General features: G+C 67.6%; 43 protein-coding genes and 1 pseudogene. 30 read left to right on the forward strand and 14 right to left on the reverse strand.

The window, feature by feature from the left end; all coding sequences use genetic code 11:
- Nucleotides 1–146 (forward strand): annotated as a pseudogene (locus tag Q0L89_RS14825) (IS481 family transposase); the annotation flags it as partial.
- Between the two features lie 235 nt (nt 147–381).
- Here Q0L89_RS14825 and Q0L89_RS14830 read toward each other — a convergent pair.
- A complete protein-coding gene (locus tag Q0L89_RS14830; RefSeq protein ID WP_296766677.1) occupies nt 382–552 on the reverse strand; it encodes a hypothetical protein in 171 nt (56 codons plus the stop codon).
- A 739-nt stretch (nt 553–1,291) separates the two neighbouring features.
- Here Q0L89_RS14830 and Q0L89_RS14835 point away from each other — a divergent pair.
- Entirely contained in the window at nt 1,292–2,335 is a 1,044-nt protein-coding gene (locus tag Q0L89_RS14835; RefSeq protein ID WP_296766679.1) for a hypothetical protein, read from the forward strand.
- A gap of 468 nt (nt 2,336–2,803) precedes the next feature.
- Here Q0L89_RS14835 and tldD read toward each other — a convergent pair whose 3' ends face one another.
- Complete coding sequence (gene tldD, locus Q0L89_RS14840; protein WP_296766680.1) at nt 2,804–4,225, reverse strand: metalloprotease TldD; 1,422 nt, start codon at nt 4,223–4,225, stop codon at nt 2,804–2,806.
- Between the two features lie 197 nt (nt 4,226–4,422).
- On the opposite strand from tldD, the gene coxB reads away from it, so the two are divergent.
- The 10 genes from coxB to Q0L89_RS14890 all read left to right on the forward strand — a co-directional run bounded on the left by coxB (nt 4,423) and on the right by Q0L89_RS14890 (nt 13,378).
- A complete protein-coding gene (gene coxB, locus Q0L89_RS14845; protein WP_296766683.1) occupies nt 4,423–5,268 on the forward strand; it encodes a cytochrome c oxidase subunit II in 846 nt (281 codons plus the stop codon).
- Between the two features lie 91 nt (nt 5,269–5,359).
- Complete coding sequence (gene cyoE, locus Q0L89_RS14850) at nt 5,360–6,298, forward strand: heme o synthase (RefSeq protein ID WP_296766685.1); 939 nt, start codon at nt 5,360–5,362, stop codon at nt 6,296–6,298.
- Entirely contained in the window at nt 6,298–6,468 is a 171-nt protein-coding gene (locus Q0L89_RS14855; RefSeq protein WP_296766687.1) for a hypothetical protein, read from the forward strand. Before cyoE ends, Q0L89_RS14855 begins: the two co-directional genes overlap by 1 nt.
- The gene (locus Q0L89_RS14860; RefSeq protein ID WP_296766690.1) at nt 6,468–7,046 is read left to right on the forward strand and encodes a cytochrome c oxidase assembly protein; all 579 of its coding nucleotides are present in this window, start codon (nt 6,468–6,470) and stop codon (nt 7,044–7,046) included. The genes Q0L89_RS14855 and Q0L89_RS14860 overlap by 1 nt, the downstream gene beginning before the upstream one ends.
- A 28-nt stretch (nt 7,047–7,074) precedes the next feature.
- Complete coding sequence (locus Q0L89_RS14865) at nt 7,075–7,875, forward strand: cytochrome c oxidase subunit 3 (protein ID WP_296766693.1); 801 nt, start codon at nt 7,075–7,077, stop codon at nt 7,873–7,875.
- 123 nt (nt 7,876–7,998) lie between these two features.
- Nucleotides 7,999–8,685 (forward strand): SURF1 family protein, encoded by a 687-nt coding sequence (locus Q0L89_RS14870; RefSeq protein ID WP_296766695.1) that lies wholly within the window; start codon nt 7,999–8,001, stop codon nt 8,683–8,685.
- Nucleotides 8,682–10,070, forward strand: a complete 1,389-nt coding sequence (gene thrC, locus Q0L89_RS14875) for a threonine synthase (RefSeq protein WP_296766697.1) — start codon at nt 8,682–8,684, stop codon at nt 10,068–10,070. Before Q0L89_RS14870 ends, thrC begins: the two co-directional genes overlap by 4 nt.
- Nucleotides 10,067–11,329: a pitrilysin family protein gene (locus tag Q0L89_RS14880; RefSeq protein WP_296766700.1), complete on the forward strand. Its 1,263-nt coding sequence runs from the start codon at nt 10,067–10,069 to the stop codon at nt 11,327–11,329. The genes thrC and Q0L89_RS14880 overlap by 4 nt, the downstream gene beginning before the upstream one ends.
- Complete coding sequence (locus Q0L89_RS14885; RefSeq protein WP_296766701.1) at nt 11,329–11,913, forward strand: GNAT family protein; 585 nt, start codon at nt 11,329–11,331, stop codon at nt 11,911–11,913. Before Q0L89_RS14880 ends, Q0L89_RS14885 begins: the two co-directional genes overlap by 1 nt.
- A gap of 37 nt (nt 11,914–11,950) precedes the next feature.
- A complete protein-coding gene (locus Q0L89_RS14890; RefSeq protein ID WP_296766703.1) occupies nt 11,951–13,378 on the forward strand; it encodes an FAD-binding oxidoreductase in 1,428 nt (475 codons plus the stop codon).
- 10 nt (nt 13,379–13,388) lie between these two features.
- Here Q0L89_RS14890 and Q0L89_RS14895 read toward each other — a convergent pair whose 3' ends face one another.
- From Q0L89_RS14895 to Q0L89_RS14910, 4 genes are all read right to left on the reverse strand, one after another.
- Nucleotides 13,389–13,922 (reverse strand): adenine phosphoribosyltransferase, encoded by a 534-nt coding sequence (locus Q0L89_RS14895; RefSeq protein ID WP_296766704.1) that lies wholly within the window; start codon nt 13,920–13,922, stop codon nt 13,389–13,391.
- A gap of 93 nt (nt 13,923–14,015) precedes the next feature.
- Nucleotides 14,016–14,405: a hypothetical protein gene (locus Q0L89_RS14900; RefSeq protein WP_296766706.1), complete on the reverse strand. Its 390-nt coding sequence runs from the start codon at nt 14,403–14,405 to the stop codon at nt 14,016–14,018.
- Between the two features lie 91 nt (nt 14,406–14,496).
- A complete protein-coding gene (locus Q0L89_RS14905; RefSeq protein WP_296766708.1) occupies nt 14,497–15,369 on the reverse strand; it encodes an S-methyl-5'-thioadenosine phosphorylase in 873 nt (290 codons plus the stop codon).
- Between the two features lie 81 nt (nt 15,370–15,450).
- Nucleotides 15,451–16,056, reverse strand: a complete 606-nt coding sequence (locus Q0L89_RS14910; RefSeq protein ID WP_296766709.1) for a flavin reductase family protein — start codon at nt 16,054–16,056, stop codon at nt 15,451–15,453.
- A gap of 108 nt (nt 16,057–16,164) precedes the next feature.
- Between Q0L89_RS14910 and Q0L89_RS14915 the strand changes: the two genes are divergently transcribed.
- On the forward strand, nt 16,165–16,659 hold the full coding sequence (locus Q0L89_RS14915) for a GNAT family N-acetyltransferase (protein ID WP_296766711.1): 495 nt from the start codon (nt 16,165–16,167) through the stop codon (nt 16,657–16,659).
- 47 nt (nt 16,660–16,706) lie between these two features.
- Nucleotides 16,707–17,486: an EcsC family protein gene (locus Q0L89_RS14920; protein ID WP_296766712.1), complete on the forward strand. Its 780-nt coding sequence runs from the start codon at nt 16,707–16,709 to the stop codon at nt 17,484–17,486.
- An 18-nt stretch (nt 17,487–17,504) separates the two neighbouring features.
- On the opposite strand, the gene guaD is transcribed toward Q0L89_RS14920, so the two are convergent.
- Nucleotides 17,505–18,800, reverse strand: coding sequence for a guanine deaminase (gene guaD, locus Q0L89_RS14925; protein ID WP_296766714.1), 1,296 nt, complete (start codon nt 18,798–18,800; stop codon nt 17,505–17,507).
- 129 nt (nt 18,801–18,929) lie between these two features.
- Between guaD and mgtE the strand changes: the two genes are divergently transcribed.
- The 3 genes from mgtE to Q0L89_RS14940 are packed head-to-tail and all read left to right on the forward strand — an operon-like array spanning nt 18,930 to nt 21,759.
- Nucleotides 18,930–20,336, forward strand: a complete 1,407-nt coding sequence (gene mgtE, locus Q0L89_RS14930) for a magnesium transporter (RefSeq protein ID WP_296766716.1) — start codon at nt 18,930–18,932, stop codon at nt 20,334–20,336.
- Nucleotides 20,333–20,893, forward strand: coding sequence for a 5-formyltetrahydrofolate cyclo-ligase (locus Q0L89_RS14935; protein WP_296766717.1), 561 nt, complete (start codon nt 20,333–20,335; stop codon nt 20,891–20,893). The genes mgtE and Q0L89_RS14935 overlap by 4 nt, the downstream gene beginning before the upstream one ends.
- A gap of 53 nt (nt 20,894–20,946) precedes the next feature.
- Nucleotides 20,947–21,759 (forward strand): TIGR00282 family metallophosphoesterase, encoded by an 813-nt coding sequence (locus Q0L89_RS14940; RefSeq protein WP_296766719.1) that lies wholly within the window; start codon nt 20,947–20,949, stop codon nt 21,757–21,759.
- A 12-nt stretch (nt 21,760–21,771) separates the two neighbouring features.
- Here the strand turns inward: Q0L89_RS14940 and Q0L89_RS14945 are convergent, their stop codons facing one another.
- Nucleotides 21,772–23,547, reverse strand: coding sequence for an SLC13 family permease (locus Q0L89_RS14945; protein ID WP_296766720.1), 1,776 nt, complete (start codon nt 23,545–23,547; stop codon nt 21,772–21,774).
- A gap of 149 nt (nt 23,548–23,696) precedes the next feature.
- Here Q0L89_RS14945 and Q0L89_RS14950 point away from each other — a divergent pair, with 149 nt between their 5' ends.
- Entirely contained in the window at nt 23,697–24,446 is a 750-nt protein-coding gene (locus Q0L89_RS14950) for a YebC/PmpR family DNA-binding transcriptional regulator (protein ID WP_296766723.1), read from the forward strand.
- Between the two features lie 64 nt (nt 24,447–24,510).
- Here the strand turns inward: Q0L89_RS14950 and Q0L89_RS14955 are convergent, their stop codons facing one another.
- On the reverse strand, nt 24,511–25,242 hold the full coding sequence (locus Q0L89_RS14955) for a GntR family transcriptional regulator (protein WP_296766725.1): 732 nt from the start codon (nt 25,240–25,242) through the stop codon (nt 24,511–24,513).
- Nucleotides 25,239–26,621, reverse strand: coding sequence for a formimidoylglutamate deiminase (locus Q0L89_RS14960; protein ID WP_296766727.1), 1,383 nt, complete (start codon nt 26,619–26,621; stop codon nt 25,239–25,241). Before Q0L89_RS14960 ends, Q0L89_RS14955 begins: the two co-directional genes overlap by 4 nt.
- Before the next feature lie 123 nt (nt 26,622–26,744).
- Between Q0L89_RS14960 and hutI the strand changes: the two genes are divergently transcribed.
- The 6 genes from hutI (at nt 26,745) to Q0L89_RS14990 (ending at nt 33,077) form a co-directional block, all read left to right on the forward strand.
- Nucleotides 26,745–27,890 (forward strand): imidazolonepropionase, encoded by a 1,146-nt coding sequence (gene hutI, locus Q0L89_RS14965; RefSeq protein WP_296766757.1) that lies wholly within the window; start codon nt 26,745–26,747, stop codon nt 27,888–27,890.
- Nucleotides 27,887–29,410: a histidine ammonia-lyase gene (gene hutH, locus Q0L89_RS14970; protein ID WP_296766728.1), complete on the forward strand. Its 1,524-nt coding sequence runs from the start codon at nt 27,887–27,889 to the stop codon at nt 29,408–29,410. The genes hutI and hutH overlap by 4 nt, the downstream gene beginning before the upstream one ends.
- 115 nt (nt 29,411–29,525) lie before the next feature.
- The gene (gene hutG, locus Q0L89_RS14975) at nt 29,526–30,320 is read left to right on the forward strand and encodes an N-formylglutamate deformylase (protein WP_296766760.1); all 795 of its coding nucleotides are present in this window, start codon (nt 29,526–29,528) and stop codon (nt 30,318–30,320) included.
- Nucleotides 30,321–30,426: 106 nt separating this feature from the next.
- Nucleotides 30,427–32,094, forward strand: a complete 1,668-nt coding sequence (gene hutU / locus Q0L89_RS14980) for a urocanate hydratase (RefSeq protein WP_296766730.1) — start codon at nt 30,427–30,429, stop codon at nt 32,092–32,094.
- A 94-nt stretch (nt 32,095–32,188) separates the two neighbouring features.
- Nucleotides 32,189–32,770 carry a hemerythrin domain-containing protein gene (locus Q0L89_RS14985; protein WP_296766731.1) on the forward strand — a complete coding sequence of 194 codons (582 nt, stop codon included), beginning with the start codon at nt 32,189–32,191 and terminating at the stop codon, nt 32,768–32,770.
- Nucleotides 32,771–32,840: 70 nt separating this feature from the next.
- Nucleotides 32,841–33,077, forward strand: coding sequence for a DUF465 domain-containing protein (locus tag Q0L89_RS14990; protein WP_296766733.1), 237 nt, complete (start codon nt 32,841–32,843; stop codon nt 33,075–33,077).
- 170 nt (nt 33,078–33,247) lie between these two features.
- Here the strand turns inward: Q0L89_RS14990 and Q0L89_RS14995 are convergent, their stop codons facing one another.
- Entirely contained in the window at nt 33,248–34,648 is a 1,401-nt protein-coding gene (locus Q0L89_RS14995) for a short-chain fatty acyl-CoA regulator family protein (RefSeq protein WP_296766734.1), read from the reverse strand.
- Between the two features lie 77 nt (nt 34,649–34,725).
- Nucleotides 34,726–35,940 carry a multidrug effflux MFS transporter gene (locus tag Q0L89_RS15000; protein WP_296766736.1) on the reverse strand — a complete coding sequence of 405 codons (1,215 nt, stop codon included), beginning with the start codon at nt 35,938–35,940 and terminating at the stop codon, nt 34,726–34,728.
- A 169-nt stretch (nt 35,941–36,109) separates the two neighbouring features.
- Between Q0L89_RS15000 and Q0L89_RS15005 the strand changes: the two genes are divergently transcribed.
- The 4 genes from Q0L89_RS15005 (at nt 36,110) to Q0L89_RS15020 (ending at nt 39,003) form a co-directional block, all read left to right on the forward strand.
- Nucleotides 36,110–37,642 (forward strand): acyl-CoA carboxylase subunit beta, encoded by a 1,533-nt coding sequence (locus Q0L89_RS15005; protein WP_296766738.1) that lies wholly within the window; start codon nt 36,110–36,112, stop codon nt 37,640–37,642.
- Between the two features lie 256 nt (nt 37,643–37,898).
- A complete protein-coding gene (locus Q0L89_RS15010) occupies nt 37,899–38,042 on the forward strand; it encodes a hypothetical protein (protein WP_296766740.1) in 144 nt (47 codons plus the stop codon).
- An 87-nt stretch (nt 38,043–38,129) separates the two neighbouring features.
- Nucleotides 38,130–38,477 carry a hypothetical protein gene (locus Q0L89_RS15015; protein ID WP_296766743.1) on the forward strand — a complete coding sequence of 116 codons (348 nt, stop codon included), beginning with the start codon at nt 38,130–38,132 and terminating at the stop codon, nt 38,475–38,477.
- A 319-nt stretch (nt 38,478–38,796) separates the two neighbouring features.
- The gene (locus tag Q0L89_RS15020) at nt 38,797–39,003 is read left to right on the forward strand and encodes a hypothetical protein (protein WP_296766745.1); all 207 of its coding nucleotides are present in this window, start codon (nt 38,797–38,799) and stop codon (nt 39,001–39,003) included.
- Nucleotides 39,004–39,073: 70 nt separating this feature from the next.
- Here Q0L89_RS15020 and Q0L89_RS15025 read toward each other — a convergent pair whose 3' ends face one another.
- The gene (locus Q0L89_RS15025) at nt 39,074–39,352 is read right to left on the reverse strand and encodes a DcaP family trimeric outer membrane transporter (RefSeq protein ID WP_296766748.1); all 279 of its coding nucleotides are present in this window, start codon (nt 39,350–39,352) and stop codon (nt 39,074–39,076) included.
- A gap of 236 nt (nt 39,353–39,588) precedes the next feature.
- Here Q0L89_RS15025 and Q0L89_RS15030 point away from each other — a divergent pair, with 236 nt between their 5' ends.
- On the forward strand, nt 39,589–41,589 hold the full coding sequence (locus Q0L89_RS15030) for an acetyl/propionyl/methylcrotonyl-CoA carboxylase subunit alpha (RefSeq protein ID WP_296766751.1): 2,001 nt from the start codon (nt 39,589–39,591) through the stop codon (nt 41,587–41,589).
- A 60-nt stretch (nt 41,590–41,649) separates the two neighbouring features.
- On the opposite strand, the gene Q0L89_RS15035 is transcribed toward Q0L89_RS15030, so the two are convergent.
- Entirely contained in the window at nt 41,650–42,108 is a 459-nt protein-coding gene (locus Q0L89_RS15035; protein WP_296766753.1) for a DUF4174 domain-containing protein, read from the reverse strand.
- 123 nt (nt 42,109–42,231) lie between these two features.
- Between Q0L89_RS15035 and Q0L89_RS15040 the strand changes: the two genes are divergently transcribed.
- Nucleotides 42,232–43,233 (forward strand): methylmalonyl-CoA mutase family protein (locus tag Q0L89_RS15040; RefSeq protein WP_296766755.1); only part of this gene is annotated, 1,002 nt, incomplete at its 3' end.

The following is a 43,233-nucleotide window of genomic DNA, read 5'->3' on the forward strand; positions in this document are numbered from 1 at the left end:
ACCGCTACGTCTGGCTCTATAACCAGAAACTCCCTCAATCAGCCTTGGGCAGCAAAACGCCCTTGCAAGCGATGAAAGACTGGCACAACCTCAAGCCAGAGCTGTTCAAGAAACAGCCATACTACCTTCCGGGATGTGACATCTAAGGACTAGATGATATAAATTTCGTATAGCTTGAAGCAAAGGACGTTGATGATGATCACTAGACGCAGTCAAAGTATTGGTGTCGCCCTAACCGCATTGTTTTTGCTGAGCGCATGCGAGGAGTTTGAGGAAGGGGCGGAATACTTGTTTGGTGGGTCGACGAGGGTTTCTGACGATCAGCCGTTGGGCGGAGTGCTGCAAGATGTAGCGGACGCGTCCGAGGACAAGGAAGAGCCTTTAGGTCGCGATGGCGGTCACTGAGGCACCGGAAGCCAAGTTATGATAGAATGTCGTGCCGTTCTTGCGGCTCGGTGCCGCAGCGGTCGGTTCATCGAATGGTTGCACTGTGGATTCGGGGAGATTTTTCGGCCCCGACCCCTCCATTTCCAGCCGATCGGTCGTGTTCATTCCCGGCTTTAGCGTCGAAGGAGTCGTCCGGTAAAATGAACCGGCCGACAGCCGCAGCAGGCGTCGCAACGGCCGGGCGCATACGCTGATCACTCGCATCGGCATGGACGGCAGCGTGCGTCAGGCGACGTTCCCGGTTGTCGGCCACGATGTCGCGATCGCGCGCGCCGGCCGGGCGCGACACGTTCGGCGATTACACCGCCCCGACGGGCGTGACCGCCGCCCCGCGTGAAAAGGCACGCCGGCGTGCCCATTTGGCAGACTTTCCTGCCGGTCGCTGCGGGTGTAGCGCGCGCTGACCCGGGCGGCGGTGATGCGCGAGGAAGCGCCGGTTGCAAAGTCAAAAGCTGGACAGCGCAGGCCAACTGGCCCTGCGCATATTTGGCCTGCACCGATCATGTGAACGCTGCGTTACAGTTTCACGCAAGCGGGCATTGATAGCCACTGGCACCGGATATGGCGGCTGTGGAAAGGTCCGGACGAGCGTTGAAAATCGGCGCGTCTTGGGCGGGCTGCTGCGGTTTTGCGGCCCGATCTACCCGAGTTCGGGCGTTTCGGTGCACAGAGCCACCGCTCGGGCGAAGATCGCTTGATCAACGGGCAAAATCACGCAAAGCTGATGCCTTGGAGCAGGTCATCGGGGAAATGCCGGGCCAAACGGAAGTCGATATGGGAATAAGGGTTCATGTCAATAATACGAAACAACATACCTCTCTGCGGATATTTTTTTGTAGCATTCATGGTCGCTCTGCCGGCCAGCGCCGACCCCATTCCGGAACCATGGCAATCCGAGCGCGAAACAGTCATCGCAATAACGGACAAGGCATGCAGCGGTGATGAGGGCGCCATCTCGGAGGTTCACAGCCGTCTTTCAGAGAATGATCCGGTCATGATGAACGCAACCGGATGGTTGCACTCCAATTGTGATGCGTTCAAGTCCATGACGAAAGAAGAAACAAGAGTCTACCAGCGGAAATCGGCACTGGCAGGGTTTCCAATCGCGATGTCGAATTACGGTGTGGCCTTGATACGCGGCGATCTCGGCGCCGCCAAAGACCTTTCAACAGGTTTGGCTTTGATGGACCAATCCATCGAAGCGGGATATGGTACGGCTGCCCTGATCCTTGCAGAGTTCTACGCCAAGGGCGAATGGTTGCCGCGTGATATAGAAAAGGCACGCCCATACATTCGCATGGCGAAAGCAGAGGATGTTTCACCTGACGAAATCGCGAGCGTGCAAGCACTGATCGCCGACGCCGCGGCAGAAGAGCCAAATAAGTCGACTGAAGATCAGTCTCCTGCGCCTTCTGTTCAACAGGCCAATAAAGGATTGGATGCTACCGCCTCTGATGACATCGGAACCCTGTGTGAACCGCCGAAAGGCGATGTTAGTCCATTTGCCGGGACGGAATATGATTTGCGCAATGTTGCAGCAAAGTGTACTTCAGCTTACCCGAGAGATGATGATTATGGTCCGCAAGTTCGGTGGGAAAGCTACGTTGCGAGGCGCTGTCAATCAATTTATAGGCTTCGTTTCACAGGAAACGAAGCGCCGGATTACAAGGAAGCCTGCATCATGGCGGAACGAAGTTTCCGTGAAAAATCAGCGGAGTGGATAGGCAGAAAGGTGATTGACCGTGTGAAGCCTCCAGTGTGCACCTCTGTGCTTACAGAAGGCCCGGACGGGGAGAAGTTTTATAGCTGTTCGGTCTATTTCTCGACGGATAAAAATAACGGTCCTGCGAAACCCTTGAGGGATGATGCCATAATCATTGAAAACTAGTGTCCGCCACCTGACACAAGACACCCCAGGGAAGCAGGTAACGGACACTTGTCCGGCATCCTTGAGCGAGACGGTCAGATGACGGGTTCGAGCCCTTTGCGCCGGATCAGGCCGGCGCGGTATTGGCAGCGCGTGGCCTTGGGCAGGCATTGGGCAACCGGCTGAGGTGCCGCGCGGTGCCCGACCGCCGGGTGGGCGCAGCAACACTTGTGTCGCGCACTTTATGCCGGCCAAATACATCCGCGTTATCATCAGCTTGATACGCTGCAAAAGCGCCCGCCCGAGGGGGCGGTCGGGCGCTGCGCGGCGGCGCGCAAGCGCGCCTTGATTCCGCGCATTGGAGCCACGCCTCAAAGTCCGCAACTAGCCATCCTGACCACTTCCCAAACCGACCCAAGCGCCCGTCCGGCCCATGTTCAGTGCCAGGCGAATTCAGTGCCAGGCGAATCCGATCCGGCGCAACGCGCCCTAGGCTGCCGATCCGCCCACCGTCAGCCCGCCGATCATCACCGTGGGCTGGCCCACGCCGACCGGCACCCATTGGCCGGCCTTGCCGCAGTTGCCGATACCGGGGTCGAGCGCCATGTCGTTGCCCAGCCCGCGGATGCTTTGCAGCGCGGTGGCGCCGTCGCCGATGAGCGTGGCGCCCTTGACCGGCGCGCCGACGCGGCCGTTCCTGACGCGATACGCCTCGGTACAGGAGAACACGAACTTGCCGTTGGTGATGTCGACCTGCCCGCCGCCGAATCCGACTGCGTAGATGCCGTCGTCGAGGTCGGCGAGGATGTCGGCGGGGTTCGCGTCGCCACCCAGCATCAGCGTGTTGGTCATCCGCGGCATCGGCGCGTGGGCATAGCTTTCGCGCCGGCCGTTGCCGGTGGCCTCGGTCCCCATCAGGCGGGCGTTCTGGCGGTCTTGCATGAGGCCCACCAGGATGCCGTCCTCGATCAGCACGTTGCGGCGCGACGGCGTGCCCTCGTCGTCGACGGTGATCGAGCCGCGACGGTCGGGCAGGGTGCCGTCGTCCACCACGGTGACGCCGGGGGCGGCGACGCGGCTGCCCATCAGCCCGGCGAAGGCGGAGCTGCCCTTGCGGTTGAAATCGCCCTCCAGGCCGTGGCCCACGGCCTCGTGCAGCAGGATACCGGGCCAGCCGGGGCCGAGCACCACGTCCATCACCCCGGCCGGCGCCGGTTCGGCCCGCAGGTTGACCAGCGCGATGCGCAACGCCTCCTGCGTCCTGGCCTGCCAGCCGGCCGCGTCGAGCGCGCCCTCCAGCCCGCCGCGCCCGCCGCCGCCGGCGGTGCCCTGTTCGCGGCGGCCGTCCTGTTCGACGATCACCGACACATTGAGCCGCGACATCGGGCGCACGTCGCGCAGGTGGCTGCCGTCGGCGCGCAGGATCTCGATTTCCTGGCACGACGCGGCGATGGTGGCGGTGACCTGCACGACGCGCGGGTCGAGGTCGCGTGCGTAGGCGTCGATCTCGCGCAGGGTGTCGACCTTGGCCGGAAAGGCCGCGCCGGCGATCGGGTCGGCATCGGTATAGAGCCTGCGGTTGGTGCGTGGCGGCGGTGGCGCCAGGGTACCGCCGCCGTCACGCACCGCAAGGCGGGCGGTTTCGGCGCCGCGGCCGAGCGCGGCGGCCGAGATTTCGGAGGAATGGGCATAGCCGGTGGCCTCGCCGCGCACCGCGCGCAGGCCGAAACCCTCGGCCGCGTCATAGCTGGCGGTGCGCAGGCGGCCATCGTCGAAAACCAGCGCCTCGGCGCGGCGCCGTTCGAGAAACAGCTCGCCGTCGTCGGCCCCGCGCAGCGTGCCGCGCAGCGTCGCCAGCGTGGCGTCGGGATCGAGCGCGTCTTCGAGGGGGCGAAAAGGCGTATCTGTCATATTTGTTTTTCCAGTCTTTTCAGCAGCGGGAATTTGATCTAGATCAAAGGCCAGCGTCCGTTTGCCGCATTCAGGGTCGTTGTCTTGTGAACAAGACTATGGTCCGTTGGTGGACAAGGACAACCGGTTTCACGCACTTGCGGTGCCGGCGAGACAAAACAAGAACCGGAAACGCCTCAACCTAATCAGGGTGAACAATGCGACCTATCCTCAGCTTCCTGGCCGGCCTGTCGGCCCTCTTCGCCGGCCCTGCGCTTGCGCAGGACAACATGCAGATCATCGGCCAGCCCAAGCAGGGCGGAATCGGCTTTCAGCCCGCCGGAACCGACCTGGCGCGCGACCAGCAATGGCTGGATGGCATGATCCTTGTGATCATCGCCGCGATCACGCTGTTCGTCTGCGCGTTGCTGCTGATCGTGATCGTGCGCTACAACAAGCGCGTCAACCCGACCCCGGCGCGGTTCACGCATAACTCGCCTCTCGAAGTGGCGTGGACCATCGTGCCGATCGTGATCCTGGTGTTCATCGGCGCCTTCAGCCTGCCGGTGCTGTTCAAGCAGCAGGAATTCCCCGAGGGCGACATCAACATCAAGGTCACCGGGTACCAGTGGTTCTGGGGCTATGAATACACCGACCACGATTTCGGCTTCGAAAGCTTCATGCTGGGCCGGGATGCGCTGGAGGAGCATGGCTACAGCCAGGACGAATACAAGCTGGCGACCGACACCGCCGTGGTGGTGCCGGTGGACAAGACCGTGGTGATGCGGGTGACCGGTGCGGATGTCATCCATAGCTGGACGATCCCCGCCTTCGGCGTCAAGCAGGACGCGGTACCGGGGCGGCTGGCGCAGTTGTGGTTCAAGGCGGAAAAGGAAGGCGTCTATTTCGGCCAGTGCACGCAGCTTTGCGGCAAGGACCACGCCTACATGCCGATCACCGTCAAGGTCGTCAGCCAGGAGGAATACGACAAGTGGCTGGACGGCGCGATCGCGGAATACGCGGGCACGCCGCGCGACGTCGAGGTCGCCTCGGCGGCGGAGTGATCGCCGCGCGCGCCGGCCCGCCGGCGCGTGGTGACTTGTTCAGCGCCGGGCGGCGCGCACCCTCGCGCAAGCCCGGGCACGGAGGACCAGGATGACCGATACCAGTCTCAACACCCAGGCACCGACCGGCGAGGCGGGGTTCGGCGACTACTTCGCCCTGCTCAAGCCGCGGGTCATGTCGCTGGTGGTGTTCACCGCCGCGGTGGGGCTGTTGGCGGCGCCGGTGGCGGTGCACCCGGTCGTGGCGCTGGCGTCGGTGCTGTTCATCGCCGTGGGCGCGGGCGCATCCGGGGCGCTGAACATGTGGTGGGACGCGGATATCGACCAGGTGATGAAACGCACCGCCGGGCGCCCGGTGCCGTCAGGCCGGGTGGCCCCGCAGGAGGCGCTGGCGCTGGGCACGGCGTTGTCGGGCATGGCGGTGGTGATGCTGGCGCTGGCATCCAACTTCGTCGCCGCCGGCTTGCTGGCCTTCACCATCTTCTTTTACGCGGTGATCTACACGATGTGGCTCAAGCGCTGGACGCCGCAGAACATCGTTATCGGCGGTGCCGCGGGGGCGTTCCCGCCGATGATCGGCTGGGCCGCGGCGACCGGCGGGGTGAGCGTGGAATCTGTGCTGATGTTCGCGCTGATCTTCGTGTGGACGCCGCCGCATTTCTGGGCGCTGTGCCTGTTCATGAATTCCGACTACGAAAAGGCCGGCGTGCCGATGCTGACGGTGACCCACGGGCGCCGCGTGACCCGGCGGCACGTCCTGGCCTATACCCTGCTGCTGGCGCCGCTGGCGGTGGGCACCGCGTTCACCTCGATCGGCGGGCCGATCTACCTGGCGGTGGCGGTGGTGCTCAATGCGCTGTTCGTGAAAGGCGCGGTCGACATCTGGCGCCGTGACGAGACCCGGGCGCAGGCGGACAAGTACCGCGTCGAAAAGCGGTTCTTCGGGCTGTCGCTGCTTTACCTCTTTGCCCATTTCGGTGCCATCCTGGCCGAGGCCGCGCTGGCGCCCTATGGCATCGGAGGCTGGTGATGAGCTTTCGCGTCGAACACGAGCTGCACAAGCGCAGGCGGGGGCGCAACATCGGCCTCGGCCTTGTGCTGGCGGCGTTCATCGCGCTGGTGTTCGGGCTGACGGTGGTCAAGGTCACGCGCGGCGACATGCAGATGCCGAGCGCCGAGCAGGTGGGGGCGGACAACTGATGGCAATAGACAAGCGGCAAAAGACGGTCGCCACGCTGGTCGGCATCGTGGTGCTGATGGGCGGGCTCGCCTGGGCGTCGGTGCCGTTCTACGACTGGTTCTGCCGGGTCACCGGATTCGGCGGCATCACCGGCGTGGCCGAGGCCGGGTCGGACAAGATACTCGACGAGACGATCAAGGTCCGCTTCGACGGCTCCAGGGAGCGCGGCATGCCGTGGGAGTTCAAGCCCATGCAGCGCGAGATGGAGCTGCGCATCGGCGAGACGGGGCTGGCCTTCTACGAGGCCTACAACCCCACCGACGAGCCCATCGCGGGGCGGGCGTCCTACAACGTCACGCCCTACGAGGCCGGCGGCTTTTTCACCAAGATCGACTGCTTCTGCTTTACCGAGCAGGTTCTGCAACCCGGCGAGCGGGTCGAGATGCCGGTGACCTTCTACGTTGACCCCGAGATCGTGGACGACCGCGAAGGCCAGTACGTCCACCAGATCACCCTGTCCTACACTTTCTACCAGATCGACCTGCCCGAGGAGGTCCAGGCCGCCCTGCCGCAGGACAGCGACACAAACCTGAATTAAGAGACCTTCCAACGAGGGAAAAATCGAGATGGCGCACGAGAAAAACCACGACTATCACATACTGACCCCCTCCATCTGGCCGTTCCTCGGTGCATTGGCGGGTTTCGTCATGCTTTTCGGGGCGGTGCTGTTCATGCGCGACGGCATGCCGTGGATGTTCCTGATCGGGTTCGCCGGCGTGCTTTACGTCATGTTCGGCTGGTGGTCGGACGTGATCGCCGAGGCGCAGGTCGGCGACCACACGCCGGTGGTGCGCATCGGGCTGCGCTACGGGTTTGTCCTGTTCATCATGTCCGAGATCATGTTCTTCGCGGCGTGGTTCTGGACCTTCTTCAAGCATGCGCTCTATCCAATGGGGCCGCTCAGCCCCATCAAGGACGGGCAATGGCCGCCGGCGGGGATCGAGACCTTCGACCCCTGGCACCTGCCGCTGATCAACACGCTGATCCTGCTGTGTTCGGGGGCGGCGGCGACCTGGGCACACCATGCGCTGGTGCATGAAAACAACCGCAAGGACATGAAAACCGGTCTTGCCATCGCGATCGTGCTGGGCATCCTTTTCACCGTCTTCCAGGCCTACGAATACAGCCACGCGGCGTTCGGCTTTGCCGGAAACATCTACGGCGCGACCTTCTTCATGGCCACCGGGTTTCACGGCGCGCACGTCATCATCGGCACGATCTTTCTGCTGGTGTGCCTGATTCGGGCGCAGCGGGGCCATTTCACCCCCGAACGCCATGTGGGCTTCGAGGCGGCGGCCTGGTACTGGCACTTCGTCGACGTGGTCTGGCTGTTCCTGTTCGCCGCGATCTACATCTGGGGCGGTTGACCGTCATCGCATGTGTCGCCGCGGCGGCTTCGGCCTGTTTGCGGTTGAAAAAGGCCGGACAAGAGGCAAAAAGGCGGGGCGCGCGATTTTCGCGCGCCTCGGCCGTTTTCAGGGGGCTGTCGGTTGAAGCGCATTGTGATCCCGTTGATCTTTGGCCTTGCCGGTGCGGCGGTGCTCGTTGCCCTGGGTGTCTGGCAGATGCAGCGCCTTGCCTGGAAAGAAGGCGTGCTGGCCGAAATCGACGCGCGGATCGCGGCACCGCCCGAGGCGCTGCCGGCAACGCCCGAGATGGGGCGAGACCGCTACCGCCCGGTCAGGGTGCGCGGGGAATTGACGGGCGACCCGCTGCGCGTGCTGGTCAGCCGCAAGCAGATCGGCGCCGGATACCGCATCATCGCACCCTTCGTTTCCGGGGGCGGCCGGCGCATCATGGTGGACCTGGGGTTCATCCCCACCGATGCCGAACCGGCCGAGATCGACGGGCGCCGCGTGGACATCACCGGCAACCTGCACTGGCCCGACGAGGTTGACGACTTCACCCCCGCGCCCGATATGGATGCCGGCATCTGGTTCGCCCGCGACGTGCCGGCGATGGCTGCGCGGCTCGATACCGAGCCGGTTCTGGTGATCGCGCGCACCGTCAGCCCGCCGATGGCGCGGGTCGAGCCGCTGCCGGTGGATACATCCGCCATCCCCAACGATCACCTGGGCTACGCGGTGACGTGGTTCTTGCTGGCCGTTGTCTGGCTGGCGATGACCTGGGCGCTGATCCGGCGCGGCAGGCAAGGCATGAAAGGCAGGACGACGTGAAATACATCTCGACGCGCGGCAGGGCGCCGGTTCTCGATTTCGAAGCAGCCATGCTTACCGGGCTGGCGCGCGATGGCGGGCTTTACCTGCCGCAGTCGCTGCCGCGCTGGTCGGCGGCCGATATCGCCGCGCTGGCGGGCCTGCCCTACGAGGAAGCGGCGTACCGCGTCATGCGCCCCTTCGTCGGCGACAGTTTCAGCGACGGCGAACTGCGCGGGATCATCGAACGCGCCTATGCCGGCTTTGGCCATGCCGCCCGCGCGCCGCTGGTGCAACTGGGGTCGGGCCATTTCCTGCTGGAGCTGTTCCACGGCCCGACGCTGGCGTTCAAGGATTTCGCCATGCAGCTTATCGGCCAGATGTTCGAGGCGGCGCTGACGCGCTCGGGCCGGCGGGTGTGCATCGTGGGCGCGACATCGGGCGATACCGGCTCGGCCGCGATCGAGGCGTTTCGCGGCCTCGACGCGGTGGACGTGTTCATCCTCTTCCCGCATGGCCGCGTCAGCGAGGTGCAGCGCCGCCAGATGACCACGCCGACCGAGGCCAACGTGCACGCGCTGGCCATCGACGGCCATTTCGACGATGCGCAGGCGCGCGTGAAGGACATGTTCAACGATTTCTCCTTCCGCGACGAAGTGAACCTTGCCGGTGTCAACAGCATCAACTGGGCGCGGGTGCTGGCGCAGGTGGTCTACTACTTCACCGCCGCCGTTTCCCTGGGCGCACCGCATCGCAAGGTCAGCTTCACGGTGCCCACCGGCAATTTCGGCGACGTGTTCGCGGGCTACATCGCCCGGGCGATGGGGCTTCCGATCGACCGACTGGTGGTGGCGACCAACCGCAACGACATCCTGCACCGCTGCTTGCAGAGCGGCGATTACCGCCTCGAAGGCGTGGCGCCCACGATCAGCCCGTCGATGGACATCCAGGTCAGTTCGAATTTCGAACGCGCGCTGTTCTACGCCTACGGGCAGGACGGCGCCGTGGTGTCGCGGGTGATGGACGAGCTGAACACCGGCGGTTTCCATGTCAGCCAGGGCGCGCTGGAGGCGCTGCGCGAGGTGTTCGACTCGGGCAGCGTGGGTGAGGACGAGACCCTTCGCACCATCGCTGCCACCCATGCCGCCACCGGCGAGGTGCTGTGCCCGCATACCGCCGTGGGCGTCAACGTGGCCGAGCGTCTGCGCGATCCGGCCACGCCGATGGTCACGCTGGCCACGGCGCACCCGGCCAAGTTTCCCGATGCGGTCGAACAGGCCACCGGCCAGCGCCCGTCACTGCCTCCGCGCATGGCCGATCTGTTCGAGAAGCCCGAGCGGGTAAGCCGCGTGGACAACGACCTTTCGGCCATCGAGGCCCTGATCAGAGAGCGGACTGCCCAATGACCGTGCGCATAACCACCCTGTCCAATGGCTTTCGCGTCGTCACCGAACACATGCCGGGCCTGGAATCGGCGGCGCTCGGCGTCTGGGTGCTGTCGGGCGGGCGTCACGAGCAGGCCGATGAAAACGGCATCGCGCATTTCCTGGAACACATGGCGTTCAAGGGCACCGCGCGCCGCAACGCCGTGCAGATCGCCGAGGCGATCGAGGACGTGGGCGGCTACATGAATGCCTATACCTCGCGCGAGGCGACGGCCTATTACGCGCGGGTGTTGCGCGCCGATGTGCCGCTGGCGCTGGACGTGATCGGCGACATCGTCCTGAACTCGGTGTTCGATGCGCGCGAGATCGAGCTGGAGCGCGGCGTGATCCTGCAGGAGATCGGGCAGGCGGCCGATACCCCCGACGACATCATCTTCGACTGGTTGCAGGAACGCGCCTACCCCGGTCAGCCGCTGGGGCGCCCGATCTTGGGACCGGCCGAGCGCGTGCGCGGTTTCGGCCGCGACGACCTGGCCGGGTTCGTCAGCCGCCACTACGGCCCCGGCAACATGATCCTGGCGGCCGCGGGTGCGGTCGATCACGACGACCTGGCGCGGCGCGCCGAGGCGACGTTCGGCGCGCTGCCCGCCGTTTCGGTGCCGGTGCAGGAACACGCGGCGTTTTCGGGCGGTGAATTGCGGGTGGAAAAGGCGCTGGAACAGGCGCATTTCGCGATGGCCTTCGAAGGGCCGTCGATCACCGCGCCCGACATCCAGACCGCGCAGGTGCTTGGGGCCGCGTTTGGCGGCGGCATGTCCAGCCGCCTGTTCCAGGAACTGCGCGAACGGCGCGGCCTATGCTACACCATCTTCGCGCAGGCGGGTGCGTTTTCCGACACCGGCATGATGACGCTGTACGCCGGCACCTCGGCCGACCAGATCGGCGATCTGGTGGGCATCACGCTGGACGAGATGAAGCGCGCCGCCGACGACATGAGCGAAGCCGAGCTGGCCCGCGCCCGCGCGCAGCTCAAGGCCGGGTTGCTGATGGGGTTGGAGAGCCCCTCGAACCGGGCCGAGCGGCTGGCGCGGCTGTTGCAGATTCGCGGCCGGGTGCCGCCGCCCGAGGAGGTCGTCGCCGAAATCGACGCGGTCACCGTGGCCGGGGTGCGCGACATGGCCGGGCGCATGGCGACCGAGGCGCCGAGTGCGCTGGCGCTTTACGGCCCCGTGGCCAAGGCGCCCGATTGGCAGACGCTGCAAGACCGGCGCGCCGCCTGATGCTGCGGCTGCGGCGAAAGATGCGCATCGAGACCGAGCGTCTGTCCCTGCGCACGCCGCTGCACGCCGATTTCCGCGCCTGGACATCGCTGCGCCGCGAAAGCGCCGATTTCCTTACCCCGTGGGAGCCAAGCTGGGCCGCCGATCACCTGTCGCGGCGGGCGTTTTCCAACCGCGTCTACTGGGCCAGCCGGTCGGTCGCGGCGGGCACCGCGATGCCGCTTTTCCTGATCCGGCGCACCGACGAGGCGCTGCTGGGTGCGATCACGCTTGACAATATCCGCCGCGGGCCGGCGCAGGCGGGCACGCTGGGGTACTGGATCGGGCAGCCGCACGCGCGCCAGGGCTACATGCGCGAGGCGATCGAGGCGGTCGTCCACCACGCCTTTCACCGGCTCGACGTGAGCCGGGTCGAGGCCGCCTGCCTGCCCGAGAACGCCGCCTCGCGCGGGGTGCTTGAGCGGTGCGGATTCAAGTACGAGGGCGTCGCGCAAAGCTACCTGCAGATCGACGGGCGCTGGCGCACGCATGTGCTTTATGCCGCGCTGCGGCCCGACCGGCGCGGCCGCACCGACGCCCGCTGAGCATGGTGCGCCGCTGGACGCGCGCGCCGGGCGTGCTATGACCGCACCCATGGCCCTGAACCCCGTCACCCCCGCCCTGGTCGCGGCGCTGCGCGCCGAACTGCCCGCCGCCGCGCTGCGCGAGGCGGCGCCGCACTACCTGGAAGAGCCGCGCGGCCGCTGGACCGGGCAGGCGGGGCTGGTGGTTGCGCCGGGCTCGACCGCGGACGTGGCGCTGGTCATGCGCCACGCGCACGCCGCGCGGGTGCCGGTGGTGCCCTATGGTGGCGGCACCGGGCTGGTGGGCGGGCAGGTCATGCCCGAGGGGCCGGCGCCGTTGCTGCTGTCGTTGGAACGCATGCAGGCGGTGCGCGGCATCTGGCCCGACGAGAACGTGATCGCGGTCGAGGCCGGCGCGATCCTGTCGGACATCCACGACGCCGCCGCGGGCGCGGGCCGGCTGTTTCCGCTGAGCATTGCCGCCAAGGGATCGGCGCGGATTGGCGGCAACCTGGCCACCAACGCCGGCGGCTCGAACGTGCTGCGCTACGGCAATGCGCGCGAGCTGTGCCTGGGGCTGGAGGCGGTGCTGCCGGACGGGCGCGTATGGAACGGGCTGTCGCGGTTGCGCAAGGACAACACCGGCTATGACCTGCGCGATCTGTTCATCGGTTCCGAGGGTACGCTGGGGGTCATCACCGCGGCCAGCCTCAAGCTGTTCGCGCCGCCTGCGTCCGAGGGGTGTGCGCTGCTGGTCGTGCCCGGCCCGGCCGAGGCGCTGCGCCTGCTGGCGATGGCGCGGGCCCGCATGGGCGAAGGGATCAGCGCCTTTGAACTCATCCACCGGCAGGGGCTGGATTTCCTGGCGGAAACGCTGCCCCGGGTGCGTCAGCCCTTTGCCACGCCGCCCGAATGGACGGTGCTGGTCGATGTCGGGCTTGCCCGCGGGCTGGACCCGGCCGAGGCGCTGGAAGGGCTTTTTGCCGAGGCCCATGGTGCCGGGCTGGTCAGCGACGGCGTGATCGCGCAAAGCCGGGCGCAGCGCGATGATTTCTGGGCCGTGCGCGAACAGATCCCCGAGGCCAACCGCCGCATCGGGTCGGTGTCCAGCCACGACATATCGCTGCCCCTGGGGGCGATCGCGGATTTCATCGCGCGCGGGCATGCGGCCATTGCCGCGATCGGGGACTTTCGCATCAATTGTTTCGGTCACCTGGGCGACGGCAACCTGCATTACAACGTCTTTCCGATACCGGGACACAGCCGCGCCGATCACGCGCACCAGCGCGACCGGGTCAAGCGCACGGTGCATGATCTGGTGCATGAAATGGGCGGATCGGTCAGCGCCGAACACGGTATCGGGCGGCTCAAGGTGGGCGATCTCGAACGCTACGGCGATCCGGTCAAGCTGGATCTGATGCGCAGCCTCAAGGCGGCGCTCGACCCGGCCGGCATCATGAACCCCGGCGCGGTGCTGCGCGGCTGAGCCGGCGGGGTCAGTCGCCCTCGAAGGCGCAAAGCGTGTGCACGTCCATGCCCATGGCATGCAGTGCCGCGCGCCCGCCCAGGTCGGGCAAATCGACGATGAACGCGCAGCCGACGATGTCGCCGCCCAGCCGTTCGATCAGGCGAATGCCGGCGCGCGCCGTGCCGCCGGTGGCCAGCAGGTCATCGACCAGCAGCACCGTCTCGCCCGGGGCGATGGCGTCGTCATGCAGCTCGATCACCGCCTCGCCGTATTCCAGCGCATAGTCCTCGCTGATCACCGTGCCGGGCAGCTTGCCCTTCTTGCGGATCGGCACGAAGCCGGTGCCCAGTTGATGCGCCACCGCGCCGCCCAGGATGAAGCCGCGCGCCTCCAGCCCGGCGACCTTGTCGATGCGCTTGCCGGCATAGGGGTGCAGCATCTGGTCAACCGCCATGCGAAACCCGCGCGGGTCGGCGAACAGCGTGGTCACGTCGCGGAACATGACCCCCTCGCGGGGGAAATCGACGATGGTGCGGATGTAATCGCGGACGGTCTTGTTCAAGGGGGCCTCCGGGTGCGTCTGCGCGGTTGCGGCGGTCCCCGCATAGGCCAGCCGGCGCGCGAGGGCAAGCTTGCCGCCCGCTCGTGGCCCCGCTCATTGGCGCATGGGGGCAAAGCGGTAGTGCGCCACCCCGTCGGCCAGCGTGTTGATGCCCCACAGCAGGATCGCGAAGGCGCCGACGCAAACCAGGAAGTTCACCGCCGATTGCAGCAGCCGCTGCCATGTCGGGGCGGTTTCAGGCACCAGCGGGATTTCCGGGCGCAGCAACAGCCGCGAGGCGATGTAGCCGAACAGCAATGCCGCCAGGGCCCAATGGATCACGTCGTAGGCCCGGCCATGCGCGGTTACCGACAGGTAGCGCGCCAGCCCGACCATCAGGCTCCAGCGGATGACGTGGAAGGCTTCCTCGGTGAACGCCTCGAAGCGGCGCCCCATGCGATGGCGCCAGGCCTGGTCGGTGATATTGGCCGAAAGGCGTTTCATGCCCCGGTGATGCTCCGTGGCGGCGCCCGCGTCCAGCGGCGGCTGCACCGCCTCGCGCGGGCGTGCGCGAACGTGATCGCGGGCGCCCGCGTTATTCCAGAACGCGGCCCGCCACGGCGTCGAGCCGCGCCAGCAGTTCCGGGTCGCGCTTGTCGGGCGCCGTCAGCAGCGCGTAGTCCAGCGCCCGGTCGCAGCCATGCGGGCAGGGTGCACGGCCGGGCCCCAGCAGCGCCGGTAGCCGTGACACCAGTGCGCGGCCCTTGTCGGCGTTGGCGCTCAGGGTGGCGATGATCTGGCCGATGTCCACCTCGCCGTGGTCGGGGTGCCAGCTGTCGTAATCGGTGATCATGGCCACGGTGGCATAGCAAAGCTCGGCCTCGCGGGCGAGCTTGGCCTCGGGCATGCCGGTCATGCCGATCACGTCGGCGCCCCAGGATTCGCGGTACATGCGCGATTCGGCCAGGGTGGAGAACTGCGGCCCTTCCATGGCCAGGTAGGTGCCGGCCTCGTGCACGCGGATGCCGGCGTCGCGCGCCGCCGCGATGCAGGCCGCCGACAGGCGCTTGCAGGTCGGGCTGGCCATGCTGACATGGCCGACGCAGCCGGCGCCGAAGAAGCTTTTCTCGCGGGCGAAGGTACGGTCGATGAACTGGTCGACGATGACGAAATCGCCCGGCGCCATATGTTCGCGGAACGACCCGCAGGCGCTGACGCTGATCACGTCGGTCACCCCCAGCCGCTTGAGCGCGTCGATATTGGCGCGGTAGGGCACCGAGGACGGCGAATGCACATGCCCGCGCCCGTGGCGGGGCAGAAAGGCCATCTTCACGCCGTCCAGCCGCCCGGTCAGGACCTGGTCCGAGGGCGCTCCCCACGGCGTTTCGACCGTGACCCATTCGGCGGTTTCCAGCCCCTCGATCTCATACAGGCCCGAGCCGCCGATAACCCCGATGCAGGTGTCCATGCCGTCGTTTCCTCTTGCAGTTTCGCGTCGGCAAAGTCTTGGGCGAAAGCCGTGCAAGGCACAAGGCCCGGCCGCGGCCGCTCAGTCGTCGGGGCGCGACAGGGTGAACAGCCGGTCGATCACCGTGTAATCGCGGTAACCCAGCCGCGACAACGGCCGGTAGCGGGTGATGTCGAACAGCCCGTCACGCAGGCAGTCGTCGCGCATGTAGACGCCGGTGACCTCGCCCAGGACCATGAAGTTGCTGTCGCCTTCCAGCGCCACGATCTGCGTCATCCGGCATTCCAGGGCCGCCGGCACACCGGCCACGCGCGCGCAGGAGATGGTTTCGCATTCGACCTTGTCCAACCCGGCATGGGCGAATTCGTCGGTGTCGCCGGGCAGGGTGGCCGATGAGGCGTTCATGGCATGGCGCATCTCGAAGCCCACGATGTTGCAGCAAAACACCCCCGTCTCGCGGATGTTGGCGACCGAATCCTTGGTGCCGTCGCGGTCGGGCTTGACCCCGGTCGAGGCGAACATGACCTGCGGCGGCGTATAGGCCACCGCATTGAAGAACGAATAGGGCGCCAGGTTGTCGTGCCCATCCGCGCCGCGGCTGGAAATCCAGCCGATCGGGCGCGGGGTGACGATGGCGTTGAACGGGTTGTGCGGCAGGCCGTGGCCGTCGCGGGGCTGGTAGAACATGCGATATCTTTCCTGGTCGGCCGCAAGCGGCGCGCGTTTGGTTTGTTATCAGACCTAGCGCCGTGCTAGGCGCGGTTCCACCCGAATTATTGCAAGGGCGCGCGTCCGGTGCTGGAACTTCACGAGGAAACCGAGGCCGACTGCTGGGAGGTCGAGGCGCTTTTCGACCTGAGTTTTGCGCCGGGGCGCGAGGCGTTGTCGTCGTATCGGCTGCGCGACGGCGTGGCGCCGGTGGCGGGGCTTTGCCTTGTGGCGCGTGACGCCGAGGCGGATGGCGTGCTGGGTGGTGCGATCCGCTACTGGCCGGTGCGGGCGGGTGATGCCCCGGCGCTGCTGCTGGGGCCGGTGGCGGTGCACCCCACCCGGCAGGGCGAGGGGCTGGGTGCCTGGCTGATCCGCGACAGCCTGCATCGCGCTGTCGATGCGGGTTGGCGGCGGGTGCTGCTGGTGGGGGATGCGCCCTATTACGGCCGTTTCGGGTTCGCGCGTCTGGACGGTATCGAGATGCCGCCGCCCACCAACCCCGACCGGGTGCTGGGCCGGGCGCTGGTGCCCGGCGCGTGGGACGGCGTGCGCGGTGCGGTCACGCGGGCGCGGGCTTGACAGCCGGGCGCGATGGCGCAAGCTGGGCCGCGACAAAGGTGCCCTTGATGACCGAAATCCTGCCCCCCGCCGATACCGCCGTCCCCGACCTGGAGGCCGAGCTGGCCGCCCTTGCGCGGCGCTACCGCCAGGCCGACGGCCCGGCGATGCGGGTTCTGTCGCGCCTCGGCACCCGCGCCGAGACGCTGCTGGAGCGGCTGCCCGATGACCTGCGCGGCGGGCTGAACGGGGTGACGCGGCACGCGCTGACCCGCGCCATGGACGCCGCCCATGACAGCCGCGGCTGGGTCGGCGACCGGCCCGCCTGGGCCAAGACGGCGATGGCGACGGCGCTTGGCGGCCTTGGCGGGGCGGGCGGCCTGCCCGGTGCGATGATCGAGCTGCCGGTGACCACCACGCTGCTCTTGCGCGCGATCCAGGACGTGGCGGCGCAGAACGGATTCGACCCGGCGTCGGAAAGCGTGCGCTTCGACTGTCTCGAGGTGTTCTCGGCCGCCGGCCCGCTGAGCGCGCGCGACGACGGCGCCGACCTGGCGTTCCTGTCGACGCGGCTGGCGCTGCGCGGCGCCGCGGTGCAGGGGGTGATCGCGCGGGTGGCGCCGCGGCTGGCCACGGTGCTGGGCCAGAAGCTGGCGGCGCAGACGGTGCCGGTGCTGGGCGCCATGGCGGGGGCCACGGTGAATTACGCCTTCACCTCTTATTACCAGGACATGGCGCAGGTGCATTTCGGGCTCAGGCGCCTGGCCATCGCCGCCGACCGGCCCCACGCGGCGCTGGTCGAGGAGTTGCGCGCCCGGCTGGCTGCGCAGACGCCGCGCGCTGGCTGAAGGCTCAGACCCCGTTCATCAGGCCCCGTGGGCCGCACGCCCGCTGATCCAGGTGGCGCGCACGGCGCGATCGTCGCCCATCATGATGGTGGGAAAGACCGCCTCCCATAGATCGCGTGCGCGCGCGGCGGCCTGCGCTGTGGCCGGCGTCGAGGCGAGGTCGAGCACCACGATATCCGCCTCCATCCCCGCCGCGAGGTTGCCGATGCGGTCTTGCATGTGCAGCGCCCGCGCCGACCCGCAGGTGGCCAGCCACAACAGTGGCGCCGGGTGCAGCGCGGTGCCCGACAACTGCCCGATCTCGTAGGCCGCGGCCATGGTGCGCAGCATCGAAAAGCTCGACCCGCCGCCGGTATCGGTGGCCAGGCCGAGGTGCTGCCCCTCGGCCACGCGTGCGGCCATGTCGAACAGCCCCGAGCCGATGAAGGCGTTCGAGGTCGGGCAGTGGATCAGCGCCGCGCCGACCTCGGCCAGCCGCGCCCGCTCGCGCCCGCTCAGGTGGATGACATGGCCGTAGAGCCCGCGCGCGCCCAGCAGGCCGTGCGCCTCGTAGACGTCGAGGTAATCGCGCGCCTGCGGATAGAGCGACCTGACCCAGGCGATCTCTTCGGTCTGTTCGCACAGGTGGGTCTGCATCAGGCAATCGGGGTATTCGGCCCACAGCGCGCCAAGCGCCGCCAGTTGTTCGGGCGTCGAGGTGGGCGCGAAGCGCGGCGTGATCGCGTAGGACAGCCGCCCGGTGCCGTGCCATTTTTCAAGCAGCGCCTTGCTGTCGTCATAGGCGGACCGGGCGCTGTCGCACAGCGCGTCGGGCGCGTTGCGGTCCATGCAGGTCTTGCCGGCGACCACGCGCTGCCCGCGTGCCTGCGCCTCGGCCATGAAGGCATCGACGCTGCCCGGGTGCGAGGTGCAGAAGCTGCACACCGTGGTGGTGCCATGGGCGGTGGTCAGGTCGAGGTAGCGCGCCGCGATCCGGGCGGCATGGCCGGGATCGGCGAAACGGGCCTCTTCGGGAAAGGTGTAGGTGGTCAGCCAGTCGATCAGCCGCTTGCCCCAACTGGCGATGATCGCGGTCTGCGGATAGTGGGCGTGGGCGTCGATGAACCCGGCCATGATCAGCGCGTCGCCGTAATCGACGACGCGAGCCCATGGGTGGGCGGCGCGCAGATCGGCGCCGTGCCCGACGGCCGCCACCCGGCCCGCCTCGATCAGGACGCCGCCGGCGCTGTCGTGGCGTGCCGCGCCCGGCCCATCGGTAAATGGGTCGGCGGAATAGCTCAGCGTCTGGCCAAGCAGAAGCGTTGCATCCGTCATGGTCGCCGTCCTCTCATATGCCGTTCTAGTGTGCGCCGGGGCGGGGGTAAATCGCGATGTGGCGTTGTTTTCGTTGTTTCCCGCGGGGGTCTTCCGTTATGAGAAGACCCAGCGGCAGGAGGGTCTGACATGCTTGACGAGCAACACGACGACGACGTGCAGACCGGGCCCGCGGAGGTTGCCGAGGAAGGCGCCTACCGGCTGGACCGGCGCGAGGTTCAGGCGATCCTCGACGCGGTAGAGGCCGGCGATGCCGCGGCGCTGACCGAGTTGATGGCGCCGCTGCACCCGGCCGATATCGCCGACCTTCTGGAGCAACTGGGCAGCGGCGATCGCGCCGGGCTGATCCGCCTCTACGGGCTGGAATTCGACGGTGACATCCTGTCGGAGCTTGACGAAAGCATCCGCGAAGAGGTGATCGGTCAACTGGCGCCCGACGTCCTGGTCGGCGCGGTGCGCGAGTTGGAAAGCGACGATGTCGTCGACCTTCTAGAGGACCTGGAAGAGCCGCGCCACGGCGCGATCCTGGATGCGCTGGAGGATGTCGACCGCGTCGCCGTCGAACAGGCGCTGGCCTACCCGGAATACTCTGCCGGCCGCCTGATGCAACGCGAGGTGGTCGCCGCCCCCGAACACTGGACGGTGGGCGACGCCATCGACTACCTGCGCGGCTCTGACGACTTGCCGGACCAGTTCTACCACATGGTGCTGGTCGATCCGCGCATGCACCCGGTGGGCAACGTGACGCTGGGCAAGATCATGCGCTCGGGGCGCGAGGTGGCGCTGGCCGACATCGTCGAGGAGGTGTTCCGGACCATCCCCGTCACCCAGGACGAGGGCGATGTCGCCTACGCCTTCAACCAGTATCACCTGATCTCGGCGCCAGTGGTGGATGAAGAGGGCCGCCTGGTGGGCGCGATCACCATCGACGACGCCATGTCGGTGCTGGACGAGGAACACGAGGAGGACATCCTGCGCCTTGCCGGTGTCAGCGAAGAGGCCAGCCTTTCCGACACCATTTTCGAGGCCGCGCGCGGACGCGCCCTGTGGCTCTTCGTCAACCTGCTGACGGCGATTCTGGCGTCGCTGGTGATCAACGTGTACGCCGAAACGATCAACCAGATGGTCGCGCTGGCGGTGCTGATGCCGATCGTCGCCTCGATGGGTGGCAACGCCGGCACCCAGACCATGACCGTGGCGGTGCGCGCCATCGCCACGCGCGACCTGACGGCGCAAAACGCCCTGCGCGTTGTCGGCCGCGAGCTTTCGGTGGGGGCGCTCAACGGGGTGGCCTTCGGGCTGCTGATGGCGCTGGTCGCCGGGGTCTGGTTCGGGGTGCCGCTGCTGGCGGTGGTGATCGGTGTGGCGATGCTGCTCACGCAGGTGGCCGCCGCGCTTGGGGGGATCGTGATCCCGATGGCGCTGGAGCGGATGCGCATCGACCCGGCGCTTGCCTCGGGGCCGTTCGTGACCACCATCACCGACGTGGTCGGCTTCTTTGCCTTCCTCGGGCTGGCCTCGGCGGTGCTGTTGTGAGCGCGATGGAGGAAATCAAGGCCGGGGCGCGCCGCGCCGCCTTCGCCCGGCGCAAGGTGGCCCATGCCGCGCTGGGGCCGGACCGGGCCGAGCTCCTGGGCCAGGTTCTGGAGGCGCACCGGGGCCGGCCGCTGGCCGGGTACATGCCGATCCGCACCGAGATCAGCCCGCTTGCGGCGATGGAAAAGGCCGCGCGCCACGGCCCCGTTGGTGTGCCGGTGATCGAATGCCCCGGCCTGCCGCTTCGATTCTCGCGCTGGATGCCGGGCTGCGCGTTGCGCGAGGGGCCGTTCGGGGCGATGGTGCCGGTGGCCGACGACTGGATCGTGCCCGAGGTGGTGATCGTGCCATTGGTCGCCTTCGACCGGCAGGGCGGGCGCCTGGGCTACGGCGGGGGGTTCTACGACCGCACCCTGCAACTGCTGCGCGGCGCCCGGCCCGAGACGCTGGCCATCGGATTCGCCTACAACGCGCAGGAGGCCGACCGCCTGCCGCTGGAGCCCACCGACGAGCCGCTCGACATGGTGGTGACCGAGGACCGGGTGCTGACGTTTTGACACCGGCGCACCGCCCCCTTGCCGGCGCCGGCGATCCGGCATAGCCAAGAGCCATGAGAATTCTGTTTCTGGGTGATGTCATGGGCCGCGCGGGGCGCGCCGCCGTGACCGAGGCGCTGCCGCGCTGGCGCAGCGAATGGCGGCTGGATTTCGTGGTGGTCAACGCCGACAACGCCAGCGGCGGCATGGGCTGCACCGGCGCCCATGCCAAGGCGTTGATCGAGGCCGGGGCGGATTGCCTGACGCTGGGCGATCACTGTTTCGATCAGAAGGACATGTTGCAGGCCGTCGAGGGCGAGGCCCGACTGCTCAGGCCGCTCAATTTTGCCAAGATGGCGCCGGGGCGCGGCGCGCGGGTGTTCAGCGACAGGCGCGGGCGCAAGGTGCTGGTGGCGCATGTGCTGGGAAACGTGTTCATGAGACGCGCTTTCGATGATCCGTTCTCGGCCATCGACGCGGTGTTGCGGGCCCACCCTCTTGGCGGCGCGGTGCAGGCGGCGGTGGTCGATATGCATTGCGAGGCCACCAGCGAGAAGATGGCCATGGGCCATTTCTGCGACGGCCGCGCCAGCGTGGTGGTGGGCACGCATACCCATTGCCCCACGGCGGACGCGCAGATCCTGCCCGGCGGCACGGCGTTTCAGACCGACACCGGCATGTGCGGCGATTACCTGAGCGTGATCGGCATGGACAAGGCCGAGCCGATGCGCCGCTTCGTCGCCGGCATGGGCAAGACGCGGTTCACCCCCGCCATGGGCGAGGTGACGCTGTCGGGGCTGCTGGTGGAGACCGACGACGCCACCGGCAAGGCGCATGACGTGCGCATGATCCGCCAGGGCGGGCGGCTGGAGGAAGCGGCGCCCTGAAGCGTGGGCGCGTCAGAGCGGCCAGACCAGCAGGATCAGCGGCACCGCGACGGCCACGACGATCGCTTCCAGCGGCAGGCCCATGCGCCAGTAATCGGCAAAGCGGTAGCCGCCGGGGCCCATGATCACGGTGTTGTTCTGGTGCCCGATCGGGGTGAGGAAGGCGCAGGACGCCGCCACCGCCACCGCCATCAGGAAAGCGTCGGGGTTGACGCCGAGTTGTTCGGCCACGCGGATGCCCACCGGCGCGGCGATGATCGTGGTGGCATTGTTGTTGAGGATGTCCGACAGCGTCATGGTCACCACCATCAACACCGCCAGGCTGACCCAGGCCGGCAGGCCGGTGGTCAGCGTGGTCAGCCCCGAGGCGATGATCTGCGTGCCGCCGGTGCTGTCGAGTGCCAGCCCCAGCGGGATCATCGAGCCCAGCAGCACGATCACCGGCCAGTCGACATATGAATAAAGCTCTTTCGTGGGCAGGATGCGCGTCAGCACGAACCCCACCACCAGCATGCCGAGCGCCACCGGCATCGCCACGAACCCCGTCGCCGCCGCCACGATTGCAGCGGCGAACAGCACCATCGCCAGCGGTGCCTTCTTGTGATCGGTGATCGGGTGGGCGCGCCCGGCCAGCGGCAGGCAGCCCAGCCAGTCGACCACATGGTCGGCGGTGTCTTCGGGGGCAAGCAGCAGCAGGATGTCGCCGGGCTCGATGGTGGTGCGCCGGGCGCGGTCGTGGATGGTGCGGCCCCGGCGCGAGATGCCCATCAGGATGGTTTGCTGGCGCCAGGCCAGGCCGATCGCCTGCGCGGTGCGCCCGGTGACGCGGCTGTCTTCGCGCGCCACCGCTTCGAGCAGCACCTGGCCCTCGCCGGTGGGCACCCGGGCCTTGTCGCCGGAGGTGCTTTCGGGGAAGGCGAGCCCGGTTTCGCCGCGGAATTCCTCCAGCGCGGCGGGCGTGCCCTCGATCAGCAGGACGTCGCCCGCTTGCAGAACGGCATTACGCGACGGGCCGCGGCGGCGCTTGCCGCCGCGTATCAGCGTCAGGATCGCCACGTCGGCGTCCTCGGCTGCCTCGTCGAGGCTGCCGAGCCGGTCGCCGGCGCGCTTGCTGTCCTCGGGGACCTCGAGCTCGGCGACATAATCCGACAACTCCTCGGCGTAGTCGGTGGCGCTGTCGCGTTCCGGGATCAGCCGCCAGCCGATCAGCGTGACATAGGCCAGCCCCGCCAGCGCCACGCCCAGACCCACCGGGGTGAAATCGAACATGGCGAAGGATTCGCCCAGTTCACGCTGCCGGATCGAGGCGACGATGATGTTGGGCGGCGTGCCGATCATCGTCACCATGCCACCCAGGATGGTGGCGAAAGCCAGCGGCATCAAGGTGCGGCCGGCGGCGCGCTTGGCCTTGCGGGCGGACTGCAGATCGACCGGCATCAGCAGCGCAAGTGCCGCGATGTTGTTGATGAACCCCGACAGGATCGCGCCGAATCCGCCAAGCACGGCGATATGGGCGGGCACGCCGCGTTCGGTATCGGTGAGGTGGCGGGTGACCATCCCGACCGCGCCGGAGCGCGTCAACCCCGCCGAGGCGATGAGCACCATCGCCACGATGACCGTGGCGGGGTGGCCAAACCCGGAAAATGCCCTGTCGGCGGGCACCACGCCCAGCACCACGCCCACCAATAGCGCCCCGAGCGCCACGATGTCGTAGCGCACGCGCCCCCATGCGAAGAGGCCGAACACGGCGACGAAGAGGGCAAACAGGATCGCCTGGTCGGTGGTCATCTGGGCGCCGTCCTTTCCGTGGCTGCGGAGCGGTGTTCACACAGAACCCCACGGCGGGCCGGATGGCAACCACCTTGCGGGCGCCCTTGCAGCGGGCGGGGGCGCCGCGTATATCTCCGCCAGCTTGATACAAGACAACGGAGGCACGCATGGCCGGGCACTCGAAATGGGCCAACATCCAGCACCGCAAGGGCCGGCAGGACGCGGCGCGCTCCAAGCTGTTCTCGAAGCTGTCCAAGGAGATCACCGTCGCCGCCAAGATGGGCGACCCGGACCCCGAGAAGAATCCGCGCCTGCGCATGGCCGTGAAGGAGGCCAAGTCGAACTCGGTCCCCAAGGACGTGATCGAACGCGCGATCAAGAAATCCCAGGCCGGCGATGGCGACGAATACGAGGAAATCCGCTATGAAGGCTACGGGCCGGGCGGCGTGGCGGTGATCGTCGAGGCGATGACCGATAACCGCAACCGCACCGCGTCGTCGGTGCGCTCGACCTTCTCCAAGAACGGCGGCAACATGGGCGAGACCGGCTCGGTCCAGTTCATGTTCGAGCGCAAGGGCGAGGTCGTCTACCCGGCCGAGGCGGGCGATGCCGACACGGTGATGATGGCCGCCATCGAGGCGGGCGCCGAAGACGTGGAAAGCGGCGAGGACGGGCACACGATCTGGTGCGCCGATACCGATCTCAACGATGTCTCGACGGCGCTGGAACAGGAACTGGGCGAATCGGAATCCACCCGGCTGGTGTGGCGTCCGACCACCACCACCGAGATGGACTTCGAGGGTATGCAGAAGCTGATGAAGCTGGTCGAGGCGTTGGACGACGACGACGACGTGCAGCGCGTGACCACCAATTTCGAAGCTTCCGACGAGGTCATGGCGCAGCTTCAGGAGGCATGAGCGGCCGGCCGGAACGGTTGGTACGGTATGGGTGTACGGTTTGCGCCGCAGATCCCGGGGCCGCTCAGATCGTGGTGCGCAGCCGGTAGCCGGCGTGGTAGGTCAGCGCTGCGGCGGTGACCATGCGCGCGCCATCCGACGTTGTCCGGTCGAGCCGCAGCAACGCGGTGCCGGGCGCGCAATCCAGCAACCCGGCCAGGCCCGCGTCGGCGGTGACGGCGCCGAAGGACAGCGTGCCGCTGGCAAACGGTGCGTGGCGCACCAGCCATTCGTTGGCCGAGATGCGCGCGAGATCGGCGTCGAGGACGCCGGGCGCGGCCTCGGGCGCGATCCAGCGATCCTCCAGCACGAAGGGCTGCGCATCGGCGAAGTGCAGCGCGCGCACATGCAGGGCCTGCGCGCCCTCGGGCAAAGCCAGCGCCGCGGCGGTGGCGGCGGGTGGCGCGGCCAGGGCGCGCGACAGCAGCCGGTAGCCATGGTCGCGGCCCTGCGCGGCGATTTCATCACGGATCACCGGGATCTGCAGCACCGCGCGGCGCACCGGGGTGGCGGCGACGCGGGTGCCGGCGCGGCGACGGCGATCCAGCACACCGGCCTCGGCCAGGTCGCGCAGGGCGCGGTTGACGGTGGCACGCGCACAGCCCAGTTCACGCGCCAGGTCGGCCTCGTTGGGGATCATGGTGCCGGGGGGCCAGTCGCGCGCGCGGATGCGGCGCAGCACCTCGGCGCGCACGCCTTGCCATGTGCGGGGGCCCTTGGTGCCTTGTGCGGTTTGCGTCGGGGGGGCGCCGCTCACAGCACATCCTCCAGCCGGCGCAGGGTGGCGCGGTAGTTTTGGGTTATCGCGGTGCGCTCGACATGGGCGCCACCCCTGACAACGTGGCGGCCGGCCGACCAGACATCGACGACCATGCGCGCGTCGCCGCAGGCCATGAAGGTGTCGGCGATGGTGTCTCCGTGGCGCCCGATCAGGTCGGTCGCGCCATCGTCGAGCGCCAGCAGGTCGGCCCATTCGCCCTTGGCGATGACACCGGCACCGCGCCCGGCGGCCTGCGCGCCGCCCGTCGCTGCCATCTCCATGATACGCCGCCCGGTCGAGCGGTCGGCGTCGGCCAGCATCGCCCGCCCGCCGTCGCGCAGGCGTTGCGAATACTCCAGCGCGCGCATTTCTTCGGCCAGCGAGATACGGATGTTGCTGTCGGTGCCGAGCCCCAACCGGCCGCCGGCCTGCGCGTAGGCGACGGCGCCGAAAATGCCGTCGCCGAGGCTGGCCTCGGTGATCGGGCACAGCCCCGCCACGGCGCCCGATTGGGCGATGGTGTCGCGCTCGTCGGGGGTGATTTGGGTGCAGTGGATGAGGCACCAGCGCGCATCCACCGACGCCTGCGTGAAGAGGTATTCGGCCGGGCGCGTGCCGGTGTCGGCCTGCACCTGCTCGACCTCGGCCTGCTGTTCGGCAAGGTGGATGTGCACGGGGCCGTCACCGGCCATCTCGGCGGCGGCCCGCAGGCCGGCATCGGTGACCGCGCGCAGGCTGTGCGGCGCGATCCCCATGACCGCGTCGGAGGGCAGCGCGGCCAGCGCCGGGCGCGCCGCCGCGACCAGCCGCGCGAAGCCGTCCACGTCGTTGCCGAAGCGCACCTGGCCGGGATCGAGCGCCCGGCCATCGCGCCCGCCGACCTGGTAGAGCACCGGCAGAAGTGTCAGCCCGATGCCGGTTTGCGCGGCCGCGGCGCAGATGCGCGCGGCCATCTCTGCGGGGTCGTCATGGGCGCTGCCGTCGCGGGTGTGATGCAGGTAGTGGAACTCGGCCACGGCGGCGAAGCCGGCCTCGAGCATTTCCATCTGGGCGAAGGCGGCTATGGCCTGCACGTCGTCGGGGCTGAGCCGGTCCAGAAAGCGAAACATCAGTTGCCGCCAGGTCCAGAAACTGTCGCGAGGGTCGGGGCCGCGGCGTTCGCTGAGGCCCGCCATGGCGCGCTGAAAGGCGTGGCTGTGCAGGTTGGCCGGTGCCGGCAGCAGCGGCCCCACCCGCAGCGAATTGCCGCCCGCGGCGGGCGGCGTGGCGCCCGGCGTGACGCGGGCGATGCGCCCGTTCGGGGCCATGTCGATGCGCACATCGTCGTGCCAGCCATCTGCAAGCAGCGCGGTCGAGGCGTGGAGACTTTGATTCATGGGTCACTCGGGGCTTGTGTGGTTGAATGCGAATATGTATAGACATAACGACTATAAGCATAGGCTACGCCGGGCTCAATTTCCATGCCGCATGTCCTCCTGACCGATCTTGACGCTGCCACGATGCACGATGGCTATGGCCTGATCAACGATGCGGCTATCGCCATCGAAAACGGGCGCGTCGCCTGGGTCGGGCCGCGGGCCGAGGCGCCCGCGTGGACCGGTGCCACGCGCGCGTTGGGCGGGCGGCTGGTCACGCCGGCGCTGATCGACTGCCATACCCACGTGGTGTTCGGCGGCAACCGCGCGGCCGAGTTCGAGATGCGACTGGAGGGGGCGAGCTACGAAGAGGTGGCGCGCGCCGGTGGCGGCATCCTGTCCACGGTGCACGCCACCCGCGCGGCCAGCGAGGCCGCGCTTCTCGACGCGGCGCTGACGCGCGTCGATGCGATGATCGCCGAGGGCGTGGCGGTGATCGAGGTGAAATCGGGCTACGGGCTGGATATCGACACCGAACTGCGCATGCTGCGCGTGGCACGCCGTATCGCCGATATGCGCCCGGTGCATGTGCGCACCACCTGGCTGGCCGCCCATGCCCTGCCGCCCGAATACGCGGGACGCGCGGATGCCTATATCGACGAGGTTTGCATCGAGGGCTTGCACACGGCGCACGCGGCCGGGTTGGTCGATGCGGTGGACGGGTTCTGCGAATCCATCGCCTTCGACGTGGGCCAGATCGGTCGGGTGTTCGATGCGGCGGCGAGGTTGGGCCTGCCGGTCAAGCTGCATGCCGAGCAGCTCAGCCACTCGGGCGGCACGGCGCTGGCGGCGCGTCACGGGGCGCTGTCGGCCGATCATGTGGAATATGCGACGGCCGAGGACGCCCGCGCGATGGCAGAGGCGGGCACGGTGGCGGTGATCCTGCCCGGTGCCTTCTACACCCTGCGCGAGACGCAAGCGCCGCCCATCGACGCATTCCGCACCGCCGGGGTGCCGATGGCGCTGGCCACCGATTGCAACCCCGGCTCGTCGCCCATGGCCTCGCCGCTCCTGGCGATGAACATGGGCTGCACGCTGTTTCGCATGACGCCCGCCGAGGCGCTGGCCGGCGTCACCCGCGAGGCGGCGCGCGCCCTGGGCCTGGCGGACCACGGTCGCATCACCCCCGGCGCGCGTGCCGACCTGGCGGTGTGGGATGTGGCACACCCCGCCGAGCTGGCCTACCGGATCGGGTTCAACCCGTTGGCAGAGAGGATCTTTGCGAAATGAGCGTGACGGTGCCGGGCGACATGACGCTGGCGCAGATGCGCGCCATCCACCGCGGCGGCGCGATGGCGCCCATCGACGCCGGCGCACAAGCGCAGGTCGAGAGTGCCGCCGCCATGGTTGCGCAGGCGGCAGCGGGCGATGCGGCGGTCTACGGGGTCAACACCGGGTTCGGCAAGTTGGCCTCGGTCAGGATCGCGGCCGAAGACACCGCGCAGTTGCAGCGCAACCTGATCGTGTCGCATTGCTGCGGCGTGGGCGAGGTGCTGGCGCGCGACACCACGCGGCTGATGCTGGCGCTCAAGGCGGTATCACTGGCGCGTGGCGCCTCGGGTGTGCGGTGGGAAGTGATCGCGCTGCTTGAGGGGATGCTGGAACGTGGTGTCACGCCGGTGATCCCGGCGCAGGGGTCGGTGGGGGCCTCGGGCGACCTGGCGCCGCTGGCGCACATGGCCGCGGTGATGATCGGTGACGGCGAGGCGGAACTGGACGGGACGCGCATGCCGGGCGGTGCGGCGTTGGAACGCGCGGGGCTGGTGCCGGTGGTGCTGGGCCCCAAGGAGGGGCTGGCGCTGATCAACGGCACGCAGTTTTCCACCGCCTGCGCGCTGGCGGGGCTGTTCGCAGCCTGGGGGTGCCTGGAGGCGGGGCTGGTGACCGCGGCGCTGTCGACCGACGCGATCATGGGATCGACGGCGCCGCTGCTGCCCGAGATCCACGCGCTGCGCGGGCATGCCGGACAGATAGAGGTGGCCGCCGAGATGCGCGCGCTGATGGCCGGCAGCGAGATCCGCGAAAGCCACCGCGAGGGCGACGCGCGCGTGCAGGACCCGTATTGCATCCGCTGCCAGCCGCAGGTGGCGGGCGCCTGCCTTGATTTGCTGCGCGGCGCCGCGCGCACGCTGTGGATCGAAGCCAACGCCGTCACCGACAACCCGCTGGTGCTGGGGCAGGCGGGGCGGATCGTGTCGGGCGGCAATTTCCATGCCGAGCCGGTGGCATTCGCCGCCGACCAGATCGCGCTGGCGGTGGCGGAGCTGGGCGCGATCGCGCAGCGGCGGGTGGCGATGATGGTCGACCCGGCCCTCAGCCACGACCTGCCGCCGTTCCTGACGCCGGCGCCGGGTCTGAACTCGGGGCTGATGATTGCCGAGGTGACCAGCGCGGCGCTGATGAGCGAAAACAAGCACCTGGCCAACCCGTGCAGCACCGACAGCACGCCGACTTCGGCCAACCAGGAGGACCATGTCAGCATGGCCGCCCACGGCGCGATGCGGCTGGAGCGGATGGGGCGCAACCTGGGCGCGATCGTAGGCGTCGAGCTGCTGGCCGGTGCGCAGGGGGTGGCGTTCCGCGCGCCGCTGGCCACCAGCCCGCGGCTGGCGCGTGCGATCGCGGCGCTGCGCGCGCGGGTGCCGGCGCTGGAGGCCGACCGCGTGCTGGCCCCGGACATCGAGGCGGCGACGGACATGGTGCGCGGCGGCGCGTTGGCCGCCGCGGCGGGCGTGGAGTTGCAGCCGTGAGCGCGGCGCGGACGGCGGCGTCGGGCGGGCAGGGGCGCTGCCCCTCTTGGCTTGCGGCCAATTCACCCCGGGATATTTCGGGCCAGAAGAAACGGGCGCGGGGCAGGCGATGGGGGTGATCGAGGTGACCCGCGGCGACGGGCCCATCGTGCTGGGCCTGCCGCATACTGGCACCGAGGTGCCGGCCGAGGTGTGGGCGGGGCTGAACGAAACGGGCCGGGCGCTGGCCGATACCGACTGGCATGTCGACCGGCTTTATGACGGGTTGCGCGACGACGTGACCACGGTGCGCACGCGGCTGCACCGCTACGCGATCGATGTGAACCGCCCGCCGGACGGGGCGAGCCTTTATCCCGGTCAGGCCACCACGGGGCTGTGCCCGGTGACCGATTTCGACGGGCGGGCGATTTACCGCGAGGGGCAGGCGCCGGACGCGGCCGAGGTGACGCGCCGCCGCGCGGCCTGGCACGCGCCCTACCACGCGGCGCTGGCGGCGGAACTGGGGCGCGTGAAGGCGCGGCACGGGTTGGCAATCCTTTATGATTGCCACTCGATTCGCAGCGTTGTTCCACAGCTCTTCGCCGATCGCTTGCCGGATTTCAATATTGGCACCAATCTATCCACAAGCTGTGCGCCGCTTGTGGAGGAAACGGTGGCCGCGCGGGCGGCCACGGCGCCCGGTTACAGCCATGTCGTCAACGGCCGGTTCCGGGGCGGGTGGACGACACGCAGCCATGGGCGGCCCGCCGAGGGGGTCCATGCCATCCAGATGGAGCTGGCGCAACTCACCTACATGGAAGAGGTGCCGCCATGGCGTTACGATGCGGCCAGAGCGAACGAGTTACGAGTGAATTTGGCGCGTATTCTCAATGATTTGGCCGGTCTTGTTGAGATCGGGTCGTTGCCATGAGCGCGCCGGCGAACCGGTTGTGCGCCGCGGGGTGCCGGCAGTCGATTTCGCATAGTATCAACGCCGGCCGCCGGGCGGTCCGGCAGGACAGCAAGGGAGTGACACCATGACCGACCCGCGCCACAACACCCGCGAGATTCGCCCCGATACCGGCCCCGAGATCACCGCCAAAAGCTGGCTGACCGAGGCGCCGATGCGGATGCTGATGAACAACCTGCACCCCGACGTGGCCGAGAACCCGCACGAGTTGGTGGTCTATGGCGGCATCGGCCGCGCCGCCCGCACCTGGGAGGATTTCGACCGCATCGTGGCGGCGCTCAAGGCGCTGGAGGACGACGAGACGTTGCTGGTGCAGTCGGGCAAGCCGGTAGGGGTGTTTCGCACCCACCGGGACGCGCCACGGGTGTTGATCGCCAATTCCAACCTGGTGCCGCACTGGGCCACCTGGGACCATTTCAGCGAACTCGACCGCAAGGGGCTGATGATGTACGGCCAGATGACCGCCGGGTCGTGGATCTATATCGGCAGCCAGGGCATCGTGCAGGGCACCTACGAGACCTTCGTCGAGGCCGGGCGCCAACACTACGATGGCGACCTGCGTGGCCGATGGATCCTGACCGGGGGGCTGGGCGGCATGGGCGGCGCGCAGCCTTTGGCGGCGGTGATGGCCGGGGCCTGCTGCCTGGCGGTGGAATGCGACGGCGAGCGCGCCGCGTTTCGCAAGCGCACGGGATACGTGGACGAGATCAGTGACAGCCTTGACGAGGCGCTGGCGATGATCGGGCGCTGGACCGCAGCCGGCGAGGCAAAATCGGTGGGCCTGATCGCCAACGCCGCCGACGTCTTCCCCGAATTGGTGCGGCGCGGGGTGCGCCCGGACATCGTCACCGACCAGACCAGCGCCCACGACCCGGTGCACGGCTACCTGCCGCAGGGCTGGAGCGTGGCGGAGTGGCGCGCGGCGCAGGAGCGCGACCCCAAGACGGTGGAGAGCGCCGCCCGCGCCAGCATGCGCGTGCATGTGCAGGCGATGGTCGATTTCTGGAACATGGGCGTGCCAACGCTGGATTACGGCAATAACATCCGGCAGGTGGCGCTGGACGAGGGACTGAAGGATGCCTTTGCCTTTCCCGGTTTCGTGCCGGCCTATATCCGGCCGCTGTTTTGCCGCGGCATCGGCCCGTTCCGGTGGTGCGCGTTGAGTGGCGCGCCGGAAGATATCTACCGCACCGACGAGAAGGTGAAGGAACTGATCGACGACGCGCACCTGCACAACTGGCTGGACATGGCGCGTGAGCGGATCAGCTTTCAGGGCTTGCCGGCGCGCATCTGCTGGGTGGGGCTGGGGCAGCGGCACAAGCTGGGGCTGGCCTTCAACGAGATGGTGCGCAACGGCGAGTTGAGCGCGCCGGTGGTGATCGGGCGCGATCACCTCGACAGCGGATCGGTGGCCAGCCCCAACCGCGAGACCGAGGCGATGAAGGATGGCAGCGACGCGGTCAGCGACTGGCCGCTGCTCAACGCGCTCCTGAACACCGCGAGCGGCGCGACGTGGGTCAGCCTGCACCACGGCGGCGGCGTCGGCATGGGGTTTTCGCAGCATGCGGGCATGGTGATCTGTTGCGACGGAACCGAGGCGGCCGACCGGCGCATCGCCAACGTGTTGTGGAACGACCCTGCGACAGGGGTGATGCGCCATGCCGACGCGGGATATGACATTGCGCTGGATTGCGCGCGCGAACACGGGCTGAACCTGCCCGGCATCCTGGGCTGAGCCGGCCGGAGCCCGCGCACGCGTGCGCTGGCGCGAAGGGGCTGTGCGCCGGCGGCTGACGACAGCGGCGGCACGTTGCGCTAGAATGCCGGGCATGAGTGACGAGCTTGATCTGGACATCCGCACCGGCCTGCCCGCGCATCTGCGGGTGCTGGCCGAGAAATACCCCCGCGCGCAGTGGCGGGGGCATCGCAATTTCAACGATCTGACGGCGTTCTGGCTGGAGCGCCACCTGATGTTTCGCAAGCTGCTGGACAAGCTGGTGGGCGATGCGCAGCAGCAACTGGACGAGGCGCAGCCGCGCTACGGTGCCGAGCTGTCGCGCTACACCGGGTTTTTCCTGGAGCAGTTGCACGGCCATCACATGATCGAGGATCACGCCTACTTCCCGAAGTTCCAGGTCTTTGACAAGCGCCTTCTGCGCGCCTTCGAGGTGCTGGACGCGGATCACCACGCGCTGGATCGCCACATGCAGGAGCTGGCCGACAGCACCAACTCGGTGCTGCAGGCGCTGGGCACCGGCAAGGGCGCGCATGACAGCATCGGTCGACTGCTGTCCGTGCAGGAGCGGTTTCACGGGTTCATGGAGCGCCACCTGAGCGACGAGGAAGAGATCATCGTGCCGGTGGTGCTGGAATACGGTGCCGAAATGGACGCCGACGAAGGCGGGGTTTGATCTGTCTCAAGGCGCTGCGGCGACACGGCGTGCAATGGTTGCGGCCGACGCAGGACAAGGAGAACGCGCAATGACCCATACCCCGCACGAGTTGCAGGAAGAATTCCCCGAACGGGCCGCCCAGATTGCCGAGTTGAAGCAATCGGACGCCCATTTCGCCAAGCTGGCCGAAGAGTATCACGACGTAAACCGTGCCATCCACCGGGCCGAGACCAATGTCGAGCCGGTCGAGGAATTGGCCGAGGTGGAGATGCGCAAGACGCGTGCAGCCCTCAAGGATGAGCTCTACCGGCTGCTGACCGGCTGAGGCCGGGGCGCGGCCGGCCCCCGCGCAGGGGCGCTGCCCCTCTTGGCCTTGCGGCCAATTCACCTCGGGATATTTTCGGCCAGAAGAAACACGGGCGCGTCGCGTCGCGGTCTTCATCTTTCCCCAAATAATCCCGCCGGAGGCATGCGTCCTGGGCGGGGCCGTGCGCCTCAGCCCACCTCGTAGGGCAACACGCCGCGCTGGTTGGGGGTGATCGAGAGGCGCCGCTCCAGCGGTGGCACCGAACGCTGGTGGCACTGGGTGCGCTCGCAGATGCGGCAGGAAATGCCGATCGGCTCGAACGCGCGCGGATTGCTCAGGTCCAGGTCGTCGGCATAGACCAGCGCCCCGGCATGGCGCAACTCGCAGCCAAGCGCGATGGCGAAGCGCCGGGTCGGTGCGCCGAAGCTGCCGCCGGGTTTGGAGACGTCGCGCGCCAGGCTGATATAGCGCACCCCGTCGGGGGTTTCGGCCAGTTGCCGCAGGAAACGGCCCGGCGTCTCGAACGCGCGGTGGACGTTCCACAGCGGGCAGGCGCCGCCAAAGCGGGCGAATTGCAGCCGCGTGGCCGAGTGCCGCTTGGTGATGGTGCCGGCCTGATCGACGCGCACGAAAAAGAACGGCACCCCCTTGGCGCCGGGGCGTTGCAGCGTGGACAGGCGGTGTGCGACCTGTTCGATCGAGGCGCCGAAACGGTGCGCCAGCAATTCGAGGTCGTGGCGGGTGTCCTGCGCGGCGGCCAGGAAGGCGCCGTAGGGCATCAGCGCGGCGCCGGCGAAATAGTTGGACAGCCCGATCTTGGCGATGGCGCGGGCGGCGTCGGACTGGAACCGGGCCAGGTCGAGCGTCGCCTCGATCAGCGGCTCGTGGTCGAGCAGCGCCAGTTGCAGCAGCAACTGGAAGCTGCGGGTTTCCGGCGCCGCGCGCCCCGACAGGGTAAGCACGCGCGCGGTGGCATCGAAGTCGCGCAGGCGGGGGGTGTCGGCGTGGGCAATGCGGATTCCGGCGCGTTTGAGCGTTTCGGCGGCCAGCGATGCGGCGCTTTGGTCCGGCGCGGCGCGGGCGGCGAAATGTTCGGCGGCGCGGTCGACCGCGTCGATGTAGTTGTCGCAGTAGTGGAAGAAATCGCGCACCTCGTCCCAGGGGCTGGGTTGCAGGCGCGAGTCGTCGCGACCAAGCGCCTCGTCGAGCGAGGCGAGGCGTTCGCGGGTCTCGCGGTAGGCGCGGTGCAGATCGAGGAAGGCGCGCGCGAAGGCCGGCGCGTTCGAGGCGGCCAGCCGCAGATCGGCCATCGGCGGCGCGTTGTCGGCGAAGACCGGGTCGGCCATCGCCTCGCGCATGTCCGAGACCAGCCGCGCGCTGTCGCCGCTGCTGAGTTCGGTGACGTCGAAGCCGAATTCCTGCGCCAGCGCCAGCACCACGGTGGTGGAGACGGGGCGGTTGTTGTTCTCCATCTGGTTGAGATAGGGCAGCGACACGCCCAGCTTGGCGGCGAAGTCCTTTTGCGTGAGGCCGAGGCGCTTGCGCGTCTCGCGCAGCTTGGCGCCGGCATAGAGCTTGCGTGTGGCCATCGCGGCAGGTGCCTTTGCAAATGGTGTCGGGCAAGACTGTAAATCTGCAAACCGGCGGCGGCAAGGCGTGCCTGCGCTCAGATTCCCAGCCGCTGTTCGCGGCGCATGACGGCGAGGATCGAGATCACCGACAGCACCGAGGTCAGGAACATGATCCAGATCAGCGGGAACTCGCCGCGGCCGGGCACCAGCAACGCGCCCGCCAGCGCCGAAAGGCCGGCGCCGCCGCCGATCATGATCGCGCCGCCCAGCCCCGATGCGGTACCGGCCAGGTGCGGGCGCACCGACAGCATGCCGGCGGTGGCGTTGGCGATCACCATGCCGTTGCCCAAGCCCACCATCGTCATGAAACCGAAAAACACCAGCGGCCCGGAAAAGCCCGCGTAGGAGAACAGCAGCGACAGCCCCATGCCCGTGGTGCAACTCAACGCGCCCCAAAGCACCATGCGGTTGACCCCCATCCGCGTCGACAATAGCCCGGTGGCCCAGTTGCCCATGAAATACCCGATCGCCGGGGTGGCGAAGTAGAAACCGAGCACGGCAGGGCTGAGGCCGAAGACTTCGCTGCCGACGAAGGGCGCGCCGCCGAGGTAGGCAAAGAACGCCCCCGACCCGAAGGCCGCCGCCAGGCAGTAGCCCCAGAACCGCGGCGCGGTCAGCAGCTCTGGGTATTCCTGGAACTGCTGCGCCAGCGTGTTGGTGCTGGGCGGCGCGGTTTCGCCAAGGTCGCGCCAGGACACCGCCAGCACCAGCAGCCCACAGGCCAGCAGCATCCAGAAATTCGCCGTCCAGCCGAACAGCTCTTCCAAAACGCCGCCGATCGCCGGGCCGATCATCGGCACCACCGCCATCCCCATGGTGACGTAGCCGATCATCGACGCGGCGCGGTCCTGGTCGTAGATGTCGCGCACCACCGCGCGCGACAGCACCATGGTGATGACGACCACCGCCTGGACCATGCGGAAGGCCAGGAACGTCCAGGCGTCGGGGGCCATCAGGCAGCCCAGCGTCGCAAAGCAGAAGACCACCAGCCCCCACAGGATCAGCGGGCGGCGGCCGTACTTGTCCGAGATCGGGCCGATGACCACCTGAAGCACCGCGTTCATGCCCAGATATAACGCCACCGACAGTTGCATCAGCCGGTAGTCGGTATTGAAATAGGCGGCCATGCCCGGCAGCGAGGGCAGGAAGATGTTCATGCTCAGCGCCGAGATCCCGGCAAGCAGAATCAGCGTGGAAATATGCGGTGGGCTGTCGGGGGTCAGGTAACCCGGTGCATGGCGGCGCGTCATGCACTCATGGCTAGGGCGCGGGCGCGGGGAAGTCCATCGGGATGGTGCGAAACATTGCAATTTTGCTATTAGCTAATCTTGTATTTTCCAGAATTTGCAAATTTGCCGGAAATCGTTTTGTGCAAGGCCGCGGGCCTTGTATATGGGCTTCAAACGGAAGGGGACAGCCATGAAAGATATCCTGCAGGAACTGGAAAACCGCCGCGAACAGGCCCGGCTGGGCGGCGGCCAGAAGCGGATCGACGCGCAGCACGAACGTGGCAAGCTGACGGCGCGCGAACGTATCGACCTGCTGCTCGACGAGGGCAGCTTCGAGGAATTCGACATGTTCGTGACCCATCGGTGCACCGATTTCGGCATGGAAAAGCAGCGCCCCTACAGCGATGGCGTGGTCACCGGCTGGGGCACGGTGAACGGGCGCATGATCTATGTCTTCAGCCAGGATTTCACCGTCTTCGGCGGGTCGCTTTCGGCGACCCATGCGCAGAAGATCTGCAAGATCATGGACATGGCCATGCAAAATGGCGCGCCGGTGGTGGGATTGAACGATTCGGGCGGCGCCCGCATCCAGGAGGGCGTCGACAGCCTCGCGGGCTATGCCGAGGTGTTCCAGCGCAATATCGAAGCCTCGGGCGTGATCCCGCAGATCAGCGTCATCATGGGCCCGTGCGCGGGTGGCGCGGTCTATTCGCCGGCGATGACCGATTTCATCTTCATGGTGCGCGACAGCTCGTACATGTTCGTGACTGGGCCGGACGTCGTCAAGACGGTGACCAACGAGGTGGTCACCGCAGAGGAGCTGGGCGGCGCCGGCACCCACACCAGGAAAAGCTCGGTCGCCGACGGGGCTTTTGACAACGATGTCGAGGCGCTGGCCGAGGTGCGCCGCCTGATCGACCTGTTGCCGCTCAACAACCAGGCCAAGCCGCCGGTGCGCCCCTTCTTCGATGACCCCGAGCGTATCGAGCCCAGTCTCGACACGCTGATCCCCGACAACCCCAACATGCCCTACGACATGAAGGAGTTGATCCTCAAGACCGCCGACGAGGCCGATTTCTACGAGATCCAGGCGGATTTCGCCGCCAATATCATCACCGGGTTCATCCGGCTGGAGGGGCGCACCGTGGGCGTGGTGGCCAACCAGCCGATGGTGCTGGCGGGGGTGCTGGACATCGACAGCTCGCGCAAGGCGGCGCGGTTCGTGCGCTTTTGCGACGCCTTCGAGATACCGATCCTGACCTTCGTGGACGTGCCCGGATTCCTGCCCGGCACGGCGCAGGAATATGGCGGCGTCATCAAGCACGGCGCCAAGCTGTTGTTCGCCTATGGCGAGGCCACGGTGCCCAAGGTGACGGTGATCACCCGCAAGGCCTATGGCGGGGCCTATGACGTGATGGCCTCCAAGCACCTGCGCGGCGATTTCAACTATGCCTGGCCCACCGCCGAGATCGCGGTGATGGGCGCCAAGGGCGCGACCGAGATCATCCACCGCGCCGATTTGGGCGACGAGGAAAAGATCGCCGCCCATACCCGCGATTACGAGGCGCGTTTCGCCAACCCCTTCGTCGCCGCCGAGCGCGGTTTCATCGACGAGGTGATCCAGCCGCGCAGCACCCGCAAGCGGGTGGCGCGTGCTTTTGCCTCGCTCAGGGGCAAGAAGCTGAGCAACCCGTGGAAGAAACACGACAACATCCCGCTGTGAGCGGCTTGGCGGACGGGGCGCATCTGGGGGCGAATATGGCGCGACCACGACATATTGCGACGCGAAGGGCGTGCGACAGGCCGGGTGCGGCTTTGGCGTCACAGGCGCGCCAACTGCGCGCCGGGGCATGTATTTTGCGGCCCCGTTGCGGTATGATCACATCGGGGTGTGCCTTGTCGGGCATGGCCTTGCCAACTGGGCAGGTGGGGGGCGCTGGCCCTGTATCGCCCGCAAGAAAAACAGACAGGAGTAACACATGTCGAACAGTATCAGGGGCATTATGGCGCTTTTCTTCGTCGGCGTTGTCGGCGCTTGCGCGCAGCCCACACAGGAAGAATACATCGTGGTCGAGCCCGAGCCGATCTCGACCGAGCCGACCTACACCGGCAAGTACAAGTAACCGCACGTCGGGGCGGGCCATGGCGCCCGCCCCGCGACCGGCACGCACCGGGCCGCGCGCCGCTGGGCGCCGGGCGGAGGGCGTGCCATGCTGAAACACCGCGGCTTTCCCGGGCGCCTGCCCGGTACCGATTTCCAGTTCACCGTCCGGCGCGCCAACCCGAAGGGCGCCACACCGCTGAAGGCGCGGGTGCGTCACGCCGACCGGCGCCCGGCCGACCGCATGGCCGACGCGGCCTTTCTGGAGGCGCTGTGGGATCATTTCGGCGAAGAGCCCTTTGTGCGCGGCAACCTCGATGCGGGGCGCCTTGGCTGGCTGTTCGGGCGCGAGGTGGTGCCGGCGGAAGACCCGTTCGACTCCGAGAGTTATGACGCGCTGTTGCGCATCGACACGGACGTGGCGCGCGCCGCCTTTCCCGAGGTGTTCGGGCCATGACCGGCATTTTTTCGCCCACGCCCCCCCACCCGAATGAGCGGAGCGCCGCCCAATGGGCCGCGCGCGTGCGGCGCGGCTTGGCAGCCGCGCTGGGCCGCGTCATGGTGGCAGACGTGGGCACGACAGGCCCCGCGTATGCGGGCCGTTGTACGGAGACGGCCCGGAACCCATACCCTTCCCCTGCTGGATGGGCGCGTCACGGTGGTGACGGCCCATCCTTTTTTTACGGGCGCCCGCGCAGCTATGCGCGTTCCCATCGGGGGCGGGATGTGGCATCATGGATGGGCAATCAACATCCCAATTCAGAGGATCGAGCAGAATGCGAAAAGCGATACTTGGCACCGGGGTCGTCGCCTTGGTGGCGTTGGCCGGATGCGGGCAGAGCACGGGCGAACAGGCGCTGCTGGGCGCCGGTGGCGGCGCGGGGGCGTCGGTGCTGCTTAGTGGCAACGTGGTGGCCGGCGCGCTGGTCGGTGCAGCGGGCAACGTGCTTTACTGCGACCGCTTCCCGTCGCGCTGCAACTGAGCCGGGAGCGCAGGCAAGAAGCGCGCCGCCGCGCGAGGGCGCGGCGGCGGCAAGGGCGGCTGCGGGCCGCTCAGAAATTGAATTGCACCATCGTCTGTACGCCACCGGCGCCGAAGGTATAGCGCGCCTGTGTCTGGCGCGCAAAGGCGACACCGGCGGTGCCGTTGACATCGGCCGTCGCGTGCAGCGTGTGCAATGGCATGAAAGTGCTCCAGGTCTGGCCGACGGTCAGCCCGCCGAGTTCGCCGCAAGCGTGAAGCAGGCGGAAGGTGGCGTTGCCCGAGCCGAAGAAATCGCCCCCGAACCGGAAGCCCAGATCACCCATACTGGTGCCGGTGTTTGGTCTCATGTCGCTGTTTCCTCTTTGGTGTCACGCGGGGGACAATGGCCCCTCGCGCGAAGTGTCGGGGACGACACTGGCAGGGCTGGCGACCATGTGTACCTCACGAACCCGTGCATGAGGGTTTTGTGTAAGGTTTTGAAAGAAAGCCGAAATTCACACGAATGTGAAACGCCCCCGACCGGGCGTGCAGCGCGGCCGGCGCCGGGCCGCGCTGCCGCAGGGCAAGGAAAGGAAGAAGGTTGATGTTCAAGAAAATCCTGATCGCGAACCGTGGCGAGATCGCCTGCCGGGTCATCAAGTCCGCCCGTCGAATGGGTATCGCGACGGTCGCGATCTATTCCGATGCCGACAAGGGCGCGCTGCACGTCGCCATGGCCGACGAGGCGGTGCACATCGGCCCCGCGCCGGCGTCCGAGTCCTACATCGTCATCGACAAGGTGATGCAGGCGGTGCGCGATACCGGCGCCGAGGCGGTGCATCCCGGCTACGGTTTCCTGTCGGAAAACCCGAAATTCGCCGAGGCGCTGGAGGCCGAGGGCGTGGCCTTCATCGGGCCGCCCAAGGGCGCGATCGAGGCGATGGGCGACAAGATCACCTCGAAAAAGCTGGCGCAGGAGGCGGGCGTGAGCACCGTGCCCGGCGTCATGGGCCTGATCGAGGATGCAGAAGAGGCGGTGAAGATCAGCCGCGAGATCGGCTATCCGGTGATGATCAAGGCGTCGGCGGGCGGCGGCGGCAAGGGGATGCGCATCGCCTGGGACGACGACGAGGCGCGCGAGGGGTTCCAGAGTTCGAAGAACGAGGCGGCGTCGTCTTTCGGCGACGACCGCATCTTCATCGAGAAATTCGTCACCCAACCGCGCCATATCGAGATCCAGGTGCTGTGCGACAAGCACGGGAACGGCGTCTATTTGCACGAGCGCGAATGCTCGATCCAGCGGCGCAACCAGAAGGTGATCGAAGAGGCCCCCAGCCCGTTCCTGGATGCGCAGACCCGCAAGGCCATGGGCGAACAGGCGCTGGCGCTGTCCCACGCCGTGGACTACGCCAGCGCCGGCACGGTGGAATTCATCGTCGACGGCGACCGCAACTTCTTTTTCCTGGAAATGAACACGCGGCTGCAGGTCGAACACCCGGTGACCGAACTGATCACCGGGGTCGACCTGGTCGAACAGATGATCCGCGTCGCCGCCGGTGAAAAGCTGCCCTTCACGCAGGACGACATCGCGCTTGACGGCTGGGCCATCGAAAGCCGCCTTTACGCCGAAGACCCCTATCGCGGGTTCCTGCCGTCGATCGGGCGTCTGACGCGCTATCGCCCGCCGCAGGAAACCGTGGCCGATACCGCCAAGGTGCGCAACGACACCGGCGTCTACGAGGGCGGCGAGATTTCCATGTACTACGACCCGATGATCGCCAAGCTGTGCACCTGGGCGCCGACCCGCGCGCAGGCGATCGAGGAAATGCGCGTGGCGCTGGATTCGTTCGAGGTCGAAGGCATCGGCCACAACCTGCCGTTCCTCAGCGCGGTGATGGATCATCCCAAGTTCGTCGCCGGCGAAATGACCACCGCTTTCATCGCCGAGGAATACCCCGACGGGTTCGACGGCGTGACCCTGCCCGAGGACGCCCTGCGCCGCATCGCGGCGGCGGCGGCGGCGATGCACCGCGTGGGCGAGATACGCCGCGCGCGCATTTCGGGTCGGATGGACAACCACGAACGCCATGTCGGGCGCGACTGGGTGGTGTCGTTGCAGGGCGAGGATTTCGAGGTCACCATCGACGCCGACCAGGGCGGCGCCAGCGTGCGCTTTGCCGATGGTGCCGAGATGCGCGTGACCAGCGACTGGACGCCGGGCAAGCCGCTGGCGGTGCTCGACGTGGACGGCAGCCCGCTGGTGCTGAAGGTCGGCAAGATCTCGGGCGGGTTCCGCATCCGCACCCGCGGGGCAGATCTGAAATGCCATGTGCGCACGCCCCGTCAGGCGGAGCTGGCGGCACTGATGCCCGAGAAGGAGGCGGCCGACACCTCGAAGATGCTGCTGTGCCCGATGCCCGGCCTGATCGTCAAGATCAACGTGGCCGAGGGCGAAGAGGTGCAGCTGGGGCAGGCGCTGTGCACGGTCGAGGCGATGAAGATGGAAAATATCCTGCGCGCCGAGCGCAAGGGCACCGTCACCAAGATCAACGCCGGGCCGGGCGACAGCCTGGGCGTTGACGAGGTCATCATGGAGTTCGAGTGAGGCGATGACCGCACTAGGCGCACCGGCAGTGGCGCGGGGGGTGGCACGGCAAGGCCGTCGTCACTCCTTGCCCAGGGCCTCGCGGATTTCCTGCTGGCGGATCGGCCATTTGTCGATGCTGCGGCGAATTTCGCGCATGTCCCACGGCGCCGGCTTGCGCAGCTTGACCTGCCCGTCCTTGCCGATCAGCACCAGCCCGAAATCGCGTGGGCGCAGTTTCTGGCGCACGGACGAATTTGACTCGGGGTCGGTGTCGGTCAGAACGACCACGTCGCGAACCAGAAGGGCGGGCACGTCATCGCGCAGCTTGTCCATCTGTTGCTTGAAGCTCGGATCAAGCGGGCTGTCGGCGAACACCACGATCAGGCGGTTTTCCCACTTGAACTGCTCCAGTTCGACATCGCCCGCTTCCATCAGGGGCAACTCGGGGCTGTCGCCGGCATCCTCCTCGGCCGCCAGCGCGGGCGAGATGGACAAAACGAAAAACAACGCGGCGACAAGGCTGAATGCAGATTTCATGGCCCCTCCTTATCCCGCAGATATAGGCGCTTTGATAGCGAAAGCGAATGGTCATTCGCGCCAACCCGCAGAGATTTTTGCGCCGCGCCAAGGTGCGCGCGCCCAGATGAAAGGACCAGCACGATGAGCGAAACCAAGGACGACTGGCGCGCCCGCGCCGAGAAAGAATTGCGCGGCCGCCCCCTGGACAGCTTGACCTGGAAGACCCTGGAAGGGATCGAGGTGCAGCCGCTCTACACCGCCGAGGATGTCGAGGGCCTGCCGCACCTGGGCAGCCTGCCGGGCTTTGCCCCGTTCACGCGCGGCCCGCGCGCCACGATGTACACCGGACGGCCGTGGACGATCCGGCAATATGCGGGGTTTTCGACGGCCGAGGAATCCAACGCCTTTTATCGCCGTGCGCTGGCGGCGGGGCAGCAGGGGGTTTCGGTGGCCTTCGACCTGGCCACCCACCGCGGCTATGACAGCGATCACGAGCGCGTTGTGGGCGATGTCGGCAAGGCGGGCGTGGCCATCGACAGCGTCGAGGACATGAAGATCCTGTTTGACCGCATCCCGCTGGATCAGGTCAGCGTGTCGATGACCATGAACGGCGCGGTGATCCCGGTGCTGGCCAGTTTCATCGTCGCGGGCGAGGAGCAGGGCATGGAGCGCGCGCAACTGTCGGGCACCATTCAAAATGACATTCTCAAGGAATTCATGGTGCGCAACACCTATATCTATCCGCCCGAGCCCAGCATGCGCATCATCAGCGACATCATCGAGTACACCGCCAACGAGATGCCGCGCTTCAACTCGATCTCGATCTCGGGCTACCACATGCAGGAGGCCGGCGCGAACCTGGTGCAGGAACTGGCCTACACGCTGGCCGACGGGCGCGAATACGTGCGCGCGGCGATTCAAGCGGGCATGGACGTGGACCGCTTTGCCGGGCGGTTGTCGTTCTTCTTCGCCATCGGCATGAACTTCTTCATGGAGGCGGCCAAGCTGCGCGCCGCGCGGCTGTTGTGGCACCGCATCATGACCGAGTTCGACGCGCAGGAGGACCGCTCGAAGATGCTGCGCACGCATTGCCAGACATCCGGCGTGTCGCTGGCCGAGCAGGACCCTTACAACAACGTGGTG

This window comes from Sediminimonas sp. (assembly GCF_024637375.1).
Lineage (GTDB): Bacteria > Pseudomonadota > Alphaproteobacteria > Rhodobacterales > Rhodobacteraceae > Sediminimonas.

What these genes read in the sequence shown, in the direction of transcription:
- Q0L89_RS14830 (WP_296766677.1), bottom strand. Translation starts at nt 552, where the DNA reads ATGAACACGACCGATCGGCTGGAAATGGAGGGGTCGGGGCCGAAAAAT.
- Q0L89_RS14835 (WP_296766679.1), top strand. Translation starts at nt 1,292, where the DNA reads ATGGTCGCTCTGCCGGCCAGCGCCGACCCCATTCCGGAACCATGGCAA.
- tldD (WP_296766680.1), bottom strand. Translation starts at nt 4,225, where the DNA reads ATGACAGATACGCCTTTTCGCCCCCTCGAAGACGCGCTCGATCCCGAC.
- coxB (WP_296766683.1), top strand. Translation starts at nt 4,423, where the DNA reads ATGCGACCTATCCTCAGCTTCCTGGCCGGCCTGTCGGCCCTCTTCGCC.
- cyoE (WP_296766685.1), top strand. Translation starts at nt 5,360, where the DNA reads ATGACCGATACCAGTCTCAACACCCAGGCACCGACCGGCGAGGCGGGG.
- Q0L89_RS14855 (WP_296766687.1), top strand. Translation starts at nt 6,298, where the DNA reads ATGAGCTTTCGCGTCGAACACGAGCTGCACAAGCGCAGGCGGGGGCGC.
- Q0L89_RS14860 (WP_296766690.1), top strand. Translation starts at nt 6,468, where the DNA reads ATGGCAATAGACAAGCGGCAAAAGACGGTCGCCACGCTGGTCGGCATC.
- Q0L89_RS14865 (WP_296766693.1), top strand. Translation starts at nt 7,075, where the DNA reads ATGGCGCACGAGAAAAACCACGACTATCACATACTGACCCCCTCCATC.
- Q0L89_RS14880 (WP_296766700.1), top strand. Translation starts at nt 10,067, where the DNA reads ATGACCGTGCGCATAACCACCCTGTCCAATGGCTTTCGCGTCGTCACC.
- Q0L89_RS14885 (WP_296766701.1), top strand. Translation starts at nt 11,329, where the DNA reads ATGCTGCGGCTGCGGCGAAAGATGCGCATCGAGACCGAGCGTCTGTCC.
- Q0L89_RS14890 (WP_296766703.1), top strand. Translation starts at nt 11,951, where the DNA reads ATGACCGCACCCATGGCCCTGAACCCCGTCACCCCCGCCCTGGTCGCG.
- Q0L89_RS14900 (WP_296766706.1), bottom strand. Translation starts at nt 14,405, where the DNA reads ATGAAACGCCTTTCGGCCAATATCACCGACCAGGCCTGGCGCCATCGC.
- Q0L89_RS14905 (WP_296766708.1), bottom strand. Translation starts at nt 15,369, where the DNA reads ATGGACACCTGCATCGGGGTTATCGGCGGCTCGGGCCTGTATGAGATC.
- Q0L89_RS14910 (WP_296766709.1), bottom strand. Translation starts at nt 16,056, where the DNA reads ATGTTCTACCAGCCCCGCGACGGCCACGGCCTGCCGCACAACCCGTTC.
- Q0L89_RS14920 (WP_296766712.1), top strand. Translation starts at nt 16,707, where the DNA reads ATGACCGAAATCCTGCCCCCCGCCGATACCGCCGTCCCCGACCTGGAG.
- guaD (WP_296766714.1), bottom strand. Translation starts at nt 18,800, where the DNA reads ATGACGGATGCAACGCTTCTGCTTGGCCAGACGCTGAGCTATTCCGCC.
- mgtE (WP_296766716.1), top strand. Translation starts at nt 18,930, where the DNA reads ATGCTTGACGAGCAACACGACGACGACGTGCAGACCGGGCCCGCGGAG.
- Q0L89_RS14940 (WP_296766719.1), top strand. Translation starts at nt 20,947, where the DNA reads ATGAGAATTCTGTTTCTGGGTGATGTCATGGGCCGCGCGGGGCGCGCC.
- Q0L89_RS14945 (WP_296766720.1), bottom strand. Translation starts at nt 23,547, where the DNA reads ATGACCACCGACCAGGCGATCCTGTTTGCCCTCTTCGTCGCCGTGTTC.
- Q0L89_RS14950 (WP_296766723.1), top strand. Translation starts at nt 23,697, where the DNA reads ATGGCCGGGCACTCGAAATGGGCCAACATCCAGCACCGCAAGGGCCGG.
- Q0L89_RS14960 (WP_296766727.1), bottom strand. Translation starts at nt 26,621, where the DNA reads ATGAATCAAAGTCTCCACGCCTCGACCGCGCTGCTTGCAGATGGCTGG.
- hutI (WP_296766757.1), top strand. Translation starts at nt 26,745, where the DNA reads ATGCACGATGGCTATGGCCTGATCAACGATGCGGCTATCGCCATCGAA.
- hutH (WP_296766728.1), top strand. Translation starts at nt 27,887, where the DNA reads ATGAGCGTGACGGTGCCGGGCGACATGACGCTGGCGCAGATGCGCGCC.
- hutU (WP_296766730.1), top strand. Translation starts at nt 30,427, where the DNA reads ATGACCGACCCGCGCCACAACACCCGCGAGATTCGCCCCGATACCGGC.
- Q0L89_RS14985 (WP_296766731.1), top strand. Translation starts at nt 32,189, where the DNA reads ATGAGTGACGAGCTTGATCTGGACATCCGCACCGGCCTGCCCGCGCAT.
- Q0L89_RS14990 (WP_296766733.1), top strand. Translation starts at nt 32,841, where the DNA reads ATGACCCATACCCCGCACGAGTTGCAGGAAGAATTCCCCGAACGGGCC.
- Q0L89_RS14995 (WP_296766734.1), bottom strand. Translation starts at nt 34,648, where the DNA reads ATGGCCACACGCAAGCTCTATGCCGGCGCCAAGCTGCGCGAGACGCGC.
- Q0L89_RS15000 (WP_296766736.1), bottom strand. Translation starts at nt 35,940, where the DNA reads ATGACGCGCCGCCATGCACCGGGTTACCTGACCCCCGACAGCCCACCG.
- Q0L89_RS15005 (WP_296766738.1), top strand. Translation starts at nt 36,110, where the DNA reads ATGAAAGATATCCTGCAGGAACTGGAAAACCGCCGCGAACAGGCCCGG.
- Q0L89_RS15010 (WP_296766740.1), top strand. Translation starts at nt 37,899, where the DNA reads ATGTCGAACAGTATCAGGGGCATTATGGCGCTTTTCTTCGTCGGCGTT.
- Q0L89_RS15015 (WP_296766743.1), top strand. Translation starts at nt 38,130, where the DNA reads ATGCTGAAACACCGCGGCTTTCCCGGGCGCCTGCCCGGTACCGATTTC.
- Q0L89_RS15020 (WP_296766745.1), top strand. Translation starts at nt 38,797, where the DNA reads ATGCGAAAAGCGATACTTGGCACCGGGGTCGTCGCCTTGGTGGCGTTG.
- Q0L89_RS15025 (WP_296766748.1), bottom strand. Translation starts at nt 39,352, where the DNA reads ATGAGACCAAACACCGGCACCAGTATGGGTGATCTGGGCTTCCGGTTC.
- Q0L89_RS15030 (WP_296766751.1), top strand. Translation starts at nt 39,589, where the DNA reads ATGTTCAAGAAAATCCTGATCGCGAACCGTGGCGAGATCGCCTGCCGG.
- Q0L89_RS15035 (WP_296766753.1), bottom strand. Translation starts at nt 42,108, where the DNA reads ATGAAATCTGCATTCAGCCTTGTCGCCGCGTTGTTTTTCGTTTTGTCC.